At 66.7% G+C, this 56,924-nt stretch carries 57 protein-coding genes, 2 tRNA genes, 2 rRNA genes and 1 pseudogene (1 of these 62 only partly in view); 30 read left to right on the forward strand and 32 right to left on the reverse strand.

What is annotated here, in order from left to right:
- Positions 1-63: 63 nt before the first annotated feature.
- The 3 genes from ACNPNP_RS11165 to ACNPNP_RS11175 are packed head-to-tail and all read right to left on the reverse strand — an operon-like array spanning position 64 to position 3,609.
- Positions 64-1,545: an MDR family MFS transporter gene (locus ACNPNP_RS11165; RefSeq protein ID WP_448966171.1), complete on the reverse strand. Its 1,482-nt coding sequence runs from the start codon at positions 1,543-1,545 to the stop codon at positions 64-66.
- 43 nt (positions 1,546-1,588) lie between these two features.
- A complete protein-coding gene (locus tag ACNPNP_RS11170) occupies positions 1,589-2,563 on the reverse strand; it encodes a zinc-binding dehydrogenase (RefSeq protein WP_448966083.1) in 975 nt (324 codons plus the stop codon).
- Entirely contained in the window at positions 2,560-3,609 is a 1,050-nt protein-coding gene (locus tag ACNPNP_RS11175; RefSeq protein ID WP_448966084.1) for a zinc-dependent alcohol dehydrogenase, read from the reverse strand. The genes ACNPNP_RS11170 and ACNPNP_RS11175 overlap by 4 nt, the downstream gene beginning before the upstream one ends.
- A gap of 127 nt (positions 3,610-3,736) precedes the next feature.
- Between ACNPNP_RS11175 and ACNPNP_RS11180 the strand changes: the two genes are divergently transcribed.
- A complete protein-coding gene (locus tag ACNPNP_RS11180) occupies positions 3,737-4,339 on the forward strand; it encodes a TetR/AcrR family transcriptional regulator (protein ID WP_448966085.1) in 603 nt (200 codons plus the stop codon).
- 98 nt (positions 4,340-4,437) lie between these two features.
- Here the strand turns inward: ACNPNP_RS11180 and mftD are convergent, their stop codons facing one another.
- Positions 4,438-5,655, reverse strand: a complete 1,218-nt coding sequence (mftD, locus tag ACNPNP_RS11185; RefSeq protein ID WP_448966086.1) for a pre-mycofactocin synthase MftD — start codon at positions 5,653-5,655, stop codon at positions 4,438-4,440.
- Positions 5,656-5,761: 106 nt separating this feature from the next.
- Positions 5,762-6,916, reverse strand: coding sequence for a serine hydrolase domain-containing protein (locus tag ACNPNP_RS11190; protein ID WP_448966087.1), 1,155 nt, complete (start codon positions 6,914-6,916; stop codon positions 5,762-5,764).
- Positions 6,917-7,036: 120 nt separating this feature from the next.
- Between ACNPNP_RS11190 and ACNPNP_RS11195 the strand changes: the two genes are divergently transcribed.
- The 12 genes from ACNPNP_RS11195 (at position 7,037) to ACNPNP_RS11250 (ending at position 17,618) form a co-directional block, all read left to right on the forward strand.
- On the forward strand, positions 7,037-8,236 hold the full coding sequence (locus ACNPNP_RS11195; protein WP_448966088.1) for a zinc-binding dehydrogenase: 1,200 nt from the start codon (positions 7,037-7,039) through the stop codon (positions 8,234-8,236).
- Positions 8,237-8,246: 10 nt separating this feature from the next.
- Complete coding sequence (locus tag ACNPNP_RS11200) at positions 8,247-8,852, forward strand: TetR/AcrR family transcriptional regulator (protein WP_448966089.1); 606 nt, start codon at positions 8,247-8,249, stop codon at positions 8,850-8,852.
- 318 nt (positions 8,853-9,170) lie between these two features.
- A complete protein-coding gene (locus tag ACNPNP_RS11205) occupies positions 9,171-10,073 on the forward strand; it encodes a helix-turn-helix domain-containing protein (protein ID WP_448966090.1) in 903 nt (300 codons plus the stop codon).
- A 226-nt stretch (positions 10,074-10,299) separates the two neighbouring features.
- Positions 10,300-11,382 (forward strand): ArdC-like ssDNA-binding domain-containing protein, encoded by a 1,083-nt coding sequence (locus tag ACNPNP_RS11210; RefSeq protein WP_448966091.1) that lies wholly within the window; start codon positions 10,300-10,302, stop codon positions 11,380-11,382.
- Positions 11,382-12,290, forward strand: a complete 909-nt coding sequence (locus ACNPNP_RS11215; RefSeq protein ID WP_448966092.1) for a bifunctional DNA primase/polymerase — start codon at positions 11,382-11,384, stop codon at positions 12,288-12,290. Before ACNPNP_RS11210 ends, ACNPNP_RS11215 begins: the two co-directional genes overlap by 1 nt.
- Positions 12,287-12,967: a DUF2637 domain-containing protein gene (locus ACNPNP_RS11220; protein WP_448966093.1), complete on the forward strand. Its 681-nt coding sequence runs from the start codon at positions 12,287-12,289 to the stop codon at positions 12,965-12,967. The genes ACNPNP_RS11215 and ACNPNP_RS11220 overlap by 4 nt, the downstream gene beginning before the upstream one ends.
- Positions 12,964-13,395 carry a hypothetical protein gene (locus tag ACNPNP_RS11225; protein WP_448966094.1) on the forward strand — a complete coding sequence of 144 codons (432 nt, stop codon included), beginning with the start codon at positions 12,964-12,966 and terminating at the stop codon, positions 13,393-13,395. Before ACNPNP_RS11220 ends, ACNPNP_RS11225 begins: the two co-directional genes overlap by 4 nt.
- 75 nt (positions 13,396-13,470) lie before the next feature.
- Positions 13,471-14,337: a hypothetical protein gene (locus ACNPNP_RS11230; RefSeq protein WP_448966095.1), complete on the forward strand. Its 867-nt coding sequence runs from the start codon at positions 13,471-13,473 to the stop codon at positions 14,335-14,337.
- Complete coding sequence (locus tag ACNPNP_RS11235; RefSeq protein WP_473965282.1) at positions 14,334-15,401, forward strand: ParB N-terminal domain-containing protein; 1,068 nt, start codon at positions 14,334-14,336, stop codon at positions 15,399-15,401. Before ACNPNP_RS11230 ends, ACNPNP_RS11235 begins: the two co-directional genes overlap by 4 nt.
- A gap of 76 nt (positions 15,402-15,477) precedes the next feature.
- Complete coding sequence (locus ACNPNP_RS11240) at positions 15,478-16,170, forward strand: hypothetical protein (RefSeq protein WP_448966097.1); 693 nt, start codon at positions 15,478-15,480, stop codon at positions 16,168-16,170.
- Between the two features lie 6 nt (positions 16,171-16,176).
- Positions 16,177-17,352, forward strand: a complete 1,176-nt coding sequence (locus ACNPNP_RS11245; protein ID WP_448966098.1) for a M23 family metallopeptidase — start codon at positions 16,177-16,179, stop codon at positions 17,350-17,352.
- Positions 17,352-17,618 (forward strand): DUF6112 family protein, encoded by a 267-nt coding sequence (locus ACNPNP_RS11250; RefSeq protein WP_448966099.1) that lies wholly within the window; start codon positions 17,352-17,354, stop codon positions 17,616-17,618. The genes ACNPNP_RS11245 and ACNPNP_RS11250 overlap by 1 nt, the downstream gene beginning before the upstream one ends.
- A 34-nt stretch (positions 17,619-17,652) precedes the next feature.
- Here the strand turns inward: ACNPNP_RS11250 and ACNPNP_RS11255 are convergent, their stop codons facing one another.
- Positions 17,653-18,762 carry a hypothetical protein gene (locus tag ACNPNP_RS11255; RefSeq protein WP_448966100.1) on the reverse strand — a complete coding sequence of 370 codons (1,110 nt, stop codon included), beginning with the start codon at positions 18,760-18,762 and terminating at the stop codon, positions 17,653-17,655.
- Between the two features lie 84 nt (positions 18,763-18,846).
- Here ACNPNP_RS11255 and ACNPNP_RS11260 point away from each other — a divergent pair, with 84 nt between their 5' ends.
- The 13 genes from ACNPNP_RS11260 to ACNPNP_RS11320 all read left to right on the forward strand — a co-directional run bounded on the left by ACNPNP_RS11260 (position 18,847) and on the right by ACNPNP_RS11320 (position 33,639).
- Positions 18,847-19,116, forward strand: coding sequence for a DUF6112 family protein (locus ACNPNP_RS11260; protein ID WP_024355940.1), 270 nt, complete (start codon positions 18,847-18,849; stop codon positions 19,114-19,116).
- Between the two features lie 31 nt (positions 19,117-19,147).
- Positions 19,148-20,551, forward strand: coding sequence for a conjugal transfer protein TrbL (locus ACNPNP_RS11265; protein ID WP_448966101.1), 1,404 nt, complete (start codon positions 19,148-19,150; stop codon positions 20,549-20,551).
- A 3-nt stretch (positions 20,552-20,554) separates the two neighbouring features.
- Positions 20,555-22,024, forward strand: a complete 1,470-nt coding sequence (locus ACNPNP_RS11270; RefSeq protein ID WP_448966102.1) for an SCO6880 family protein — start codon at positions 20,555-20,557, stop codon at positions 22,022-22,024.
- 17 nt (positions 22,025-22,041) lie between these two features.
- Entirely contained in the window at positions 22,042-22,824 is a 783-nt protein-coding gene (locus tag ACNPNP_RS11275) for a hypothetical protein (protein ID WP_448966103.1), read from the forward strand.
- The gene (locus ACNPNP_RS11280) at positions 22,818-24,299 is read left to right on the forward strand and encodes an ATP-binding protein (protein WP_448966172.1); all 1,482 of its coding nucleotides are present in this window, start codon (positions 22,818-22,820) and stop codon (positions 24,297-24,299) included. Before ACNPNP_RS11275 ends, ACNPNP_RS11280 begins: the two co-directional genes overlap by 7 nt.
- A 159-nt stretch (positions 24,300-24,458) precedes the next feature.
- Positions 24,459-25,493, forward strand: coding sequence for a DNA-processing protein DprA (locus ACNPNP_RS11285; RefSeq protein WP_448966104.1), 1,035 nt, complete (start codon positions 24,459-24,461; stop codon positions 25,491-25,493).
- A 69-nt stretch (positions 25,494-25,562) separates the two neighbouring features.
- The gene (locus ACNPNP_RS11290; protein ID WP_448966105.1) at positions 25,563-28,568 is read left to right on the forward strand and encodes a hypothetical protein; all 3,006 of its coding nucleotides are present in this window, start codon (positions 25,563-25,565) and stop codon (positions 28,566-28,568) included.
- A 155-nt stretch (positions 28,569-28,723) separates the two neighbouring features.
- Positions 28,724-29,314, forward strand: coding sequence for a hypothetical protein (locus tag ACNPNP_RS11295; RefSeq protein WP_448966106.1), 591 nt, complete (start codon positions 28,724-28,726; stop codon positions 29,312-29,314).
- Positions 29,311-31,086, forward strand: coding sequence for a type IV secretory system conjugative DNA transfer family protein (locus ACNPNP_RS11300; protein WP_448966107.1), 1,776 nt, complete (start codon positions 29,311-29,313; stop codon positions 31,084-31,086). The genes ACNPNP_RS11295 and ACNPNP_RS11300 overlap by 4 nt, the downstream gene beginning before the upstream one ends.
- An 83-nt stretch (positions 31,087-31,169) precedes the next feature.
- Positions 31,170-31,628, forward strand: coding sequence for a single-stranded DNA-binding protein (locus ACNPNP_RS11305; RefSeq protein ID WP_448966108.1), 459 nt, complete (start codon positions 31,170-31,172; stop codon positions 31,626-31,628).
- A gap of 14 nt (positions 31,629-31,642) precedes the next feature.
- Complete coding sequence (locus tag ACNPNP_RS11310; RefSeq protein ID WP_448966109.1) at positions 31,643-32,215, forward strand: hypothetical protein; 573 nt, start codon at positions 31,643-31,645, stop codon at positions 32,213-32,215.
- Positions 32,212-32,427 (forward strand): helix-turn-helix transcriptional regulator, encoded by a 216-nt coding sequence (locus tag ACNPNP_RS11315; RefSeq protein WP_448966110.1) that lies wholly within the window; start codon positions 32,212-32,214, stop codon positions 32,425-32,427. Before ACNPNP_RS11310 ends, ACNPNP_RS11315 begins: the two co-directional genes overlap by 4 nt.
- Positions 32,428-33,351: 924 nt before the next feature.
- Positions 33,352-33,639 (forward strand): tyrosine-type recombinase/integrase, encoded by a 288-nt coding sequence (locus ACNPNP_RS11320; protein WP_448966111.1) that lies wholly within the window; start codon positions 33,352-33,354, stop codon positions 33,637-33,639.
- Between the two features lie 196 nt (positions 33,640-33,835).
- Here ACNPNP_RS11320 and ACNPNP_RS11325 read toward each other — a convergent pair.
- A tRNA-Pro gene (locus ACNPNP_RS11325) sits at positions 33,836-33,909 on the reverse strand.
- A 21-nt stretch (positions 33,910-33,930) separates the two neighbouring features.
- Positions 33,931-34,000: transfer RNA gene (locus tag ACNPNP_RS11330), tRNA-Pro, on the reverse strand.
- A gap of 107 nt (positions 34,001-34,107) precedes the next feature.
- Here ACNPNP_RS11330 and ACNPNP_RS11335 point away from each other — a divergent pair.
- The 3 genes from ACNPNP_RS11335 to ACNPNP_RS11345 are packed head-to-tail and all read left to right on the forward strand — an operon-like array spanning position 34,108 to position 35,767.
- Entirely contained in the window at positions 34,108-34,689 is a 582-nt protein-coding gene (locus tag ACNPNP_RS11335; RefSeq protein ID WP_448966112.1) for a GNAT family N-acetyltransferase, read from the forward strand.
- Positions 34,690-34,712: 23 nt separating this feature from the next.
- Entirely contained in the window at positions 34,713-35,384 is a 672-nt protein-coding gene (locus tag ACNPNP_RS11340) for a lysoplasmalogenase family protein (protein WP_448966113.1), read from the forward strand.
- A 17-nt stretch (positions 35,385-35,401) separates the two neighbouring features.
- Entirely contained in the window at positions 35,402-35,767 is a 366-nt protein-coding gene (locus ACNPNP_RS11345; RefSeq protein WP_448966114.1) for an RNA-binding S4 domain-containing protein, read from the forward strand.
- Between the two features lie 32 nt (positions 35,768-35,799).
- Here ACNPNP_RS11345 and ACNPNP_RS11350 read toward each other — a convergent pair.
- A pseudogene (locus ACNPNP_RS11350) lies at positions 35,800-36,282 on the reverse strand (NUDIX domain-containing protein); the annotation flags it as partial.
- A 79-nt stretch (positions 36,283-36,361) separates the two neighbouring features.
- Between ACNPNP_RS11350 and ACNPNP_RS11355 the strand changes: the two are divergent.
- A complete protein-coding gene (locus ACNPNP_RS11355; protein WP_448966115.1) occupies positions 36,362-36,919 on the forward strand; it encodes a phosphorylase family protein in 558 nt (185 codons plus the stop codon).
- Here the strand turns inward: ACNPNP_RS11355 and ACNPNP_RS11360 are convergent.
- The 23 genes from ACNPNP_RS11360 to ACNPNP_RS11470 all read right to left on the reverse strand — a co-directional run.
- On the reverse strand, positions 36,916-38,100 hold the full coding sequence (locus ACNPNP_RS11360; RefSeq protein ID WP_448966116.1) for an epoxide hydrolase family protein: 1,185 nt from the start codon (positions 38,098-38,100) through the stop codon (positions 36,916-36,918). The two genes, ACNPNP_RS11355 and ACNPNP_RS11360, sit on opposite strands and share 4 nt — an antisense overlap.
- Before the next feature lie 48 nt (positions 38,101-38,148).
- Positions 38,149-39,222, reverse strand: a complete 1,074-nt coding sequence (locus ACNPNP_RS11365) for a Glu/Leu/Phe/Val dehydrogenase family protein (RefSeq protein ID WP_448966117.1) — start codon at positions 39,220-39,222, stop codon at positions 38,149-38,151.
- 100 nt (positions 39,223-39,322) lie between these two features.
- Positions 39,323-39,823: an SRPBCC domain-containing protein gene (locus ACNPNP_RS11370; protein ID WP_448966118.1), complete on the reverse strand. Its 501-nt coding sequence runs from the start codon at positions 39,821-39,823 to the stop codon at positions 39,323-39,325.
- Positions 39,820-40,188 (reverse strand): ArsR/SmtB family transcription factor, encoded by a 369-nt coding sequence (locus tag ACNPNP_RS11375; RefSeq protein WP_448966119.1) that lies wholly within the window; start codon positions 40,186-40,188, stop codon positions 39,820-39,822. Before ACNPNP_RS11375 ends, ACNPNP_RS11370 begins: the two co-directional genes overlap by 4 nt.
- Before the next feature lie 50 nt (positions 40,189-40,238).
- On the reverse strand, positions 40,239-41,762 hold the full coding sequence (gene der, locus ACNPNP_RS11380) for a ribosome biogenesis GTPase Der (protein WP_448966120.1): 1,524 nt from the start codon (positions 41,760-41,762) through the stop codon (positions 40,239-40,241).
- Positions 41,752-42,429: a (d)CMP kinase gene (gene cmk, locus ACNPNP_RS11385; protein WP_448966121.1), complete on the reverse strand. Its 678-nt coding sequence runs from the start codon at positions 42,427-42,429 to the stop codon at positions 41,752-41,754. The genes der and cmk overlap by 11 nt, the downstream gene beginning before the upstream one ends.
- Complete coding sequence (locus ACNPNP_RS11390; protein ID WP_448966122.1) at positions 42,422-43,546, reverse strand: prephenate dehydrogenase; 1,125 nt, start codon at positions 43,544-43,546, stop codon at positions 42,422-42,424. The genes cmk and ACNPNP_RS11390 overlap by 8 nt, the downstream gene beginning before the upstream one ends.
- A complete protein-coding gene (locus ACNPNP_RS11395; RefSeq protein WP_448966123.1) occupies positions 43,543-44,355 on the reverse strand; it encodes a pseudouridine synthase in 813 nt (270 codons plus the stop codon). Before ACNPNP_RS11395 ends, ACNPNP_RS11390 begins: the two co-directional genes overlap by 4 nt.
- Complete coding sequence (gene scpB / locus ACNPNP_RS11400; protein ID WP_448966124.1) at positions 44,352-44,942, reverse strand: SMC-Scp complex subunit ScpB; 591 nt, start codon at positions 44,940-44,942, stop codon at positions 44,352-44,354. The genes ACNPNP_RS11395 and scpB overlap by 4 nt, the downstream gene beginning before the upstream one ends.
- Positions 44,932-45,771 (reverse strand): segregation and condensation protein A, encoded by an 840-nt coding sequence (locus ACNPNP_RS11405; protein WP_448966125.1) that lies wholly within the window; start codon positions 45,769-45,771, stop codon positions 44,932-44,934. Before ACNPNP_RS11405 ends, scpB begins: the two co-directional genes overlap by 11 nt.
- Positions 45,755-46,588 (reverse strand): ParA family protein, encoded by an 834-nt coding sequence (locus tag ACNPNP_RS11410; RefSeq protein WP_448966173.1) that lies wholly within the window; start codon positions 46,586-46,588, stop codon positions 45,755-45,757. Before ACNPNP_RS11410 ends, ACNPNP_RS11405 begins: the two co-directional genes overlap by 17 nt.
- 150 nt (positions 46,589-46,738) lie before the next feature.
- Positions 46,739-47,641, reverse strand: coding sequence for a site-specific tyrosine recombinase XerD (gene xerD / locus ACNPNP_RS11415; protein WP_448966126.1), 903 nt, complete (start codon positions 47,639-47,641; stop codon positions 46,739-46,741).
- 1 nt (position 47,642) lies between these two features.
- Entirely contained in the window at positions 47,643-48,227 is a 585-nt protein-coding gene (locus ACNPNP_RS11420) for an NUDIX domain-containing protein (RefSeq protein WP_448966127.1), read from the reverse strand.
- On the reverse strand, positions 48,220-49,917 hold the full coding sequence (locus tag ACNPNP_RS11425; RefSeq protein ID WP_448966128.1) for a CTP synthase: 1,698 nt from the start codon (positions 49,915-49,917) through the stop codon (positions 48,220-48,222). The genes ACNPNP_RS11420 and ACNPNP_RS11425 overlap by 8 nt, the downstream gene beginning before the upstream one ends.
- A 26-nt stretch (positions 49,918-49,943) precedes the next feature.
- On the reverse strand, positions 49,944-51,626 hold the full coding sequence (recN, locus tag ACNPNP_RS11430) for a DNA repair protein RecN (RefSeq protein ID WP_448966129.1): 1,683 nt from the start codon (positions 51,624-51,626) through the stop codon (positions 49,944-49,946).
- Positions 51,623-52,546 (reverse strand): NAD kinase, encoded by a 924-nt coding sequence (locus ACNPNP_RS11435; RefSeq protein WP_448966130.1) that lies wholly within the window; start codon positions 52,544-52,546, stop codon positions 51,623-51,625. The genes recN and ACNPNP_RS11435 overlap by 4 nt, the downstream gene beginning before the upstream one ends.
- Positions 52,543-53,340 (reverse strand): TlyA family RNA methyltransferase, encoded by a 798-nt coding sequence (locus ACNPNP_RS11440; RefSeq protein ID WP_448966131.1) that lies wholly within the window; start codon positions 53,338-53,340, stop codon positions 52,543-52,545. Before ACNPNP_RS11440 ends, ACNPNP_RS11435 begins: the two co-directional genes overlap by 4 nt.
- Complete coding sequence (locus ACNPNP_RS11445; protein WP_448966132.1) at positions 53,337-53,531, reverse strand: hypothetical protein; 195 nt, start codon at positions 53,529-53,531, stop codon at positions 53,337-53,339. The genes ACNPNP_RS11440 and ACNPNP_RS11445 overlap by 4 nt, the downstream gene beginning before the upstream one ends.
- Positions 53,532-53,587: 56 nt before the next feature.
- Positions 53,588-54,619: an HAD-IIA family hydrolase gene (locus ACNPNP_RS11450; RefSeq protein WP_448966133.1), complete on the reverse strand. Its 1,032-nt coding sequence runs from the start codon at positions 54,617-54,619 to the stop codon at positions 53,588-53,590.
- Positions 54,620-55,207 (reverse strand): hypothetical protein, encoded by a 588-nt coding sequence (locus tag ACNPNP_RS11455; protein ID WP_448966134.1) that lies wholly within the window; start codon positions 55,205-55,207, stop codon positions 54,620-54,622.
- Positions 55,208-55,254: 47 nt separating this feature from the next.
- Positions 55,255-55,767 (reverse strand): hypothetical protein, encoded by a 513-nt coding sequence (locus tag ACNPNP_RS11460; protein ID WP_448966135.1) that lies wholly within the window; start codon positions 55,765-55,767, stop codon positions 55,255-55,257.
- 267 nt (positions 55,768-56,034) lie between these two features.
- Positions 56,035-56,151, reverse strand: a 5S ribosomal RNA gene (rrf, locus tag ACNPNP_RS11465).
- Between the two features lie 112 nt (positions 56,152-56,263).
- Positions 56,264-56,924 (reverse strand): 23S ribosomal RNA (locus ACNPNP_RS11470) (it continues 2,446 nt past the right edge of the window).

Here is a 56,924-nt window from a genome sequence, read left to right on the forward strand (position 1 = left end):
CCTGCCCGCAGCCCGTGGCTGATTTCTCAGGGTTGCTATGTGCTCTGAGGAGTGAGACCACCGTCAATGAAGCGCCACGACTCCCCTTCCTGCCGCCGCCCCGCGGCGGATGAAGAACGACAGCAGGATCATAACCAAGCTGATGAAGGCGCCGACGACGAACGCGCTGTGAATTCCGGCGAGCTCGGCAGCGGCAGGCGCAGCTCCCGCGGACGCTTCCGCGGCCATGGTCGTAGACATCAGCGTGATGAACAAGGCGGTGCCGGCCGCACCAGCGACCTGTTGCAGAGTGTTCACGATCGCAGTGCCATGAGAGTACAGCCGGGGCGCCACGGATCCGAGCGCCGTGGTCATTAGTGGCGTCATCATGCACCCGAGGCCGACGTTGAGTGCGATGTGGATCGCCACGATGAACGCCGTTGTGGAGCTTTCTCCTAGGAAGGTCATCGCCCACAGGGCGACGCTGACGACGAGCGCTCCGGGGATCACGAGCGGGCGCGGGCCGTATCGGTCGAACAGTCGCCCGATGAACGGTGCGACGATTCCCATGATCACGGCTCCGGGGAGCAGGATCAGACCGGTTTCAAGGGCGCTGAGACCGATAACGTTCTGCAGATAGAGCGGCAGGAGGATGAGAGTGCCAAAGAGGGTTCCCATCGCGATCACAATGAGGATGAGTGGCAACCAGAAGGTGCGGCTGGCAAGCGGACGCAGGTCCATCAGCGCACGATCGCTGCGCTGGAGAACAATCTGCCGACTAACGAAGAGGGCGAGGGCGATCACGCCGGTGGCGAGCGAGACCGCCGGGTGAATGATCGTCTCGCCGGTGCTGGACTCGCCGATGCTGCTGAGGCCGAAGATCAGACCTCCGAACCCGAGCGCGGCAAGAATGATCGACGCGATGTCAAAGCGCACCCGCTCGGTAGGTCCCACGTTCTGCATGAATACCACGCCGAGGACGATCGCGATGGCGATGATCGGGAGCATGATGATGAACATCCACCGCCACGACAGCAGGTCGATGACGAGTCCGGACACGGTCGGCCCTACTGCGGGGGCAACCGCGATGACGACGGAGATCATCCCCATCATTCGTCCGCGGCGGTGAGCTGGCACGAACTCCAGCACGGTCGCGGTGAGAAGCGGCAGCATGAGTGCCGTGCCCGCCGCTTGCAGGATGCGAGCGAGCAACAGGATCGAGAAAACGGGTGCGGCGGCGGCAAGCGCGGTGCCGATGCTAAAGAGCACGAGGGCGGTGAAGTACACCTGACGCGTGGTCAACCGTTTCAGGATCAACCCGGTGGTCGGGATGATGATGCCGAGGGTGAGAAGGAATGCCGTCGTCAACCATTGCCCGGTGGCGGCGGTGATATCGAACTCCATCATGAGGCGCGGGAGTGCGACGCCCATGACGGTTTCGTTGAGCACAACGACGAATGTTGCGGCCAAGAGGAGGCTGATGGCGATCCGGACGGGGCGGGGCATTTTGTCCCCATCCGTCACGGAGTCGCGGGTGGGAATGCTATCGGTTTGAGATGCGGTCATGCGGTGCTGAACTCCTGAAGTGTGAGATTGGCTGGGGCGTCGCTCAGGCGACGTAAAGTGCTTTTCCGGTGAGTCGCCGCTCTGACATAGCAGTAAGCGCCTCGGGCACCTGTTCCAATGGGAACGTACGGTCGACCATCGAGCGCAGATCCCCGACGCTGAGGAGCGCCAGGAGTTCCGCCAGGTTGGTGCCCAGCCGTGCCCGGTCTCGGTCATTCCCGTGCGTGTATGCGGCGCCGAGCGCAATCTCGTGCGTCGACGGACCGATCGAGAACGCAGGCACCACGGAGATGTCTGGGCGCCCCGCTGTGGTTGCGATTCGTCCCCCGTAGCGGAGGAGTTCCGCGTTCGCGGTGGCGGAGGCGGTGCCGACCGTATCGAGGACAGCGTCGATGCCGACGTCGCCGGTGATCCTTCGAACTTCGCTCGGGATGTCCTGGGTTTGGAAGTCGAGGAATGTATCGGCACCGAGTGCATGGACTCGATCCGCGTTGCTGCCGGCGTCGGTGGCGATGACCCGAGCACCTCGGAGTTTCGCGAGTTGCAGAGCGTAGCCGCCCACACCGCCGGCCGCTCCCGTAATCAGAGCCACGTCGTCGCCCGTGACGTGTAGGCGATGGATCGCTTCCATCGCGGTGAGGCCCGCGGCGGGTAGTCCGGCGGCATCGATGAACGACACCGAATCGGGAATCTTCGCCGTCGCGAGCGCGGACACGACCGTCTGTTCCGCCAGCCCTCCGCGAGCACGAATGTCCGCGTGGGCGACGACCCGATCACCAACATGAAACTGTGTGACTCCGGGCCCGACCGCATCGACGACTCCGGCCGGGTCGAGCCCCAGCACGGCAGGCCACTCCCACTCGGAGACGCCATAGAGCGCGCGCTGGAAATCGGAAGGGTTGAGCCCACACGCCCGCACGCGGATGCGGACCTGCCCGCGGCCGGGTTCGGGGAGCGGAAGCTCGCCGATGCGCAAGGTGTCCGGTGTTCCGACCTGGTCAAGCAGCAGCGCCTTCATCGCCCGACCACCGTTCCCAGCGCGGGATCGACAAGGACTTTCACCGCATCCTCTCCATCCGCGAGGGCGTTCAGTGCCCCTTCGAGACCATCCAGGCCGACGATGCGGTCAATCAGTGGGGCGGCCGACAGCGATCCGTTCACCATCATCTGCATCACCGTGTGGAACTCGTGGTTGAGGTGGGCCAGCGAAGCGCGCACCGTCAGTTCTTTGGACAGCCACGTCAGTGGTGACACGCGGATGTCCGAAGTTGCCGCGCCGACAAGCATGATCGTCCCACCCGGGCGTGCCACCTCGGACGCGGACTTGAGTGCAGGCTCGTTGCCCACGCAGTCGAAGACGACATCGGCTCCGAGTCCACCTGTGCGGTCCATGATGACGACAGCCGAGTCCGAGGGGGATGCGGTGCCTGTTGCACCGAGGCGATGGGCGAGTTCCCTGCGGCGTTCGCGGGGTTCGATCACGATGACCTCGGCCGCTCCCGCGTGGGCGAGCATCTGAGTGACGAACAAACCTACCGGGCCTGCCCCAATCACCACGGTTCGTGTCCCTACCACCGATGGTGCCCGGCGGACGGCGTGCAGCGCAACAGCAGCAGGTTCGACGACAGCCGCGTCGTCATCAGCAAGTGCGGTCGGCACGGTGATCAGCGACTCGGCAGGCATCGCGATCCGTTCCGAGTATCCCCCGTGACTCGGGGTGAGGGGGTGCGTTCCAAACGCGAGCGACGAATACTCTGCGCAGCGTTCCCAGTTGCCGCGCAGACACATCGCACAATGGCCGCATGCGGCCGGTGTCCCGGCGACAACTCGATCCCCGATGCGCACGTTCGTGACGTCTGCGGCCACGTCGAGCACCTCGCCCACCCATTCATGACCGGAGAGGAACGCCGGATACTCCTCTCCATCGCGGAAAGCCGCGACATCCGAACCACAGATACCCGTGCGCCGGATCCGCACGACCGCAGTCCCCGACACGGCACCAGCCGGGATAGCGACGTCACGCATGTCCAGACGGCGGAGCCCAGTGATGATTCCTGCACGCATTCGAACTTCTCAACTCTCACTCGACAACAAAACTCCCGTCAGCCTGCCACCTTTTGACAGCGACTGTCAAGTTGCACGTGCTTGCCAAAGAAGCGCATAATGGAGGAGTCACTTTGGAGGTGGTAGCGTGCCAGATCACACCGCGCCGGATCTTCGCACCCGTCGGAAGACTGAATTGCGTCGCGAGCTCTCTCAGCTCGCGCTCGATCTCTACGCAAAGCGCGGGTACGAAGAGACCACCGTCGACGACATCGCGAACGCCGCGGGGATCTCACAGCGCACATTCTTCCGCCATTATCCGACGAAGGAAGAGACTGTTCTCTTCGAATCCGAATCCTTGGCACACGCCCTCGAAGAGGTGGATTTCGAGCGCATGTCCGCACTCGATGCCCTGACGACCGTGCAGGGGGTGTACCGCGACATGGCGGTGAGGCTGGATTCCAACGAGGACGAACGAAGCCGACAAGCGCAACGCCTTATTGCTACGAATCCGGCGTTGCGACAAGCTGCGTCCGCGCGGCATTCCGCGATCATGGACGGCACTCGACGCCGGCTCGCAGCGGCACTCGACGACGGGCTCATGGCCCGAATGGTCGTCGAGATTTCCACGGCCACCCTGCACGCAGCACTCGACGAATGGGCAGCACAACCGGACCCAGCCAAGATCCCTGCGGCCGCATTCTACGAGCGTGCTGCGCAATCACTCAAAGGGCTGTGGAACACTCCGTGACACTGGCCTGAGGGCAGCAAACAACCGCTTGCGCACTGCCCGAGCAGCACTCGAGCTCATGTCGCAAGCGATTGTCAGCCCTTGGGCCTATTAGGGCGCTACACTCCCGGCCGTCGCGTCTTCCCGTCGAATGGTGTCTGGTCCGGCCCGTTGCTGAATGCGAACCCGTTCGGCAGGTAGACGTCACTGCGCTCCACGTCTGCAGGTGTTGCCTTCGCGATGGCATACAGCGACTCGGAGATGCCTGCTCGGAGGATCTCGAGGGCCGTTTCGACGCCTCGTTCACCGTCGGCCGCGAGCGGGTACAGGTAGGCGCGTCCGATGAGAACTGCCTTCGCGCCGAGAGCGAGGGCTTTCACGACGTCCGAGCCGCGTCGAACTCCCCCGTCCATGAGGACTTCGATCTGGGTGCCAACAGCGTCTGCGATCTCGGGGAGGCAGCGGATGGAGGCAAGGGTGGGGGCGAAGTTGTTGCCGCCGTGGTTGGAGACGGAGATCGCGGCCGCACCGATGTCGATGGAGCGTTTGGCGTCGTCGACGTGGGTGATGCCTTTGATCATGACGGGCTGATCCCACTGCTGGCAGAACCACTCGAGGTCGGCCCACGTAGGAGGGGGCGTCTGGGTCCACAGCTTGAAACCGTCGTTGAAGAATGGGGCAGGATCGCTGGGCCGCAGTGTCACGTTGGGTACACGGAGCTGGGGCACGATGCCGTGCGGGAGCCAGCGCGCCACATAGCGTGGCTTCAGGAGCGCCTGCGGACCATACTTGAAGATCTCTTTGATGCCCATACGGTCAGGGATCAGTGCCTTGCGCCAGTCCGTGCGGTAGTTGTGCACGTAGTCGACCGAGAGGATGATCCCCTTGGACCCTGCGGCGCGTCCGCGCTCGGCGCGAGCGAGCATGTCTTCGCGGGTACCAGTCCAGTACAACTGCAGAAATGTGTTGTCGTTAGCGGCGGCAACGTCTTCGATCGAGCGGGACCCGTAGTTCGACAGTCCGATGGGGATACCGGCACGTTTCGACGCCCGCGCTGCGGCGACTTCGCCTTCAGGGTGCACCGCTTGAGCGCCGGCTGGCGCGATCATAATGGGCATGCTCGAGGGCTGCCCCATGATAGTGAGAGAGAGATCGCGGGCCGGGATGTCTGCGACACGAGGCTTGAATTTGATCTCTTGGAAGGCAGCGACGTTATCGATCGCTGCGACGCCGCTCTCTTTCGCCGCGTAGAGGCCTTCATAGATGGCTGCGGGGAGCCGCTTCTTTGCGAGGCGTTGCGCTTCGGCGATGCTGATGAACAGGGGGGTCCGTGCCATGCTGGCTGCTCCTTGATGGGTCTTCTCCTCGCGTGTAGTTTGACCCACGAGGTGAGCCTGGGTGACGAGTCGCGCGTGATCGTCACCCAGGCGCTGGAGTACTGGGTTACTTCGTTATGTTCTGTTCGGCGGCGACTTCGCGCACCGCGTTCGCGATCGTGACGTACGAGGGAGGCGGACCCATCTGCATGTGGTTGTGGGTGATCGCGACCGCAAGGCCCGTGTCGAGCTCCGCCCAGCCGATCGAGGAGCCGGCGCCGGGCATCCAGATGATCGGCGAATGAGGGGTGATGACCGGGATCATGCCGGGGGTTTCGTCGCTGAGGTAGTACCCGTACGCGGAGACGGGGACCTTCATGCCCAGATACATGTCGACGGTCTCGGTGTTCGGTCGTGGAGTGAGGAACTGCTCGACGTGCCCTTGGGAGAGGAGCCGCACTCCGTTCATTTCCCCCTTGTTCGCCAGGAGTGCCCAGTGGGCGGCCATGGATCGTGCGTTGGTGATGGATCCGGCGCCGGGGTCGACAGTGCGGCGGGTGATCTCCTGGTTGAAGATCTCACCCGAGGGGTGCACCGCGTGTGGCATCCCCCGGAAGAACATCGGATACGGGGTGCTCTCAGGGATGTCACCGCCGACGATGCGTGCAAGCCGGTGATCCTCTTCGGGACCGATACCGAAGTGCAGATCGGTCGCACCGATCGGGTCGAGGACTTCTTCCTTCGCGATCTGGGCGAAGGATCGCCCCTTGGGGTCGGTTCGCTGGATGATCTCCGCGATGATCCACCCCCACCCGAGAGCGTGGTAGCAGTTCGTGCCGACCGGGTACTCGGGGGTCATATCCTCGAAACCACGGATCATCCACTCCCAATCGGCTTTCAGCTCCGGGGTTACGCCTTCGGGCATCCACGGCACGCCGGACTGGTGAGTGAGGACATTGCGGACGGTGATGTGCTCTTTGCCGTTCTTTCCCCACTCCGGCCAATAAGTCACAATCGGCTCGTCGTAGTCGATGAACCCTCGCTCGGCTTGCACATGCAGCACCGTCGAGGTGACGCCCTTCGTTACCGAGAACGGGTAAAAGAGCGTGTCATCGGAGACCGGCTCCCCCGTCTCCGGGTTCGCGATCCCCCCGAAGGTATCGACGATGAGCTTCCCGTTGAGATACGCCGCAACCTGAATACCCACCTCAGTGGTATCGAGTGCCTCCTGGATCGCCGCCTCGATACGCGGATCGGTCAGTTTCGTTCCCTGTGCCGTCATTGCAGTCCCTTTCTTCGTCGAAAGACCGAATCATCACGTCGACGTGCGCTCGGCTGCCCACAGCCTAAACGCACATGAGACTGCATGTCTAGTGAAAAGACTGACGGTATATGCTGGGCAATGGACGCGTATCTCGCGTCGTCCGAGGTGCCCCCGATCAATGAAGAAGAGGTGGTCCACATGCAGGGTGTGGTTGTCGAAAACGGAAGAGTCGAACTCGCCAACGACTTGGAGGTACGCCCTCCAGGGCCGTCCGAGGTCCGCGTGAGAGTACTGGCATCGGGCCTGTGTCGCAGCGACCTGTTGCCGATCGATGAGCCCCAACCTGACGCGATGGTCCTCGGGCACGAGGCATCCGGGGTCATCGACGCCCTCGGCGCGCGCGTGTCCGGCCTGCAGGTCGGTCAACGCGTGGCAGTTTCATGCCCTCTGCCGTGCAACAGGTGTGAGGCGTGCGCGAAGGGTCACTTCACCGCGTGCCCCCAGAGCTTCGGCATCGGAGAGACCCCATTCTCACGGAAGGGCCAGCCGGTGCGCGCGCTCGCCCGCGTGTCCTCACTTGCCGAGTACATTGTGGTCGACGAGTTCCAGGCACATCCGGTGCACTCCCTCTCCCCCAACGCGGCCGCCCTTGTCGGCTGCGCCGTGAGCACCGGCTACGGGATGACCAAAAACGTGGTGGAACTAAAGACCGGGGAGATCGTCATCGTCTTTGGCGTGGGCGGGATCGGGATCAACAGTGTGCAGACAGCCCGAATGCTCGGCGCACATCGGATCATCGCGGTCGACATCAACAGCGACAAGGAAAGAACCGCCCACCAGTTCGGCGCCGATGATTTCGTGCAGATCCCACCCGGGTCAACCGCAGAGGACATCGTGCAGACCATACAGCGCGTCGCCGGAGAAGGAGCCGACGCGGTGATCGACTGCACCGGCCAATCGTCGGTGCTTGAGGCAGCCCAGTGGCTGTTAAAACCTGGAGGACGACTCGGGCTCGTCGGTATCCCCCACGATGGCGGGACCATGAACATCAATGTCAGCAATGCGATGTACCGTCACCTGACGATCCGCGGCGCACTCAACGGCGCATCCAACCCCTTCGTCGACATGGGCGATATCGTGCAACTCGCTGAGACACATCACCTCGAACTCGAGACCCAGGTGTCGCATACCTTCGCCCTCGAAGACTACGCCGACGCAATCGACGCCCTGCGAAAAGGCAAGGTTCTCAGAGCCGTCGTCGAGATGCCATCCGCGGCCCCCCCGAACCGATCGACACTTCCCACTCCGATCCGGAATGATGGGCACCGTGCCGCGTAAGATCGGGACGATGAAGCAGACAGTCACAGGCCTGCGAGCCGCGCAAAAAGCAATGACACGAGACCGGCTCGTCGACGCCATGCATGACTGTCTCGTCTCCCGCGGGTATGTCGGAACCACGATCGATGACATCACGTCGGAAGCAGGAGCCACGAGAGCCACGTTCTACCTCCACTTCTCATCCAAAGCAGAAGTCACTCGCGCCGTCTGGGAGAAGTTCGTCAACGAACCCACCAACGCACTGTGGGAAACTCTCGAGGGGCTTCTCGTACGGATCGAATCAGATCCGGCCGTGCTGCAGCGGGAGTGGTTCCCGCAGGTTCTCGATCATTGGCAACTGCGCGGAACGACGATTCGAGCGATCTTGCATGCGCAGATTGTTGAGCCGGCCCTCGGCGATCGATTGCTCACTACCCGGAACGATGTGGTTGACCTCATCGTGGGCGCACTCGCCCGCCACAGTGGCCGTTCGGAGGTTGCTTTGCGTATCAGGGCAATCGCAGCCTTCGAGGTTCAGACACAGGTCTTCATGGGCTGGATCGAAAACCAGGTACCTCACGAACCCGACTACGTTATTGAAGCACTCGCGGACGCCTGGGCAGCGCTCTTGCGTTGATGCGAGCGGATCGATTGCGGCTCAGCTGTTCTGTCTGGCGAGCTTGTGAACACGCGTCACTAAATCAGTCCTTAATGCGTCAACGTGGGCGCTGGTGGCTGTCACGGCAATCCCTACGATTCCCAGCGTGGAATTGGTTTGCTTACCGAGTATGCGAATTCCTGTGCCACCCGATCGCCGTGGCATGCGCGGCAGTGGCGCCACCCCTCCGTCCGAGACGCGGCTAACTAAAACTCCGCGGCCACGCCCTCAAATGCACGACAGCGAATCCCCAGGCCGAACGGTTGCCGCCCTCCTTAGATCGAGAGACACCACTCCGTGCCTTTGAGCGCCCGCACTCAAACATTCCATGCGGCCACGAATTCCCATGCGTTCGACCGCGTGACCTTCACAATTGTTCGAGCCGGCAGCGCGCAATTCTTCAGCGAACTCGGCACCCGATGTATCAAACTCGGTGATGTGGTCGTGCTTGCGGCGAACACACGCTGCAGTGCTGAACCCGAAGAATCGCTAACGGCGACGACCATATATCTCGCCCGCGACTATGTCATTGATCAAGTGTTCTGGCAACACGCCAAGCGTTTCAGGAACCGTCATGAGGCACACGTTTTTCTCCATGCGAATTACCCGGCACCGGTGCACGTCGTCCGGATTGGTAAGAATCGTGCAGAACTACTAATGCCCTGGTTGGACGAGCTCGCAGCTCTGAGCATTGATGGCTTGCAGGCGGAGCACTTCTACCGAGCGCAAGCGCTGCTCTCAAGAATCCTCGATGTCTTGACTCCGCACCTTACTGTCACCGATCAGCGGGCGACCTCAAGACCGCAGAACACGGTCAGACTGCCCGTGCCACGACACGGCGTGGTTCAACCGTTGCGTACCGAGGTTCGAAGGGTTGCCGACCAACTTGCTAATGAGTTGGATCGCCGTTGGTCGGTGCCTGAACTCGCGCGCGCGGTGCACCTGTCTCCATCTCAGTTACGACGAGCATTCGTGGCGTCATTCGGGAAGTCTCCGATCGCTTATCTGACGATGCTGCGGGCGGAACGGATGGCGCACTTACTCAAGGTCACCGACCTGCCAGTATCAGTCATTGCAACATCCGTGGGGTGGCGTGATCCCGATTTTGCGGCCCTTCAGTTTCGTCGGACTGTGGGCGTCACCCCGAGCGAGTATCGGCGGATCGACCGCAACAACCCGCCACCTCCGCACCCCGACTGAACGCGCATACACGCCGGGTGGAATGACCATCTTCGATTTCGGGAGCACCGTCGTTCCTGCTTCTGGGGTAGAGGTGGGCTGACCACGTCGGGTTCAGTGATGCACCTGACGGTCGCTCACTTTCTGTCCGTCGTCCGTCTCGATCGCGTTTCCTGAGTCCCCTCGCGCACCTCTTGGTCGCAGAGGTCACCCGCCGTGTGCGGGTACCTGCGGAAGGAGGACGACGATGGCAACCAGCGAAGAGGCGCGCGCGGCGCGGGATGCGAAGCTCGACGCCCTGCACGAACAGCTCACCGGCGCTGTGGAGTCGTTGGTGACCGGCGAGGACTGGAAACGAGCGTTGGAGTTCGCGGCCCGGTTCCGTGCCCGCTCGTTCAACAACACGCTGCTGATCTTCGTGCAGCATCAGGCGGCGTTCGAGGCAGGCCGGGTGCCGGGACCGGTACCGACGTACGTGGCGGGGTTCAAGCAGTGGCAGACGCTCGGCCGGCAAGTCTCAAAGGGCCAGTCGGGGTACATGATCCTCGCCCCGGTGACGGGCCGGTTCGCGTCGTTCACGCCGAAGGTAGCGGAGTCGTGGCGCCGGCTCGCCAGGTTCGAGAAACCGAAACCGGGTGAGGCGGTGCGCTCCCGCATGGTCGGCGTCCGCCCCGCCTACGTCTGGGATGCCTCCCAAACCACAGGCGACCCGATCCCCGCACCACCCTCCCCACGTTTACTCGAAGGCGAAGCCCCCGACGGGCTCAGGGAAGGCATCGCCCGCCTAGTCGAGTCGGAGGGGTTCACCGTCTTGCGGGTGCCACATGAGGGCATGATCCACGGCGCGAACGGCCTCACTGATTTCGGTGCGCGGACGGTGGCGGTGCGGGAGAACATGCCCGAGGCAGCACAGGTGAAAACGCTCGTGCACGAGCTCGCCCACGTCCTTCTGCATGGGCCGGACAATGCGGATGCGACGGGGCATCGCGGGATTGGTGAGGTGGAGGCGGATTCGGTGGCGTTGATGGTCGCCGCAGCGCACGGCATGGACACCAGCGACTACACAGTGCCTTATGTGTCGGGGTGGGCAGCAACGGTGCCGGAGAAGTCCACAGTCGAAGTCGTCCAAGCCACCGGCGAACGAGTCCGTAAAACCGCCGCCAGCATTCTCGACCAGCTCCCCACGACGCAGATCGGCAACGGCGACCCTCCCGGCCTCACCCGCGACACCCCAGCGAAAACACGCTCCGAGCCCGCGGTCGAGGCACCTGCTGATCCGTTAGCGGAGGAGTCACGCCGCGCGGTAGCGGCCTCGGTGAGGAGCCTGTGATGGATGCCATCGAGCTGTTCACCGAAGTCGGCGGGAGGCCGCTCTCGGAGGCAGCGGCGCGGTTCGCTGCGGCCGGTGTTCCAGTGTTTCCGTGTGTGCCGGGTGAGAAGCGCCCTTTGGTGCGCCGCGGCTTCCACGACGCGACTGCTGATCCATTGCAGGTTGCGGGGTGGTGGTCGAGGTGGCCGTCAGCGAACATCGGCATCCCCACCGGCACCGTGTCCGGGGTGGAGGTCGTCGATGTCGACGTGCATCCGACCGGCACCGGTTTCCCTGCCTTCCGTGAAGCACACCGTCACGGCCATGCGGCGGGGTGGGCGGCGCTCGTGCGTACCCCCTCCGGTGGATTGCACGCCTACTATCCGGCAGACCCTGACCGTGCGCAGTCGTCGTGGCAGGCAGCGCGGGCGCATGTCGATTTCCGGGCTGAGGGCGGCTACATCATCGCCCCGCCGTCGAAGGTGTTGCGCCCTGGCGGGGTGCGGGCACCGTACCGGCTCATCGTCGCGTCAGGCGACACCCCGGCGCCGGTGGATGCGACGAGGCTGCGCGACTTCCTTGACCCCCGCACCCCGATCCCTATCGACCGTTCGCGTGCTGCTCGGTTGGGGCGTCGGGGCTCGGATGCGAAAGTGCTCGCCGGTTGGGTGGCGGGGCGTGGTGAGGGCGAGCGGAACCGGGGCCTGTTCTGGGCCGCGTGCCGACTCGCAGAATCAGGCACCCCACCCGACGCAACCCTCGACGCCCTGGGACCCGCGGCAGAGCATGCGGGGCTCGGGTTGCGGGAGATCATGGCGACGATCCGCTCCGCCTACCGCACCACCCATACCACACCGCGAACCTCCATGGAGCCCGGAGCGGATGAGCGGCGTGTGGTGCGCGGATCACCAGGGCGGGTGATCTCATGAACCCCACCGAGACTGTTTCACCGCGGGGCCGCCGCTTGGCGGTAGCGACGGCGATCACGGGCACGGTGTTCATCGCAGCCGGCGCATTCTGGCTGTCCTTCACGGCGCTTGCTGATCTTGCGCGGCGGTCTGGGATCGATGCGGGTCAGGCGTGGGCATGGCCGTTGATCGTGGACGGCATCATCGTCGTCGCAACTGTCGCGGTCGTCGCCCTCGCCAGCCAGTCCCGTCCGACGTGGTACCCGTGGACGCTTCTCGCTGCGGGGGCGGTGGTGTCGGTGACGGCGAATGCAATCCACGCGATCATCGCCGCCGATACCGATGTCCCAGCGGTGCTTGCCGCGTCGGTTGCGGCGATCCCGCCGCTGGTGCTGCTGTCGATCACGCACCTCACCGTCATCCTCACCCGCCCCGCCACCACACCGGATGCAGACGTGATCGAGGAGATTCCGGCAGAGACGGTCGCCCCATCGCAGACGGTCGCCGTGTCAGTAGCGGACCCGACGCGAGCAGCGGAGATGCCAGTGGTGTCGGTGAGTGAGCGGCGGAAGGAAGCGACCCAGCTGCGGGAGGTGGAGGGGTGGTCGAACAAGCAGATCGCCCGGCACCTGGGCGTGCACCCTTCCACGGTCGGCCGCTGGTTCACCCCAGCCATCAGCAAGGAGGAGACCTCGTGAACGACGACACAGAGACGAACCGCACCGAGATGCCGGATGCACAGCCCGCGACTACCGAGGGTGCCGAGGCGGAGCGGTCGGCATTCGCGGTACACCGCGACCCCTCGCTCACCACCACCGCCGGGGATCGTTCTTCGCGGGTGGGGCGTGGGATCGCGTGGGTTCGGCCGACTGATCTGATCGCGTCGAGCACGGCCAAGTTCGCCGGCCACGGCGTGAACCTGCACACCGAGCTCGCCAATCGGGCCCGCCGCGCTCCCGGTCAGGTGTACCGAGCAGGCCGGACCCGTGCCCGTGACATCCGGGATCGCCGCGCTGAACGTCCTACTGCGGGGTCGGCGGTGTTCGAGTCGTTCGATGTGTTCGAGCCGCAGGATCGGCCGCGCTCGTCGTCTTGGGTGCGGCCGTCCGGGATCGGGCTGGGGTGAATCACCATGCGCAGACGACGGTGGGGCGGGGATGGTGGGGAGCCGGTGCGCACCTGCCTGTCAGGAGGTGCCACCATGTCACAACCCCACACCCCACGCCGCGACGGTCGCGGGCGTGGGTTCGAGAACTCAGAACGACTCCGCGAACTCCTCACCCGCCTCTCCACTGCCGGCCCCGATGCCTGGCGGACGGACCCCGATGCAGCAGCACTCATGCGGCACGCGGCCGACAAGTACGCCGCCCTCGCCCGCAAGCACGGCCTGGACCCGTGGGAGGCGGCGGCTGCCGCGTTCGAGGCGATGCGCACGGCCTCGGTGCGGCGGGCGGATGATCCGTGGGCGGTCATCACCCGCGCCGTGCAGATCACCTGCATCGCAGAGAACCGCGCCAACGGGCTGCTGTGCTCGGTGCATCAGGCGCGCAGGCCCAGGTACTCGAGTTTCCACGACGCGGAACGCTTCTCCGACCGCGAAAACCCCCTCACCGACTACCACCCCGCATTCCGCGCCGACCCCTTCGCACACGATGACGAAGACGACGCCGACGAGGTTGAGGTGTCGGGGTCGACGGGGGTGGAATCCGCGGTCGAGGACGCGATCGCGCTGCTGTGCTGGCACGGGTGGGAACCAGAGGTCGCGCGAGCGGCGGTCGAGTGCATCTGCGCCCGCCTCGCGGAATCCGCCTCTCGCGCGGGAGCGTACGAGTCACTGCGGCGCGACCGGCACGCCCGCGCCTTGCTCGATCTGCCCGCACCGTCCTGGTACCGGCTGCTGCGGATCATCCTCGGCGCCCCCGACCTGCACCTGGCCGGGACGAACGCGGGCCGTGGGGTGTTGCTGCGGCTGCTGATCGGTGAGTCCTTGGCGCACCTCATGGACGACACGGACTTGGGTGCGGCAATCAGAGTCGCAGCCCCCGGCGTGATGCGGGGCCGGCCATGAGCGAGCCGGGGCATATCGAGCTGGAGCGTGCCGTCGATTCGATCTGGGCCGGCCGACGCCACCGCGAGGACTACGGCGACCTCGACTCGCTGGTGGAGTCGATCGCTCGGGATGGGCTGTTGCAGCCGATCACGATCACCCCGGACGGGATGCTGATCTGCGGTGCCCGACGTTTGGCCGCGATCCGCCGGCTCGGGTGGAAGACCGTGAACGTGTGGGTGCGCTCCGGCATCTCCACCACCCTTGGGCAGCTCCTTGCCGAGCAGGACGACAACCTCCTGCACAAGCCCCTCACCCGCACCGAGGAAGCCACCCTCTACGCCGAGTTGAAAGCTCTCATGGTCGAGGATGCGACTGGCCGGCAGGAAGCGTCACGGTTCACCTCGAAACACGAAAACCCCAGGTCACACGGTGCCGCCACGGGGGCGGCACCGCAAAAGGGCGAGACCAGGCAGCAGGCCGCGCTCATGGTCACCGGCCGCAACGCGTACACCTCACTGGAACGCATCAACGAGTTGCAGAATCTTGCCGCTGACCCCTCGCAGCCCGACGACGTACAGCAGCGGGCACGGGACGAACTTGACCGGATCGACGCGGGCGGGTCGATCACCGGAGCGCAGCAGCGCATCCGCGCCGCACAAGCCCTCGCCGAACTCGACACCCTCGCCAGCGACCCCGCACAACCGGCAGGAATCCGCGACACCGCCGCCGCAGGCGCGACCCGGCTCCGGGAACTCGAAGACACCGCACGGCCAGCGGACCTGGAACGTCTCGCGGTGCTCGCTGTCGGGCGCGCGAAGTCTGCGACGAAGAAGCGCCCCGCCCAGCTCGCATCAGCACGGCTCCACGCGGTTGAGGAGCAGCCGCGGGAGTTCCTGCCGGTGCGGTCGTTCGTCTACCTCTGGGATGAACTCGCCACCTGGACCGAACGCTACGACCCCGAAACCATCGGCCCGGCCTTGACTGGTGAGCAGTGGGCGATGTTCGAGAACGCCGTCACCGCGACCATCGCGTTCCTGGATGCCGCCCGCACTGCACGAAGCGCGCGCCGCGAAACCGCCTGACCCTCCGCGTCTCCCTGTCCTGAACGCTGTGGTGCACCTATCTGGTGATCCGAATCTCGTCGGGAAGGACACCAGGATGGACCCCACCGCTCGCCGCCGCACCGTGCTCATCGCGACCATCGCAGGCGGCCTCATCCTGCTCCTCCTCATCGGCATCGGCGTGTACGGGCTCATCCGCGGACCACAGCCCGCCGAACCTGCTGATCCCACTCCGACGAATGGCCCGGCGGCGACGAGCCCGGCACTCGTCCCGGCAGAACCAGAGCCGGTGGTCGCGCTCGGCGGACCAGAGGAGTTCGCGGTAGCCGTCGCGGAAGCGCTGTTCACCTGGGATACGACCAGCGAGTATGGGCCCGCCGATTATGCGCAGATGCTCGCCGATGTCACCGCCGACACGGAAGCCGACGCCGCAGCAACTGATGTCCGCTCGTATCTGCCGACGCCGGAGGCGTGGGCGCAGCTTCGCACCCACCAAACCCGACAATGGCTCACCATCGACACCATCGACATCCCCGACGCATGGGAGGACGCGGTGGCGCAGGCGGCGCCGGGCCAGATTCCTGACGGTGCGGTCGCGTACACGATCACTGGCACCCGCCACCGCACCGGCTACTGGGGCACCGACCCGGTAACGACAACGAACCCGGTCGCATTCACCGTGTTCCTCACCTGCACCCCCGCACGGAACCCCGCGCCAGCGCCGGCCGATCCGATCACCAACACCTGCTTGCTGTTGCGGTTGTCGCAGCTCGACAACCCGCTGCGGTGACCGGTCATGCTGAAAAAGCTCCTCGCTACTCTCACCGTCGCTGCCGTCTGCTTCGGCCCCGCGACCGTGCTCCTGTCCGTCGCCGTCCTCGCCAACCCTGCCGTCGCGGCGTGCGCGCCGGGGTCGTTGATCGTCGGGCCGATCCCGGACTCACTGACCGCGACCACGCGCAACGGCGAGACGGTGACGCTGAACCGGCAGCAACTCACCCACGCCGCGACCATCATCACCGTCGGCGGGCAAACCGATGGGGTGGGGCGCCCAGGGGTGGTGATCGCGTTGATGGCAGCGCTCACGGAGTCCCACCTGCGGATGCTCGCCAACACCGGCACCTACCCCGAATCCGCGAACTACCCCAACGACGGGGATGCGTCCGATCACGACTCTCTCGGCCTGTTCCAGATGCGCCCGCAAGCCGGGTGGGGCACCGTCGCGGAGCTCATGGACCCGAACTACCAAGCCCGCGCGTTCTACGGCGGACCGGCCGGACCCAACTACCCCTCACCGCGCGGGCTGCTCGATATCCCGGGATGGCAGCAACTCGACCCAGGCAGTGCCGCCCAAGCCGTCGAGGTGTCGGCATACCCGGACCGGTATCAGAACTATCAGCCCGTCGCCGAAGCGATCCTCACCACCCTCACCCGACCCGCACCATCGACCGGCAGCGGTGGCGATGTGGTGGTGCCGGAGACCACCAGAGTCGTGTTCCCGTTGCCGGAGGGCACGTGGGTGCGGACCAGTCCATTCGGGTGGCGCACCGACCCAATCACCTTCGAGACCGCGTTCCACTCCGGCAGCGACTTCGCCGCCGCCGACGGCACCCCGATCTACGCCGTCGCCGATGGGATCGTCACCCACGCCGGATACACCGGCAACTGGGGCGGACTCATCATCGTGGAGCACACCGTCGGAGGCGAGCGGGTCGCGTCCTATTACGCGCATATGTGGGAGCACGGCATCCACGTCACCGAAGGCATGACCGTCACCGCCGGGCACCACATCGGCGATGTCGGCTCCTCCGGAAAATCCACCGGCCCCCACCTCCACCTCGAAATCCGACCCGGCGGCACCGGTCAGCCCGCGATCGACTCCGACCAATGGCTCACCGACCACGACGCCGAAGGCATCACCGGCGGCAACGCCTCCCGCGCGTCCTGCACCCTGAACGGAGGTGGGCGCTGATGGGCGTGTTCCCCGACTTCGGCGGCGTCGGCGCAGCTGACGACCTCCGTACGGTGATCGGTGCGCTGCTGATGTTCGTGCTCATCGTCGCCGTGCTCATGCTGATCGTCTCCGCGATCGTCTGGGCCATCTCCTCCTCGACGGGCAACCCCCACACCGCCACCAAAGCGCGGATCGGGGCCTGGGTTGCGGTCGGCACCGCCGCCCTCGCCGGAGCCGGCGTCGCCTGGATCAACTTCCTCCTGGACGTCGGTGAGACGCTGTAGAGGCGAGCCCTCGTCTCCGGCTACGTCCGTTGAGTCAGGAAGCGCGTAGGTCTCGCCATGGCTGGCGAGAGACCTGGTTGATCACGTCGGCGCTCCTTTCGAGCAGAGCGGCCATTGATCGATATCTCGAAGCGAATCCCTCGGGGTCAACGGTCGGATTGGCGCTCTTCCAACTGGCCATCGCTTCGTTGAAATCTCGCTGGATGGACGGCGATACACCCGGCAGGTAGTTTTCAGCCAGTCGGCACTCGAGTTGATTCCACAGATCGATGTACCGGTGTTCAAGATCGCCAGCCTTCTTCGCCAGGCCGCCCGGATCGTCGTAGACGCCGAAGTACATCATCCGGCGACGACTGTGCGGGATCCATTCGACCTTCGCCTGTGCTGCTTCCATCTCACCCTTCGCCTGCGCCAGATCATTAAAATCTCGGGCGAGGAGATGAGGGATCAAAGGCAAGGTGAGGTCGTGAGGCGGGATAGCGATGCGCTGGACAGCATCAAGGGCTTCGGGGCGGATTGCGAGCGACAGGACGCCTGTTCCTTCGTGGACGTTGAGGTACCGGACGGCGTCGAGGTCGTCGCTGTCGAGGTCGCTGATGCTCAGCTGCGCTGCCTCATCGTGGTTTTCGTCTCGATAGCCCGGGTTGATGCGGCCTGGTTGGAGTTGAATCGCGACACGGTAAAGGTAGAACTGGGAACCGCCGTCGTGCTCGTCGTGCATGCGTCGGAGCATGTTCTCGATTGCTGTCTCGTAGGTGCCAAGGTGTAGCGCCTTCGTCGTGTGAAACGAGACGTAGTGATCCCGCTTTATCGGACGTTGGTCGTTCTGTTCCATGTCCTCGACGAACCGGCGTGCGTAGTCCGGCGACGGCCATTCCGGCTCAGTGCTCGTGTGGTACCAGGCAAAGCGGGTTGCAGCCTCGTCATCAAGCGCAGGATCGCCTTGATCACGGAGTGCGGCAACGGCGATCCCGAAGTGGATGCTGGCGCCACAGTGTGCGCACGTCATGTGTGCGCCATCGGCCTCGGCGAAACAGTCCTCCGCTGACAGAACTGAAACGCTCCCGCACGAGCAGTTCATTGCGTAGCCGTAGTCGAAGCCGTCACTCCGCTCTACAAGAGCTGATCTATCAAGATTCCCCATCCAACACAGAGTATCGAGGGACGCGGGGTGCACCTGGCTGACAAGTCCGGCAAGTACCGGCCTGTCAGCCGAAGGAGCATCCCTGTGATTGATATTGACCCGAACGGTACCGGGCTTCCCGGTATCGAGCAGTTGCGCATCATCGTCGGCGCGGTCATGACCGTCGGCCTGATCCTCTCCGTCCTCGCCCTGATCGTCTCCGCGATCGTGTGGGGCTTCGGCGCGAACTCCTCCAACCCGCATCTCGCGTCGCGCGGGAAGGTCGGCGTGCTCGTGTCTTGTGGGGCGGCGATCATCTGCGGTGCGTCGGTGACGCTCATCAACTTCTTCTGGGGCGTCGGCCAAGCCGTCTAACCCCCAACGCGTACGAGGGAAGGAGGATGCGGTGAGTGTGTGTGATGTGCCGGTGATCTCGGCCGTATGCGACACCGTCGGGCAAGGTGCAGCGACGTTGATTGCGGCCCCGTTCGACTGGCTCGCCCAGGCGATGGGCGGGGCGGCGGCGTGGCTGTTCGAGGCGGTCTGGGCGGTGTTCGACACCACCACCCTCGTCGACGTTACCGACGAAGGCTACGTCGGGGTCTACAACATCCTCTTCGGAGTCGCAGTGTTCGTGGTGCTGATCTTCTTCTGCCTGCAACTGATCACCGGACTCATCCACCGAGACCCCACCGCCCTCACCCGCGCCGCCCTCGGAGCAGCCAAAAGCATCCTCGGCTCCTTCGTCGCCATCGGTCTCACAGGTCTCCTGTTGGAGATCACGGATCAGCTCGCGGTCGGGATCGTGCAGGCCACAGGGAACACGATGGAATCCATCGGCGACCGCATCACCCTCCTCGCAGCCGGGTTCGCGGGGATCAACATCGCCGCCCCCGGTGTCGGCGCGATCGTCACGATCTTCCTCGCCGGCCTCGCCATCAGCGCGGCGGCGATCGTGTGGTTCTCCCTCCTGATCCGCAAAGCCCTCCTGCTGGTCGCGATCGTGTTCGCCCCCATCGCTCTCGCCGGGTTCTCGTGGGATGCGACCAAGGGGTGGTTCGGGAAATGGGCGACGTTCGTGATCGCCCTGATCCTGTCGAAGCTTGTCCTGGTGGTGATCTTCCTCGTCGCGATCACCCAAGTGAGTGCTCCGATTGAGCTTGATCTGGCGTCGATCAGCGACCCCATCGCCGGTGTCGTGCTGATGTTCATCGCCGCGTTCGCCCCGTACATGACGTACAAGTTCGTCACGTTCATCGGCTTCGATATGTACCACTCGATGAGCGCTGAACAAGAAGCCAAGTCCGCGCTCAACCGCCCCGTCCCTGTGCCGTCCGCACCGAAGTCCGACGGGGCGAAGAAGGTGCTCGACGGAGCCGGCGATACACCCACCGGAGGCGGCGGCAGTGCGGGACCTTCCGCCGGTGGGGCTACACCAACGGCGTCTAGCGCGGCACCCGCCGCGACTGGCGGTGCGGCGGCTTCCGGGACCGCCGGAGCCAGCGCGAGCGGCGCAAAAGCCGGATCTGGTGCGGCGGGTGCCGGAGCCGGGGCGGGCGCGGCTGCCGCGGGGCCTGCGGCCGCCGTCGTCGTGGGGGCTCAGGTGGTGGGTGCGGCGGCGACCGCGGGCCCGAAACTCGGCGGCAAGGTCGGCGGTGCCGCGGAGAGTCACGCGGCCGGGGCCGGTGAACCCGTGCAACCCGCACCACCACCGCCCGCGCCGAGCCACACCCCGACCGCACCACCGGCGCGACCGACGCCCTCGACGCCGCCTGCGCCCTCATCGAAGCCGACTGCCGGGAAGGAATGACCGATGTCGACCCAGCAAAACACGAGCAGTGCAGGGTTCGGGTTGCGGGCGGTGCAGTTCTCCCGCCTCACCCGCCGCGGCATCCTCCTCGGCCTCTCCCTCCCGCAACTCATCGTCCTCGCCACAGGCGTGCTTTCCATCGTCGGCGCCCTCTACGCCGGGGGCGGGATGCTGCTGGCCTGGACCGCACCCATCTGGTTGCTCTGTGCAGCCCTCGCCTGGACCCCCATCGGCGGCAGGAAGCTCATCGAGTGGGTGCCCGTCACCGCCCGTTGGGTTGCCCGTACGCAGGCGCGGCAGACGGTGTTCCGGCGTCGGGTCGTGAAGCTGCGGCCTGCGGGGACGTTGGCGTTGCCGGGTGATGCGGCGTCGCTTCGGGAGTGGGAGGACCCGGAGACGGGTGCGGCGATGATCCACGACCCGCACGCGCAGACCCTCACCGCGATCGTCGGCGTCTCCCATCCCGCGTTCGTGCTCCTCGATCCCGGCGAGCAGGAACGCCGCGTCGCCACCTGGGGGCGCGTGCTCGCCACGACCTGCCGGTCCGGGCGGATCGCCCGCCTGCAAGTGTGCGAACGCACCCTCCCCGATGGGGGTTCTGGGCTGGTCGAATGGTGGCAACGCCACGGCACCGATGACGGTTCCTGGACCTCCACCGTCTACCGGGAACTCATCGACCGCGCCGGTCCCGCCGGGGAACGCCACGCCACCACCATCAGCCTCGCCCTCGACCTGCGTGCCGCGGCCCGGCAGGTCCGCACCAATGGCGGCGGCATCACCGGCGCCGCCGCCGTCCTTCGGCAGGAGATGACAACGCTCGTCACGGCGCTGCGGGCGGCGGAGCTCACGATCACCGGGTGGCTCACCCCCGCACAGGTCGCGGTGATCCTCCGCTCCGCCTACGACCCGGCGACCGCCGCGCTCCTCGAACGGAACACCGACATCGGGCGCGCCCTTGCGACCGCGGGGCCGGTCGCGGTCACCGAGTCGTGGGATCGGCTGCGGTCGGATTCCGCGTTCCATGCGGTGCTGTGGGTGTCGGAGTGGCCGAGGTCGCAGGTGTATCCGGGGTTCCTCGCCCCGGTGCTGTTGTCGTCAGGGATTCAACGTTCGTTCTCGCTGGTGTGCACGCCGATCCGGTCGGATCAGGCAGCACGTGACATCAGGAAGAAGAAGACCGAACTGATCTCGGATGCCGCGCAGCGGCAGAAGATGGGGCAGATCGAAGACGCCTCCCAAACCGCCGAATACGGCGACGTACTTCAACAGGAAGCCGACCTCACCGCGGGCCACGGCGTGCTCCGCTACACCGGCCTCATCAGCGTCTCCGCACCGTCCCCGGAAGAACTCGACACTGCCGTCGCCGCAATCGAGCAAGCCGCGATCCAAGCCTCTTGTGAGACCCGGCGTCTGGTCGGGCAGCAGGCGCAAGCCTTCACCGTCGCAGCGTTGCCGCTGTGCCGCACTGTCTGAACACGCAGGAGCCCGTCATGCCGACCTTCCAGAACTCGACCAGGGACGCCGCGGAAGCGTCCGAAGCGCTCCGTGGGCTCGCGCACGCCTCCCGCGTATTCGAGGACCCCGCGGACACCTACACGGTGCTCGGTGACCTTCTCACCGGGGTGCGGTCTCTCCGTCAAGTGCTCGACCAGCTCGCCACCGCCCATGTGACGAACCGGGTGCGCGCGTACGATGACGCCGGGGATCAGACCGCCGGTGCGACCTACGCTCTCGCCGCAACAGCGGAACTGCAGCAGGCCGCGGCGTTGCTGGATGGGGTGCATGATCGGGTGGATGCGGCGATGGCTGCCTCGGGGCGGATCGCCTGGCATCCCGCCCCCACAGCAGCGGGGCCGGTGTCGCGGTGGGTGAGCGTGGTGTTCCTGCAAGGCGTGGAGGCCGACGAGGTGCTGACGATCATCGACCGCGACGGTGCGGATGCGGCGATCGGGCACCTGGCCGGGTTCGACATGGGCGCGGAGACCACGCAGGCTGCGCTTGTCAACGGATACGTCTACGACACCATCCCCACCGGCCCACTCGACCGCACCACCACCGACGGCGCGTACGCGCTGACGTACAACCATGACCACGGGCACGTCTCCCTGCTCCGCGCCCACCCGGAGGCTCGGGAGCCGACCGCTGAGGCTCTGGCACAGAAGCGGGCACCAGCACAGTCGCGGGCGCGTCAGCAGGCCCCATCGGTTGAGGAAGAGGATGAGTGGTTCGCGCCGCCGGTGTCCTCCTCGGTGCTGCGGGGGCGAGCATTGTGAGCGATCGGCAGAAGCTCCATACCGCGGCGCTGGTGGAACCGTCCGGGGAACGCCGTAGGCAGCGGAAGGCGCGGAAGCACGCCGCCGCGAAGATCGAGACCAACGCCCGCAAAGCCGAGCAGACAGCGGAGCGTGAACGGCTGGCGGCGGAGCGTGCCGAACGCCGTAACACCACCTACCTGCCCGCCTCGGGCGAACCGGGCGCTGCGGCGTTGCGGACGCCTGTCAGGTTGCGGTTGCCGCGGCATCAGGACACGTCGGCGACGCTCGCGGGTGCGTACCCGTTCCTCGCCGAAGGCGGCCTCGGCGCCGACGGCGTGTTCATCGGGCAAGACCTCTACTCGGGCGGCTCCTTCGTCTACGACCCCTGGACCCTCTACGCCCGCGGGATCATCACCGCACCCAACATCGTCCTGGCCGGCATCGTCGGCTCCGGCAAATCCTCACTCGCCAAGTCGCTCTATACGCGGTCGATTCCGTTTGGTCGTCGCGTGTATGTGCCTGGTGATCCGAAGGGTGAGCATACGGCGGTTGCGGAGGCTGTTGGTGGGCGGGCGATCGTGCTCGGGCATGGGCTCCGCAACCGGCTCAACCCGCTCGATGAGGGCCACCGCCCGTCCGGGGTGAGCGATGCGGAATGGGCGGCGCAAGTCGCGTCCCGCCGTCGGGAACTCATCGGCGCGCTTGCGGAAACCGTCCTTGATCGGGTGCTGTCACCGTTGGAGCACACAGCGATCGACCTCGCCCTCCAAGACACCGTCCGCACCGCTGACGTGCCGATCTTGCCGATGGTCGTCGACCGCATTCTAAACCCCGACCCTGCGACCGACACCGATGAACGGCTGGCAGAAGACGGAAGGCTCGTCGGCCACGCCCTCCGCCGCCTGGTCGCGGGTGATCTTGCGGGGCTGTTCGATGGGCCATCGACCGTGCGGTTCGATCCATCGCTGCCGATGGTCAGCCTGGACCTCTCCCGCGTCGCGGAGAACTCGACGCTGATCTCACTGCTGATGACCTGCTCCAGTGCGTGGATGGAGTCGGCGCTGATGGACCCGAACGGTGGGCACCGGTGGGTGATCTATGACGAAGCCTGGCGGCTCATGGCCTACCCAGCGCTCCTGCGCCGTATGGATGCGCAGTGGCGGTTGGCGCGGCATTACGGGATCGCGAACATGCTGATCTTCCACAAGCTCACCGACCTCGACAACGGCGGCGACTCCGGCTCCGCGATGCGTGCTCTCGCGAACAGCCTGTTGGCGAATGCGGAGACCCGGATTATCTACCGGCAAGAACCCGACCAGCTCGGAGCCACCGCCGCGGCCCTCGGACTCACCGGCACGGAACAGAAACTCCTCCCCGGGCTCGGCACCGGGCAGGGACTTTGGCGCATCAAGGAACGCTCCTTCGTCGTCCAGCACCAACTCCACCCGGCCGAGCTCGCCGCGTTCGACACCACTGCGAGAATGAAAGGCTAAACGCTCGAGTTCAGGATTTCTGAACCCTGTTTCCGGGTCATTCCGCGAGTCTCAGCCGATTGGTGGGGTGTTGTGAGGGTGCAAGTTCCCGCATCTCCTGTCCGGTCGCGGTGACTGTTTCGGCGTGCTGGTTCGTACCTATCCCTCGATTGATTTGTCATGACCGAGGGAGCAGCACTGATGGACACGATCTACGAGCTGGCAGCAGAGGAGCGCACCGCGAGGATCATCCTCGCGGTCGCGTCCGAACCAGGTGACGCGGTGACGGGGCGGATGATCCGCACCGTCGGCGCCTCCGAGACCGTCGCCCGTGTCCTCGCCGATGAGGTTCCGGTGGGGCCGGATGGTGACACCTGGCAGCGTCGCCTGGCGCCCCGCATCGACACGGCGCAGACGCGGAGGGTGCTGGCGGAGACGGAGCGGCATGGGATGCGGGTGCTGATCCCTGGCGATGTGGAGTGGCCTGCGGGGATCGATGCGCTTGGCGATCGTGCGCCGGTGGCGTTGTGGGCGAAAGGCAACACTGGGCTGCTGACCGGCCCGGTGTGGGATCGCCTCACTGTCACCGGCGCTCGGGCGTCCACCGGGTATGGGGAGCACGTCACGACGGAGTTGGTGCAGTCGGCGGTCGCCGACTCCCGGCTGGTGCTCTCCGGCGGCGCATATGGGATCGATGGTGCCGCGCACCGTTCCGCGCTCGCCTCCGGCGGTGCGACGGTCGCGGTGCTCGCGGGGGGCCTGGATCGGCCGTATCCTGCGGGGCACGCTGATCTGCTGACCCATGTCGGCAAGGACGGGTTGTTGTTGTCGGAGTTGCCGCCGGGTGCGGCGCCGACGAGGTGGAGGTTCCTGCAACGCGGCCGGCTCCTCGCGGCGCTCTCCGGCACGGTCCTCATTGCGGAGGCCGGCTACCGTTCCGGGACCCTCCACACCGCCGCCCGCGCCGCAGAACTCGGCCGGCCGGTCGGGGCTATCCCCGGCCCGATCACGAGCGCCACCTCCACTGGCTGTCACCGACTCCTGCGGGACGGCCTCGCGACCGTCATCACCGGCTACGACGATGTGCGTGAGCTGCTGCACGGGGTGCGTGACCGTGCGCACTATGCCGTCCGGGAGCGGGCGAGGCTCGAGGTCGACCCCCTCGACACCCCGACTCCCTCTGCTCAGCGTGAAGGGCCGGGCCTGAGCCGGTGAGGCGGGTGGTGCACCTGGTGTGAAAGCGACCGGTTCGCGTCGCTGATGGACAACACCAGGAGGTATCTCGTGTCAGGATCACTCGCCCACATCTCGCAGCCGGAGGCTGCGCCACCCCGGTCGGGGGTGCGGCGCTGGCTCTCGGTGCTGCTGGCCCTGTTCCTGCTGGCAGGGTCGCTCGCGCTGAATGCGCCGGCGGCTCATGCGGGCAGTCTCGGTGTCGGGTACGACATCGGGAGGGGGTTCCTCGGTGCCTACAACACCGACGTTGATGGTCGGCAGGCGTACTGTGCGGACCTGGGTGCTGACTCGCCGTTCGCGCAGACTTACGGGCCGGAGACGATCACAGCACTGGACTCGCTGTCGCGGCAGCAGCTCGCGGAGCTGAACTACGTGCTGGATCGGTGGGGGCAGTCAGGTGACCCGAACGTGACTGCGGCGGTCGCTCTGTTCGTGTGGTCGATCACCAGTGCCGGCAACTCGCACGGCATGTCCGGCGACATCTACTACGTCGGGCGGGCGCCCGCGTCGGAGCGGGGCACGATCCTCGCGAACCTGGACATGATGCGCCAGAACGCCGCCGTCTACGCCGTCACCGACCGCTCACTGTCCCTGTCGCTGGACATGGGAGATCAGTACGCGGGCACCCTCACCGTTACGACCCACCCGGCAGGGCTCACCGGCACTGCGACCTTGTCGGATGCGGTCTTCGCTGACGGTTCCTCGGCGCGCACGATCGGCGCCGGAGCGCACCCTGTCACCGGTAGCCCCGCAGACGGTGTGCCGTCGTACCGGGTCGGCGCGTCGATGAACATCGCCGCCGCCGGGTACGGGGCCGCGCTCGATCTGTACACGACTCCCGGCGCGCAGCGTCTGATCGCCGCTGTCGCAGGCTCCTCCACGGGGATGTCTGCTTCGGTGGAGTCGCCGGCGATCGAGTTGGATTTCCAGCCGGAGAGCACCACCCAGGTCGCCTCCCGCTACGTCAGGGAGGGTGATGCGTTCGTGGATGGGCTCACGGTGTCGGTGTCGAAGGGCACCTGGATTCACCTGGGCGGGAGCCCGGTTGAGGTAGCGGCGACCGGCACCCTGTATGGGCCGTTCGATGAGCAGCCCGCTGAAGCAGACACTCCACCTGCCGGAGCACCCGTCGCGGGGACCGAGACGGTGACGTTGACGGGTGCGGGGTCGTATACGTCGCCGGGGACGATCGTTGCGCCGGAGTCGGGGTTCTACACGTGGGTGTGGAGCATCGACAAGGCCGCGCACGGTTTGAACGCGAAGTACCTTACCGACTCGTTCACCGACCGCTTCGGGCAGGTCGCCGAGACCTCGGTGGTGCCGTTCCAGCCCGAAGCTGTTTCGGAGGCGGACCAGCGTCTCGCCTTCCCCGGCGACGCACTCACTGACACGATCACCGTCAGTAGCAGCACTGGTGCATGGTTGAAGAAGGACGGTGCTTTCATTCCGGTGCTGTTCGAGGGAACCGCCTACCAGGTGCCCGGCACGCTACCCCCGGCGCAGAACACCGGCATCGACCCGAACGCGGTGCCGCTCGGCACCGTGACGGTCACCGCCGACGGCCCCGGCATCTACACGTCACCGTCGGTGATCGCGCCGACGGGTGGGTTTGTGACCTGGGTGTGGGAGGTGAAGACGTCGTCGCAGCCGGAGTGGGTGCGCGACTATCTCGCGAACGACTGGCAGGACGAGTACGGAATCAGCGCGGAGACGACGTCGGTGCGGTGGCCGGTCACGGTGACCTCGCTGATGCGCGAGTACAACGTGCACCCCGGCGGACGCGCCTCCGATGTGATCACCGTCACCGGGTTCCCGGCGAACCACGGCGATTTCACCGGCGACGGCTACTGGAACGCCGACGTCGACGAGCTCCATCACACCGTCTACGGCCCCTTCGCCACCGACACTGAACTCACCGACGATCTCGACCTCACCGGTGCGCCGGTGCTGGCGGAGCTTGTGACGCCGGCACGGAACGGGGTCTACAAGCTCGGGTACACGGATGAGGACAAGATCGTGCCGACCGAACCCGGCTTCTACGTCCTCGTCACCACCTTCACCGGCGACGACCGCGTGCAGCCGTATGCGTCGTCTCCGGCGGACGTGCTAGAACGCTTCTACGTCCCACCCACCGGCACCGACATCCCCGTAACGGTGGTGACGCAGGCGACACCGGAAGCATTCGTCCGCGAACCCTTCTCAGATACCGCGCTCGTGCAGGGCACGAACATTCCCGACGGCGCCTATCTGGTGTTCCGCGCCTACGGACCCCACCCGGCAGACGCCGGAGCCGTGTGCGAGGTGCCGTTCTACGAGAGTGACGAGATCCCGGTCACTCAGGCCGGTGTCTACCGCTCCGGCACTGCCACCGTCGATACCGCAGGGAACGTGTACTGGGTCGAATCCCTCTACAACGCCGACGGCGAGATCATCGCTGAGGGTGTTTGTGGGGCGCCGGGTGAGACGACGGTTGTGAAGGAGCAGCCAGAGGAACTGATCGTGAAGACGAACGCCGTGGCGACCGTACAGCTTGGTGAGCCGGCGCATGATGTCGCGACCATCACCGGCACCGTCCCCGACGGGGCACGACTGGTATTCGAGGCGTACCGGCAGGACGGCGACACCGCGACCTGCACCCCGGAAGAACTCGTCTTCACCTCCACCACGATTGATCTCGACGGGCCGGGTGAGTATCGCTCCGACGAGGTGATCTTCGAGACGGTTGGCACCTACTACTGGGTGGAGGCCGTCACGGATGAGGACGGCTCGATCCTGCATCGTGGGGTCTGCGGCGCACCGGATGAGACCACCACCGTCACCGACACCCCAGAGGAGCCGGGCAAACCGGGCACGCCGGGTGAGCTCGCGCATACCGGCGGCGGTGACTGGTGGCCGATCGGTCTCGCCGGTGGCCTGATCGCCGCGGCGACCGGTGGGGTGCTGCTGTTCGGGCGTCGCCTCGCGATCGCCCGCGACCGCGCCGGGTACGTCCGTGACGAGGACCTATCGTTCGAGGAGTTCAAGGCCCAGTTCGAGGGAGCAAAGGAGGACTAACCACAGGCTACTGACCCACCCGCACCCCCAACACTGCGGGTCAGCACGGGAGGGCACGAACCACCCCCACGTTCGTGCCCTCCCACCTGCGTTCCCGGGGGCGGTGCGGGTGCACCTGCCTGGCGACACTCCTGCACTCCACGGAGAGGAACCCTGTGACGCCGAAACCCCGCTACCGCCGCACCCACCCCGACCACCAACCCCCAATAACAGCGAAGCCACCGAAGCCTCATCTGGGTGGGCCGGTCGTCGTGCCGGTGGTGGAGTTCACCATCACCTCTGACGGTGCGATGACAGTCACGGTCGACGGGGTGGCGCACATGCCTGCGCCGTTCGCTCCGGAGTGGCGGCGCGAAGCGTTCCCGACCATCCTCGACGCCCTCACCGCCCAGTACCGGTCGCCGCTGCGGGTGCAGGTACACGAGGCCGACGGGTCAACGTTCACCGACATCATCACCCCACCCCGCGAACGCCCCACCCCGAAACTCTGGGAGACCCAGTCGCCTGTGGCTGTGGTGTCGCCCTCGGTGCCAGCCGCGCAGCCGGTGCTGCCTCAGGTGGCAGGGTCGGGGTTCGTTGCGGGTGAGGATGTCGCCGTCGCGATCATCCACGGCCACACCGACGCCAGCAGCGACGGCACCGCCCGCACCCTCCTCACCGCAGAGCAAGCAGCGCTTGCGGTGACCGGTGAAGTGATCCTCCTCGGCCGCATCTCCGGCACCCTCAGCATCGGGAGAATCCAATGAGCACGCCGCGGCAGGGTGGGGCGCTTGGGGATGAGCTGGCGAACCTCGGCATCATCGCCCTCATCACCGCCGCCGTCCTCGCGGTCATCCTCCGTGTTGCGGGAACGATCACCGCCTGGGCTACCGGGATCACTCAGCCTGCTGGCGGGATCGAAGCCGGCCTCGGCGTACTCCTGCACCCCGCCGACCCCGGCAGCGCGCTCGGTGCCGACGGGCTGAACCCGGTGGCGTACTGGATCGTCACCGGCGTCCTCATCGTCTCGGTCGGGGGTGCGGGGTGGTGGGTGTGGCGGTTCTTCCGCGAGCAGTCGCGGCAGACGAAGGTCGACCCGTATCGGATCGTCGGCATTGCCACCCGCACCGACGTCATCACCGCGGCATCGGAGAAGGCGCTGTTGCGGCGGGCCGGGCAACTCCGGCCCTCGCTGTCGAAGCCGACGACCACGGATGTCGGTTACCTCCTCGGCGCATCGAGGAACGTAAACGTGTGGGCGAGCGTGGAGGACTCGATCCTGCTGATCGGGCCACCACGTTCGGGGAAGGGCCTGCATGTGGTCATCAACGCGATCCTCGACGCCCCCGGAGCCGTCGTCACGACCTCCACCCGCCCCGACAACCTCACCGCCACCTTGCAGGCGCGAAGCGCGGAAGGGCGGCCGGTAGCGGTATTCGATCCACAGCACCTCGCCGAAGGCATCCCCGCAGGACTCCGATGGTCACCAATCCGGGGATGCGAAGACCCGCTGACAGCGATGATCCGCGCCACCGGCCTCGCAGCCGGCACCGGCCTCTCTGCTGGCGGTGTCGAGGGCGGGGACTTCTGGGAGGGGAAGACCCGCACCGCCCTCCAAGCCCTGCTCCATGCCGCAGCCCTCGACCAGCGAACACCGGCTGAGTTGTTCCGGTGGACCCTCGACCCCGCCGCCGCGTCCGATGCGGTCGCGATCCTCACCGGACACCCGAAAGCCGCGACGGGGTGGGCGGACTCGTTGCAGGCGATGATCGACTCAGACCCCCGAACCCGCGACTCCATCTGGCAAGGCGTCTCCCTCTCACTCGCCGCCCTCGCAGACCCCCGCGTCCTCGACGCCGTCACTCCCGGCCCGGAGGAACGCTTCGATCCGGAGGAGTTTCTGCGTAGGCGTGGCACCGTGTATCTGCTCGCGACAGGCGCCGGGGCGAACAACAGCGCAGCACTGGTGTCAGCGTTCGTGGAAGACCTCGTCGAAGCCACCCGCCGCCTCGCCGCACGCTCACCCGCAGCCCGCCTCGACCCGCCCCTGCTCCTCGCACTGGATGAGATCGGAAACCTCGCCCCGCTGCCATCGCTTCCAACGTTGATGGCAGAAGGCGGAGGTACGGGGATCACGACGATGCCGGTGTTGCAATCGCTCGCGCAGGCGCGGGAGAAGTGGTCGGATAACGCGGCCGGCGCGATCTGGGACGCCAGCATTGTGAAGATCATCCTCGGTGGCGCCTCCAACTCCCGTGACCTTCAAGACCTCACCACCCTCATCGGGGAACGAGACGAGATCACCGACTCCACCACCATCGGCGACCACGGCTCCCGCACCGCACAACGCTCCATCCGCCGGGTGTCGGTCATGCCGCCCGACGTGATCCGCACCCTCCCATTCGGCACCGGCCTCATCCTGCTACGCGCCGCACCACCAATCGTCGCGAAACTGCGTGCTTGGACCGGTCGGCGTGACAGCGATGTTCTCCGCGCTCAGCGGGCAGCCGTTGAAGAGTCTCTGCGTCAGCGCCCGTAACCAGGTCAACCGCAGGCGTACTTGGCGCACCTCTCCGATGAACGGCGGCCACAGCGGTCGCCCCTTCTGAGAGGAGCACGTCGATGAGTATCGATACGCAGCAGTCCATTTCTGGTTTCATCGCTACGCAGCCTCGACTGACGGTCGGGGAAAACGGAGTTTCGAGGTTGCACGCACGCATCGGGATTGAGCATTCGCGGCAGGAATCCGATGGTTCATTCACCCAGCTGGAGCCGACCTTCCATGACCTCGCGATCTTCCGAAAGACCGCAGAAGAGGCAGCTTCACGGTTCCGCAAAGGCGACCGTTTCATCGCCTCTGGTCGCGTCCATGAATACACGTATGAGAAGGACGGGCAGCAAGTTGCCGCAGAGGAGTTCATTGTTTCTCGAATCGGCCACGATCTTGCTCGCACCCGATACGAGGTGGATCGCACACCCCGACGCAGCAGCGTCGACCAGGACGCGCCATCGCACCATAGTCCCAGTCGAGACACGGTCGCAGGGGCTCACGCCAGTGGCCCGGGCCGGGCAAGCATCTGACAGCGGCGCCGATCATGGACGAGAACACCGCTGAAGACCAGGACACGGTTGACGAAGAGATCGAGTTCGATGGTGACTTTGAGGGACCGTTGTTGATTGAGCCTCCGCATCCGATCAACTGGAACTTGCTTGGCCCGGAAGACCTGGAAGCCGAATGGCTTGAGCTCAACCACTGGGTGCATTGGCTACGCCGCACCTACGGGCTCCCAGCAGCGGTGATCCCGCCGTTCTGGCACCATCACACGGAGTTGCTGTGGGAGCTTTCCGCTCTTCATCTGCACTGGCTCTGTTGCTACGACTCGGAGAAGAGCGGATCAGCACCACTGGCCTGGCACCGCGACTTCGCCGATGCGCGGGTTCGTCTTCGCGACTGGGTAGCCACCAACGGCACTCGTCTCGATCGTGACCGCCCCACACGGCACACTGCCTGGCCAGGCGAGACGCCCGCTCCGCAGGTCGAAGATGTCGTCATCGATAACCGTGAGCAGGAGTTCATCGAGTTCGTGCTCGCCGAGGTCGAAAAACGGCGGGAGGAAGAGGACCAGTTCTACCGTTCTCTCGATCCGACCACAGGCGAGATCTCATGAGCGAGGCGACAGAGCCAGTCGTTCAGTCGCCGTTGCTACACAGCCGTGATGTCGCCACCTATCTGAAGGTGTCCGAATCAACACTGTCCAGGTGGCGGTCAGCGGGGACGGGGCCGCCGTTCGTCCGAATGAGCGGAATCGCCCGCTACCGGATCGAAGCGGTCGAGGCGTGGATTACTGAACTGGAACGCGAACATGCCGCGGAAAGGTGAGGCGCTTCCGAAGGCCGACCCGAAGCCGGTGCCGCCGATCGGCGTGAAGGTCTCCACCGACATGGAGCGCCGCTCGTATGGCGTCCGTGCCCGAGCAAGGTGGACGGACCCAATCACCAAACGCCGCGTGATCCGCTCCGAAATTGTCGCCGATGAAGCCGCAGCTCACTCGTTCTTCGACCAACTGCGCAACTCGTCCATCAAGGGCATGGACACGGCCATGACGTTGACGGAATTCGTCACGTCAATCGGTGACCGCTGGGCGCGGGGCCTCGACCCGACCTCCACCGGCGAGACGTATGGTTTCGGTCTCAAACTGCGGGTGCTGCCTGCGCTGGGGCATCTCCCGGTGACGCAGATCACCGCCGGAATCGTCGATCGGACCATTGACGAATGGGAGCAGCGATACGGGGCCTCAACGATCAAGAACTCCATCGCGCCCCTCGTCCGGGTACTCGATGAGGCCGTGCGAGATGGTCTGCTGACGATCAACCCCGCGAGGAATCGTGCGAAGCGAAGCCTAAACCGTAACGCGTTCCGCACCCAGTCGGCCGAGCAGGCATCGCCACGGGCGCACGCGATCCCGGATATGAAGACGTTGAACAAGCTCGCAAAAGCGTGCGGGAGAGTTGATCAGTCCTACAGCGACTTCGTGATGCTCGCCGCACTCCTCGCGGCACGATCATCGGAAGTGTCGGGGCTACAGGTTGGGGATGTCAGGTTCGAGAAGAACCTCGTCGTCATTGCACGCCAGATCTTCCCCGGCAAAGGTGGGCTCGTCACGAAACCCACCAAGAGCCGCAAAGAACGGCGCGTGCCGATCTTGGAACCACTCCGTCCCGTGCTAGAACGACTTGCTGAAGGGAAGAAGCCCGAAGCGCAGCTCCTAGCGGGCCGAAGGGCGGGGTACTTACGACGGCGACCGTGCGAGATGCGACGAACTGGGACAAGATCGTCGCGAACCTTGGCTTGCCCGACCTCACCCGCCACGGGCTCCGCCACACGGGCGCAACCTGGATGGCCGATGCCGGGGTCCCGCTGCACGTGCTTCAAGAGATTCTGGGGCACGCCTCGATGGAAACCACGCGCGGGTATCTCCACCCCGACGATCGGCATCTGGCCTCCGCCGCAGAGCAAGCGAACGCGTTCCTCTCGCCATCGGGGCAGAGGCGCCAGAACGCCCGCAGCGGGTCGCCGACGCGACGCCTGTGAGGGACCGAAACAATGCCCGGAGTGGTTCTGGTCCCCTTTTGGTCCCCTTATCCACAGGTCAGCCGATTTCGACCCAAGCTTCGGCGCCCAAGCGCCAACCCGGAATCGGTCAGGGGGACCAGAGGGGGACCAACAAAAACCCGTCAGAGAAACGATGAAGCCCTGATGAAATTTGCGTCTCATCAGGGCTTTTCTGTCGGGCTGACAGGATTTGAACCTGCGACCCCCTGACCCCCAGTCAGGTGCGCTACCAAGCTGCGCCACAGCCCGTGGCATCGATTTTCAGTTGTTTTGGGCCGCCCGGGAGGGGTAAACCCCTTAACCCCCAGTCAAGTGCGCTACCAAGCTGCGCCACAGCCCGTTGTCTTCGCTCACGCGCAGGCAACTCCACTATCTTAGCCGCACCAAGGCGCCATCGCGAACCACGACTCTTGCCCCGTGTCGGGCCCACGGCGTAGCCTGCCCGACATGTCAAAGATCACGACGGCGCTCGCGAGCCCTGACGTATGGGACGACATCCAGCACGCGCTCAGCGGTGGTGGTGACGGTCGCAGTTGCCAGTGCGTGTGGCCGGTACTCACCAACAAGGAGTGGGAGACCACTGACCTCGACCAGCGCACGACGCTGTTCCAGCAGGAGGTGGCATCCGATCGCCCGCCGGGCATCGTCGCCTATGTCGACGGCGATGCCGCAGGCTGGGTCCGCGTCGGCCGGCGGCCGGCGCAGCGCCGCCTCGCGCGCACGCGCAACATCGTCGCCACGACCCGCGAGGCGCTCGACGACGAGAGCGTATGGGCGGTCAGCTGCTTCGTCGTCCGCAAGGAGCACCGCGGCCAGGGCCTCAATGCCGCCCTCCTCGACGCCGCGATCGACTTCGCACGAACCTCGGGCGCCCGTGTGATCGAGGCCTACCCGATCGACACGGCCAAGACCGACGTTCGTGTGAACGACCTGTTCCACGGCGCTCTCTCCACCTTCCTCGCCGCCGGGTTCACTGAGGTTCCAGGGCCGAAACCCGAACGTCCGATCGTCACCCTCCAAGTCGCCTGACCCGCCCGCTCTACGATGGAGGGATGCACCGCGGCGCCCTGACGAGAACGCTCCTCCCCTGGGCGTTCCTCCCCTACATCGCGATGTCGATCGTGCACGTCGCGGCCCTCGCACTGCAGAGCGACATCGCGTCGCCCACCAAACTGTGGCTCATGCCGCTCCTCGCCGTGCCGGTCATCGTGTCGCTCCGCCTGCGACCCCCTCTCGCGATCGCCCTGCTGCTCACCGCCATCGTCTTCTCGTGGCTCGGCGACGGCGCCGGCGCGTTCTTCCCGGCCGGACCGGAGCTGCCGCTCATGCTCCTGTTCTTCGGCCTCGCCCACGTCGCATACATCGTGGCTTTCATCCGCGTGCTCAGCGTGCGGCGGATGCCGTGGTGGGCGCTCATGTACGCCGCATGGTGGATCGCCATGATCATCACGCTGGGCCCGCACACGGGCACGCTGCTCCCGGCAGTCGCCGGCTACGGCCTCGTCCTCGGCGGCACGGCCGCCTTCGCCGCGCGCTGCAGCCCACTCATCGCCACGGGCGGAGTGTTCTTCCTACTCAGCGACACCGTGCTCGCCTTCCGACTCTTCCTCGCCGACACCATGCCGCAGTGGACCAGCCCGCTCGTGATGCTCACGTACACGCTCGGGCAGGGGCTCATCGTGGCAGGAGCCCTCGTCGCACTCCGAAAGCGCAGCATCCGATGACCGCACAGAATCCGATGATGACCAGCCCCGTGCGTGTGGACAGCTGGCTGTGGGCCATCCGCGTGTACAAGACGCGCTCGGCGGCCACCACTGCATGCCGAGCGGGGCATGTACGTGTGAACGGCGACAAGGTGAAGGCAGCGCAGACGGTGAAACCGGGCGACGAGCTGCGAGTGCGCATCAGCGGCTTCGACCGCATCCTCGTCGTGCGGCAGACACTAGTGAAACGCGTCGGGGCGCCGGTTGCCGCCCTCGCCTATGACGAGCGCACTCCTCCGCGCGAGCCGCAGGCGATCATGGGCATGCGCGATCGCGGCGCAGGACGACCGACGAAGCGTGAACGGCGCGACATCGACAAGCTGCGCGGACGCGACGACCACTGACGCGCGAGCACGGCAGCTCAGCCGAGTTCGTCTCGCAGGCTCGGCCAAGCAGCGGCGAATCCCGGATGCAACGGCCGATCCGTGACCTCATCGACAGGCACCCACTCGAGCGCGACGCTCTCCGGATCGCTGATCACCGGCGTGAACGGTTCGACGACGTCGGCGACGACCGTGGTGTACGACCAGATCTTCAGATCCAGCACACTCGTGAACCGCACCTGCACGGCGCCGTCGGGAATTCCGGCCTCCTCGGTCGCCTCGCGGAGGGCACCGTCGATCGCAGACTCCCCCTCGTGCAGCGCCCCGCCGGGCAGCCCCCACGTACCGCCGAAGTGGCTCCAGCTGACGCGGTGCTGCAGCAGGATGCCGCGCGCGGCATCCACGGCGAGAAGCCCTGCGGCGCCGAAGCGGCCCCAGTACTTCTCCCCCGTCTCGGCGCCGCCCCACGCGTCGCCCGGGTCGCGCGGCCCGTCGGGGCGTCGCGGTTCGCCGGGTACGGGAGGAATGATCGTCACCCCTTCAGCTTTTCACAGCATCCGGGTTCGTGCGCCGCTGACGACGCGAGACGTAACCCGTGTCTGGGACAATGAAGCGGTGAAGCTTCTCGTCGCCGCCCTCGAATCCGAACTCGTCGCCTTCTCCGAGCCGCTGGACGGCTTCGACCGTCTCGTGACCGGACCGGGCAAGCTCAAGGCCACGTACGGTCTGACCCGTGCGCTCGATGCCGGTGTCTACGAGGAGATCCTCGTCGTCGGTACGGCCGGCGCGCTCGACCCCGACCTCGACGCCGGGGTCTACGAGATCGACGTCGCGTTCCAGCACGACGTGCGCGATGAGGAGGGTGTCGCAGGGCAGCATGTCTCCATGCCGCCGCGCATGATCCTCGGCAAGGGCACGATGACCATCGCGACCGGCGACAGCTTCATCGACGATGCGGATGCTGTCGTCGCCATCCGCGCGCTCGGCGGTCAGCTCGTCGACATGGAGTCTTACGCGTACGCCTGGGTCGCGACACAGTTCGGCGTGCCGATCCGCATCTGGAAGGCGGTGTCCGACCGCGCCCAGGACGATGCGAACACCACCTGGAACGAGGCCGTCACCGCCTGCAGCCACCAGCTGCGCGATCGCGTCCGTGACGAGTTCGGCGTCTAGCCAGATCGCTGCGCCGCCGCCAAAACGGCGGCGAGACCCTTCTGCAGGTCCCCGACGAAGTACTCCGGCACTTCCAGCGACGGGAAGTGTCCTCCGGATTCGGGCAGGTTCCAGCGGACGATCTGCCGATACCGCTGCTCGGCCCACGCCCGCGGTGTGCGCGACTCGATGTCGCCGGGATACATGGTGATCGCTGACGGGACGTCGACTCGAAGGTCCGGGTCGAGAGAGTGCGGGCTCTCGTAGTAGATGCGTGCCGCCGATGCACCCGTGCGGGTCAACCAGTAGAGCGTGACGTCGTCCAGGATCCGATCTCTGGAGATCGTCTCGAACGGGCTGTCCTCGGTGTCTGACCACTCCGCGAACTTGTCGAGGAGCCAGGCGAGAAGCCCGACCGGAGAGTCCACGAGCGAGTAGCCGATGGTCTGCGGCCTGGTCGCCTGCTCCTTCGCGTACGCCCGGTTGTGCTGCCAGAAACTCTGCGTCTGCTCGACCCATTCGCGTTCGATCGCCGTCAGCGAGTCCGTCGTCATCCCCGGCGGCGCCAACGCGAAGGTCGTGTGGATGCCGAGGACGTGTTCGGGGAACATGCCCCCGAGCACCGTAGTCACGTTGCCGCCCCAGTCGCCACCGTGGGCGACGAACCTGCTGTAACCCAGCCTCTGCATCAGTTCGACCCAGGCCGCAGCGATCTTCTCGACTCCCCATCCCGTCTCCGCCGGCTTGTCGCTGTATCCGAAACCCGGGAGCGACGGCACGACGACATGGAACGCCGGCGCAGCCGGATCTCGAGGATCGGCCAGTTCGTCGATCACGTCGACGAACTCGGCGACACTGCCCGGCCAGCCGTGCGTCATGATCAGCGGAGTGGCGTCTTCGCGAGAAGACCGGCGATGCAGGAAGTGGATGCCCAGGCCATCGATGACCGTGCGGAACTGGCCGATCTCATTGAGACGTGCTTCGAATGACCGCCAGTCGTACGCGGTGCTCCAATAGTCCACCAGTTCGACGAGGTCGGCGAGAGGGACGCCCTGTTCCCAACGGCGTCGGCCGGGGGCGGCGCGGAAGACCGTCTCGGTCTCCGGCAGACGCGCCGCCACCAACCGCGCGCGCAGATCGTCCAGCTCTGCATCGGTCGCGTGGGACTCGAATGCGTGAACTTCGCGAGTCGTGTGTGGCATGTGACCTCCTGCACAGAGGCTGTCACATGCCTACGACACCCGACGGGGTCAGCCGAGCACGGGCGTCTCGGCCCCGGCACGCAGCCGCGCCGCAGCGAGCTCCTCGGCGGCGGCGAGCGGCGTGATCCCGCGCTCCTCCGAGTCTGCGAGGATGCGCCGCACGGTGTCACCGATGTGCGTCACGCGGTCCATGATCTCGGCGCGCGAGCCGAGCTTCTTGGCCTCGTGATCGAGGTAGATGACGCCACCGGCGTTCACGACGAAGTCGGGGGCGTACAGGATGCCGCGCGCGGCCAGGCGGTCGGCGCCGCTGTGCGATGCGAGCGGGTTGTTCGCCGGGCCGCATACCGCCGAGGTGTCGAGCGCGTCGATGACCTCGTCTGTGAGCAGCCCGCCGATGCCGGCAGGCACGAACACGTCGGACGCGACCAGGTGCTCGGTTCCCGGCTCCACCCAGGTGGCGCCGAGTTCGCCTGCGAGGTGGCGGCGTTCGGGGTTGACGTCGGTCACGGTCAGCAGTGCCCCCTCGGTGGAGAGCCGCACGGCGAGGCGTCCACCGACCTGACCGAGCCCGGAGATCGTGATGCGCCGACCCGCGACATCCGCAGATCCGGTCGTGCGCTCCAGCACCGCGCGCAGCGACTCGTACACGCCGAGGCTCGTGGGTCCGGCCGGCTCGCCGGAGCCGCCGGCGGCATCCGGGAGCCCGACGACATGCGTCGTCCGCTCGCCGACGACCGCCATGTCGTCCATGGTCGATCCGACATCCTCCGCCGTGCGGTACAGCCCGTCGAACGACTCCACGGCGTCACCGAGGTCGAGGAATGCGGCACGACGTCGTTCCGCGTCGAGCACGGTACCCGGCTCCAGTCCGATGACAGCCTTGCCTCCACCGGCGTCCAGGCCGGCAGTCGCATTCTTCAGCGTCATCGCGGCGGAGAGCCGCAGCGCATCGCCGAGAGCATCGCTCCAGTGCGGGTACGTCCACAGTCGTGCACCGCCGAGTGCGGAGCCGAGCACGGACGAGTGCAGAGCCACGGCGATGAACAGGCCGCTGCGCCGACCTGTGATCACCTCCACGCGTTCGTGGCTGAAATCGGGCAGGGGCAGGGTGTGCGTCATCGCATCCTCTTTCGGCGGGCCTTGTGGGCACGGGTACGGACGCCGTCTGATTACGGCATCCACATCCATTGCACCACCAAGTGCGCCTCGGAGGCAACCGTCATGCGGCCGGGTGCGCGAGCGCTGCGTACTCCTGCGTCATGGGCATGTAGATCTTCTCGAATTCGTCCAGCGACGGCATCCGTTCGGCGTGCACAGCGGCCACGAGTCTGTCGAGATACCACTCCCAGCCGGGGCCGGTCTGTTCGAGCGTCTCGGGATCGACGTCCTCCTGCGTGAGGATCAGCGTGGTCGTCCCGTCGACCGCTGCGAGTTCGGCCGTGAGCGTCCAGGTGCCGTACTCGTCGCTCACGCGCACCGAGAGCGCCCTCGGCGGCTCGCACCGGCGGATCTCGTACGGCACCGCCGGCATGGGCTCGGCTTCCGCGTTCATGGTCACCGAGACCGTCCCGGTGGACGGATCACCGGTCCAGGTGCCGAACCAGCGGCTCAGGCGATCGGATTCCGCGATGCTCGCCCACACGTCGTCGATCGACGTGCGGAACTGCCGCGTCAGCACCAACGTCTGCTGAGCGCCATCGAATCTTCCTGTCAGGGTCATGCGATGTCCTCCTTCGAATGAGTGGATGCGGACGCACCGCGCCGCCGATCGCGCGCGGCACGATGCACCTCGGTGTCGAGGGCATCGAGATGCTGCGTGGAGATCGGGGCGCGGCGGGCGGTGAGCGCGCCGAGCAGGTCTCTCACCTCTCCCAACGGCTCGACGTCGATCACATAGTGCCGTTCGCGCCCACTGGCCTCGGCGTGCACCAGCCCGGCATCGACGAGGATCCGCAGATGCTTGCTGATGGCCGGACGGGAGACGGCATGATCGGCCGCGAGGTCGACGACGCGCGCCGGGCCTCCGGAGAGTCGTCGGAGCAGGTCGCGACGGATGGGGTCGGCGATCGCTCCGAATACGTCCATGTCAGAACGGTAACCGATTGGTTACCGTTCTGTCCACCATCGAAACGGGATCAGCGCTGACGCTTCTCCCGCACGCGCATGTTGATCACGATCGGCGTGCCCTCGAATTCGTACAGCTCGCGCAGACGGCGCTGGATGAAGCGGCGGTAGCCGGGGTCGAGGAAGCCGGTCGTGAACAGCACGAACCTCGGAGGACGCGTCGAGGCCTGCGTACCGAACAGGATGCGCGGCTGCTTGCCACCACGCAGCGGGTGCGGGTGCTCGGCGACGAGCTCGGAGATGAAGGCGTTGAACTTGCCGGTCGGGATACGGCGATCCCAGTTCTCCAGTGCCGTCTCGAGCGCAGGGACCAGCTTGTCGAAGTGACGCCCGGTCTTGGCCGAGATGTTCACGCGGGGCGCCCACGAGACGTGCGCGAGGTCCTGCTCGATCTCGCGCTCGAGGTAGCGGCGGCGGTCGGCGTTCTCCAGATCGAGGTCGTTCAGGCGATCCCACTTGTTGAACGCCAGCACGAGGGCTCGGCCCGATTCCAGCACGAGGTCGATGATGCGCACGTCCTGCTCGCTGATCGTCTCCGAGACGTCGAGCACGACCACGGCGACCGCCGCCCGCTCGAGCGCGGCGGAGGTGCGCAGCGAGGCGTAGAAGTCGGCGCCCTGCGACAGGTGCACACGGCGGCGGATGCCGGCGGTGTCGACCAGGCGCCACAGCTTGCCGCCGAGTTCGACGACCTCATCGACGGGATCGCGGGTCGTTCCTGCCAGCTCGTTCACGACGACGCGCTCTTCGCCCGCCGCCTTGTTCAGCAGCGACGACTTGCCGACGTTCGGACGACCGAGGATCGCGACGCGGCGAGGTCCGCCGATCTCGTACTTCGCGACCGACGAGATCGATGGCAGCTTCTCGAGCACGGCATCCAGCAGGTCGGCGACACCGCGGCCGTGCACGGCCGAGGTCGGGTACGGCTGGCCGAGACCGAGGCTCCACAGGGAGGCGATCTCCGGCTCCTGACGGGCGTCGTCGATCTTGTTCGCGACGAGGAACACCGTCTTGCCGCTCTTGCGCAGCAGCTTCACGACGTGCTCGTCGGTGGATGTCGCCCCGACCATCGCGTCGACGACGAACAGCACCAGGTCGGACAGGTCGATCGCGACCTCCGCCTGTGCCGCCACCGAACGGTCGATGCCCTTGGCGTCCGGCTCCCACCCGCCGGTGTCGACCAGCGAGAATCGACGATCGTTCCATTCGCCCTTGTACGTCACGCGGTCGCGCGCCCCGCCGGGGGTGTCCTCCACGACGGCCTCGCGGCGGCCGAGGATGCGGTTCACGAGCGCGGACTTCCCCACGTTCGGACGCCCGACGATCGCGATCACCGGCAGGGCGGGCAGGAACTCGATCCCGCCCTCACCCTGGGTGATGCCGGCCAGCAGCGCGGCATCGTCCTCATCCAGGTCGTAGTCGGCGAGCCCTGCGCGCAGAGCCTCAGCACGCTGTTCGGCGAGCTGCTCGTCGAGTTCGTCCATCTTCTCGGCGAGGCGGTCGGGGCCGCCCTCGTATTCTTCTTCAGCGGCCATGTTCCGCTCCTTGCTTTCGTTCGATCACCGCGAGTACGGCATCGATGGTCTGTGGGAAATCGAGGTGCGTCGAATCGACGACCTCCACGCCTTCCGCGGCGTTGAGGAAATCGACGACGGCGCTGTCCGAGGCATCGCGCTTGTGCAGCGCCTCTGCCACGACGGCGGCGTTCTCACCGGCGAGTTCGCCGGCGCGTCTGGCTGCCCGTACCTCGGGGGCGGCAGTGAGGAGGATGCGCACCGGGGCATCGGGGGCGACCACCGTGGTGATGTCGCGCCCTTCGACGACGACAGCAGGATACGCAGCCGACGCCACCAGTGAGCGGAAGAAGATGTTGATCTGCTCGCGCACGGCGGGCACGCGAGCGACACCGCTGACAGCCTCGGACACGCGCGGCTCGCGGATCGTCGCGGTGATGTCGGTGTCGCCGACGGCGACGGTGCGGTCGTCGGGGTCGAGCCCCAGGCGGAGATCGAAATCGGATGCCGCGGCGAGCACCGCATCGGCGTCGTCGGTGTCGGCGCCGCGGTCGAGGACATGCCAGGCCAGCGCCCGGTACGCGGCTCCGGTGTCGAGGTAGCCGTAGCCGCGTGAACGGGCCACTTCCTTCGACACGCTCGACTTGCCCGACCCGGCGGGTCCGTCGATCGCGATGAACTCACTCATTGGTCGCTCCTGCAATCCGCCATCCGCGCTCCTGCAGTCCGTCGATCGCACCGCGCAGCGCGGCAGGGGCCACGCTGATCTCCGCGAGTCCGAACTGTGCGCCCGGCGAATGCTCCAGGCGCAGGTCTTCCACGTTCACTCCGAGCTCGCCGAGTTCGCCGAACAGGCGGCCGAGCTGACCGGCCGTGTCGTCGACCATGACGACGAGCTGATCGAATCTGCGGTTCTGGCCGTGCTTGCCCGGCAGCCGCTCCACGCCGTCGTTGCCCTGGCGGATCGCCTCGGCGACGACGCGTCTCGCGCCGGGTTCGGCGGGTGCCCGCAGCGCGTCAGACACCTCACGCAGGTCGTCGGCGAGGGCATCGAGGATCGCGACGACGGGCTGCGCGTTGGCGCCGAGGATCTGCACCCACAGTTCCGGAGCGGATGCCGCGATGCGCGTCGTGTCGCGCACGCCCTGTCCTGCCAGGCGCAGCGCCCCCTCGTCCGCCGTCGCGAACCGACCGGCGAGCAGACTGGCCACGACCTGCGGTACGTGCGAGGTGAGAGCGACGGAGCTGTCGTGCTCTTCCGGCGTCATCTCCAGCGGCATGGCTCCGACATCCAGCGCCAACGCCTCCACGAGTGCGAGGTCGACCGCGCGGGTCTCCTCATCGCGGCAGACGACCCAGGGGCGGCCGATGAAGAGGTCTGCACGTGCGGAGATCGCTCCCCCGCGCTCGCGGCCCGCGAGCGGGTGCGAGCCTATGTAGCGGGTGATGTCGACTCCGCGCTCCTTCAGCGCACGGAACGGCTCGAGCTTGACGCTCGCGACGTCGGTGACGACGGCATCCGGGAAGTGCGCGAGTTCCGCGGCGATCACGTCGGCGGTGACGTCCGGCGGCACGGACACGACGATGAGCGACGGCGCATCGTCGTCCTGCGCGGCACGTCCCGCGCCGTAGTCGATCGCCAGGCGCATCTGTGCAGGCGACGTGTCGGACAGCACGACGTCGACGCCCTTGGCGCGCAGGGCGAGTCCGATGCTCGCGCCGAGAAGGCCTGCGCCGACGATGCGGACCGTCCCCGAGAGCCGCGGCGCGATGCCGCTGCCATTGGTTCTGGCCGTGTCGCTCACTCGGTCTCCTGGGCGTCTCCCGGCGTAGCGTCCGCAGGGGAATCGTGGCGCGCGAGAGTCAACAGCGCACCACGTTCGATTTTACTCAGTTCTCGCGTCTTCCCCGCAGGGAGCGTTCCCAGGTGGAGCGGGCCGAACTGGCGGCGCACGAGTTCAGTGACCGGGTGGCCGACCGCGGCCATCATCCGGCGCACGATCCGGTTGCGCCCGGAGTGCAGGGTGAGCTCGACGAGGCTCGATTCCGTGCCGACCTTCGACGTGTCGAGCAGGCGCGCCTTGTCGGCCTTGATCGGGCCGTCTTCCAGGTCGAAACCCTTCGTCAGCTTCGCGATCGTCTGCGCCGTGACGATGCCCTCGACCTTCGCGATGTAGACCTTGGTGACCCCGAACGACGGATGCGCGAGCACATGCGCGAGCTCGCCGTCGTTGGTGAGGATCAGCAGACCACTCGTTTCGGCGTCAAGGCGACCGACGTTGTACAGCCGTTCCTCGTAGTCGTTCGTGAAGCGGCGGAGGTCGGGTCGTCCGTTCTCATCCTTCATGGTGCTCACGACGCCGGTGGGCTTGTTCAGCATGACGTAGCGCTTGGAGACGTCGAGCTGGATCGCCGTGCCGTCGACGTCGACCAGGTCGGTCTCCGGATCGATTCGGCGGCCGAGCTCTTCGACGACCTGGCCGTTGACGCGGATGCGGCCTTCCACGATGTACTGCTCGACGACGCGTCGGGATGCGACGCCTGCGGCGGCGAGCACCTTCTGGAGCCGGACGCCTTCAGGGGCTGCGTCGGAGGTGGGCGTGGAATCGTTCATCGGATGGTTCCTTCGTCGAATCCGTCTGCACCGTCGTCGAGCAGCGGAGAGATCGGGGGCAGCTCGTCGAGCGAGTTGATGCCGAGGTTCTGCAGCAGCGCATCTGTCGTGCCGTAGTTGATGGCGCCGGTCTCGGAGTCGGCGAACAGCTCCGTGATGAGTCCGCGTGCGAGCAGCGTGCGCACGACCGAATCGACGTTCACTGCGCGGATCGATGCCACCTGGCTGCGCGTGACCGGCTGCTTGTACGCGATCACCGCGAGCGTCTCGAGCGCGGCCTGCGACAGCCGTGCGGGAGCCTGACCGCCGACGAACTCCGCGACCAGACCGTCGTGGTCGTCGCGCACGTACAGCCGCCAACCGCCACCGACCTCACGCAGCTCGAAACCGCGACGCGGGCCGTGCCCGTTGCCGTCGTAGTCATCGACGAGCGTCTCGATCGCCTGGCGGACGGCGGGAACCGGCGCTCCGACCGCGGCGGCCAGGGCGACGAGGCCGAGCGGCTCGTCGATGATCAGCAGGATGGCCTCGAGCCTCTCGGTCAGCGGCGTCTCGGTGACGGTGTCGGCGGTCGTCTCATCGGTCATAGTCGGCCCCCAGGCTCGCGAGCGTCTCGTCCGACCAGGAGTCGGCGGCCCAGCGCAGCGTCAGCTCGCCGAGCGGTTCCAGTTGTTCGAAGGACAGCGCGGCGTGCCGGTAGAGCTCGAGCACCGAGATGAACCGCGCCACCACGATGCCCGGCTCCGAGGACCCGGCGATCAGCTCGCGGAAGGTCAGCGACTCGGCGCTGCGCAGCAGCGTCACCACGATCGCCGCCTGTTCCCGGATGCTGACCAGCGGCGCGTGCAGATGATCGAGGCCGACGTTGGGGATCTCCTTGGGCGCGAACGCCAGCAGCGCGATGGCGGCGAAGTCATCCACGCTCAGGGTCCACACCAGCTCCGGCGTCTGCGCGCGGTGCTTCTCGTCCAGGCGGACCGCCCGCACGTGGCGTCGGTCCTCGCGCTGCAGGCAGCGCGCGAACCACGTCGAGACCTCCTTGAACGCGCGGTACTGCAGAAGACGCGCGAACAGCAGGTCGCGTGCCTCGAGCAGCGCGACGGCCTCGGCGTCGACGAGCTCGCCCTGGGGCAGGAGACCGGCGACCTTCATGTCGAGCAGAGTCGCTGCGACGACGAGGAACTCGGATGCCTGGTCGAGCTCCTGATCGTCGCCGTCGATCTCCTTCAGATAGGCGATGAACTCGTTCGTGACCGCGCTCAGAGACACCTCGGTGATGTCCATCTCGTGCTTCGAGATGAGGTTCAGCAGCAGGTCGAACGGGCCGTCGAAGTTGGTCAGCGAGACGCGGAACCCGGTTTCAGGCTCTACAGGCTCAGCGGGCTCAGCGGGCTCGATCTCACGCGACGGCGCCACGGGCGACCAGCTCCCGCGCCAGTCGGAGGTACGCCTGTGCGGCGGCATGCTCCGGCGCGAACTCGGTGATGGGCACCCCTGACACCGACGCGTCGGGGAACTTCACGGTACGACCGATCACCGTCTCCAGCACGTCGTCGCCGAAGGCTTCCACCACGCGCTCGAGCACCTCACGCGAATGCAGCGTGCGCGCGTCGTACATCGTCGCGAGCAGCCCGTCGAGCTTGATGTCGGGGTTGAGGCGGTCGCGCACCTTCTCGATCGTCTCGATGAGCAGCGCCACACCTCTGAGGGCGAAGAACTCGCACTCCAGCGGGATGAGCACGCCATGGCTGGCCGTCAGTGCATTGACGGTGAGAAGACCGAGGGAAGGCTGGCAGTCGATGAGTATGACGTCGTACTCCCCCGCGACCTGTCGCAGCACGCGCGCGAGGATCGTCTCGCGGGCGACCTCGTTGACCAGGTGCACCTCGGCGGCCGACAGGTCGATGTTCGCGGGCAGGACGTCGAGACCGTCGACGCCGCTGGGCACGATCACGTCGTGCACGTCGCGCTTGGTGTCGAGCAGCAGATCGTAGATCGTGGGCACGTCGTGGGTCTGGATGCCGAGTCCGGCGGACAGCGCGCCCTGTGGGTCGAAGTCGACGGCGAGCACCTTGCGGCCGTACTCTGCGAGGGCCGCGGCGAGGTTGATCGACGTGGTCGTCTTGCCGACGCCGCCCTTCTGGTTGCACAGCGCGATGATGCGTGCAGGCCCGTGCGAGCCGAGTGGGGCCGGGGTCGGGAAGCCGTGATACGGACGCCCAGTGGGTCCCATCGGGGTGTCGCCGATGTTCGACGTCTTGCCCTTGGACTTCGCCACTTTCTGAGCCACCGATTCTCCTGCTTCCGTCGTGCTTGGTCGATTGTAGCGATTTACGCATGAGTACGCCCGGTGCGGCCCCGGCGATCCCGCGTAATCGCGCCCTCAGCGCGCGCGCGGGTGCGAGGTCGCGTAGATGTCGCGCAGCGTGTCGACCGACACGTGCGTGTAGATCTGCGTGGTCGCGACCGACGCGTGACCGAGCAGTTCCTGCACCACGCGCACGTCCGCACCGCCCTGGAGCAGGTGCGTCGCGAACGAGTGGCGCAGCGTGTGCGGTGAGACCTCTGACGTGACGTGCGCGGCGTCGGCGGCCGCACGGATCACCAGCCAGGCGCTCTGACGCGACAGCGGAGCACCGCGCGCCCCGAGGAAGAGCCGGGCGGATGCCTTGCCCTTGGCGGCGAGGGCCGGCCTCACACGGGTGAGGTACGCGTCGACGGCATCCCGCGCGAACGAGCCGATCGGCACGATGCGCTCCTTCGAGCCCTTGCCGCGCAGGCGCAGCACATCGCCGTGCGCGAGGTCGTCGACGTCGAGGCCCACAGCCTCCGACACGCGTGCGCCGGTCGCGTAGAGCAGCTCGAGGAGTGCGCGGTCTCGGATGCCGATGGGCTCCTCGGCGGACGGTGCGGCCAGCAGCCGCTCGACTTGATCGATCGTCAGCGCCTTCGGCAGCCGTTGCGGCATCTTGGGCGGCCGGAGTCTGCCGGTCGGATCCTCCGTCTCGATCCCCTCACGCACCAGATAGCGATGCAGACCGCGCACCGACGACTGCAGGCGGGCCAGGCTCGTCGCCGCCGGCGGAGGCACCATGCTCGAGCGGTCGGAGATGAAACGGCTGATGATCGCGCCCGTCACGGCGGTCGTGTCGTCGATGCCCGCCTCGGTCAGCCATCCGAGGTAGACGTCGAGATCCCGACGGTACGCCCCGACCGTGTGCTCCGAGAGACCGCGCTCGATCGTGACGTGCCTGAGGTACGCGTCGATCGCACGATCCAGCCGCACGTCAGTCGCGCAATCTCCGCTCGGCTGCGAGCACGCCGAGCGAGAGGATGCCGTTGCGCAGTCTCCCCTCGAGCACGGCATCGACCGCATCGGAGAGCGGAACCCACTCGACGCGGATGTCGGCTTCCTCGTCCTCGCGGGCGTAGACGGCGGACGCGTCTTCGATCCCGGTCGCGAGATAGATGCGGATCAGTTCGTTGTTGCCGCCAGGGGTCGTCCAGGTGGACACCAGCAGCTCCCAGTCGCGCGCGGCGAGATCGGCTTCCTCCGCCAGTTCGCGCTGCGCGGCGACGAGAGGATCCTCGCCCTCGATGTCGAGCAGTCCGGCGGGAAGCTCCCAATCGCGGTGACGGATCGGATGCCGGTACTGCTGGATCAGCAGCACCCTGCCCGCGCCGTCGAGAGCGAGCACGGCGACGGCGCCGGTGTGATCCACGTACTCGCGGATGATCTCGCCGTCGCCGTACGCGACATGATCGGAGCGCACGTCCCAGACCCAGCCCTTGTAGACGACGTCGCTGCTCACGACCTCGGGCTCGAAGGGCTCATCGCGCAGCGCGGACGTGCCGCCCTGGTTCTCAGTCATCGGCCGAAACGTCGAAGAGCTCGCTGGAACGGTGACGCTCGATCGCGGCGCCGATCAGCCCGCGGAACAGCGGGTGCGGTGCGGTCGGACGAGAGCGCAGCTCCGGGTGCGCCTGCGTGGCGATGTAGTACGGGTGAACGTCGCGGGGAAGCTCGACGTACTCCACGAGGGCGAGGGCGGGGTTCAGGCCGGAGAACACGAGCCCCGCATCGGACAGGCGGTCGCGGTACGTGTTGTTGACCTCGTAGCGGTGGCGGTGACGCTCGGATGCCTGCGCGGTGCCGTACAGCTCGCGCGCGAGCGTTCCTTCGCCCAGCTCCGCCTCGTAGAGCCCGAGGCGCATGGTGCCGCCGAGGTCGCCGCCGTCGAGGATCTCGACCTGCTCGGCCATCGTCGCGATGACGGGCTCCGAGGTCTCGGGGTCGAACTCGCTCGAGGAGGCACCGGCGATGCCTGCGACGTTGCGGCCGTACTCGATGACCATGCACTGCAGTCCGAGGCAGAGGCCGAGCGTCGGGATGCCCTGCTCGCGGGCGAACTTCAACGCGCCGAGCTTGCCCTCGATGCCGCGGATGCCGAACCCACCTGGCACGCAGATGCCGTCGACGTCGGACAGCGCCTTGGCCGCACCCTCCGGCGTCTCGCAGGAGTCGGACGGGATCCAGCGGATGCTGACGTGCGCCTCATGGGCGAACCCGCCGGCGCGCAGCGCCTCGGTGACCGAGAGGTAGGCGTCCGGCAGGTCGATGTACTTGCCGACCAGGCCGATCGTGACCTCGTGCTTCGGGTTGTGCACGGCCTGCAGGACCTTCTGCCAGCGCGACCAGTCGACCTCCGGTGCGGCCTTGGTGTCGAGTCCGAGCCTGCGCACGATGTAGGAGTCGAGGCCCTGGTCGTTCAGCGTCGACGGGATGTCGTAGATGCTGGGCAGGTCGACGGTGTTGATGACGCCTTCGACGTCGACGTCGCACATCAGCGCGATCTTGTTGCGGTTGCTCTCGCTCACAGGACGATCGCTGCGCAGCACCAGCGCGTCGGGCTGGATGCCGACCTGGCGGAGGGCCGCGACGGAGTGCTGCGTCGGCTTGGTCTTCTGCTCGCCGGAGGCCCCCATGAAGGGAACGAGCGAGACGTGCACGAAGAACACGCTGTCGCGGCCGAGCTCATGGCGCAGCTGGCGTGCCGATTCGAGGAACGGCTGCGACTCGATGTCGCCGACCGTGCCGCCGACCTCGGTGATGATGACGTCGGGACGCGGCTCCTCGGTCGCCTGCAGACGCATGCGGCGCTTGATCTCGTCTGTGATGTGCGGGATGACCTGCACGGTGTCTCCGAGGTACTCGCCGCGGCGCTCGCGCGCGATCACCTGCGAGTAGATCTGGCCGGTCGTCACGTTGGCGGCCTGCGACAGGTTGATGTCGAGGAAGCGCTCGTAGTGACCGATGTCGAGGTCGGTCTCCGCGCCGTCGTCGGTGACGAACACCTCACCGTGCTGGAACGGGTTCATGGTGCCGGGATCGACGTTCAGATACGGGTCGAGCTTCTGCATGACGACGCGCAATCCGCGTGCGGTGAGCAGGTTTCCCAGGCTGGCGGCTGTGAGCCCCTTGCCCAAAGACGAAACGACACCACCGGTCACGAAGATGTGCTTGGTCGTGTCGTTCTTGGGCCCCGCGTCAGAAGAGTTCATCACGGGCTTCGATCCTAACAGTTCGCTCAGACCGCAAGGCTGAGAAGTTCTCGGGCATGGGTGATCGCGGCATCCGAATCGGTGAGTCCCGACAGCAGCCGCGCCATCTCCGCTTCCCGGTCCTCCCCCTCCAGACGCCGCACGCTGGACGCGGTGACCGCGCCGTCATTGGCCTTCACGACGGAAAGGTGGTTGGAGGCGAAAGCTGCGACCTGGGCCAGGTGCGTGACCGCGATGACTTGGGATGTCTCTGCAAGCCGGGCGAGTCGCCGCCCCACTTCGATGGCCGCGGCGCCGCCTATTCCGGCATCCACCTCGTCGAAGACGAACGTCGGAACCGGGTCGGTACCGGCGATGACGACCTCGATCGCGAGCATCACGCGGGAGAGCTCTCCGCCCGACGCGCTCTTCGCGACGGAGCGGGGTTCGGCCCCGGGGTGCGGTGCCAGCAGGATCGCGACGTCGTCACGTCCGTGCGTGCTCTCGGCGCCCTCGCGGACCGCGACTTCGAGGCGGGCGTCCGGCATGGCCAGCGCATGCAGTTCGTCGGTCACTGCCGCGCCGAGGCGCGCTGCGGCCTCGGTGCGTGCGGCGGTGAGCGCAGCGGCGGCGTCGTCGAGCGCCTTCCGTGCGGCGTCGCGCTCGGCCTGCAGCCGCTCCAGACGATCATCGTCATCGTCGAGCTCTGCGAGCCTCGCGGATCCCGTCTGCCACAGTTCGAGCGCTTCATCGAGCGATCCGTGCGAACGGATCAGTGCGGTCAGCGCCGCTCGCCGCTCCTCGACAGCGGCGAGCTCATGGGGTCCTGTCTCGTCGAGGTCGGCGAGGTATGCGGAGAGCTGCCCCGCGAGGTCCGCGATGCGGTAGCCGACGTCGGCGATCCCTTCGGAGATCGCGATGAGCGCGGGATCCGTCGCCCGCTCGAGGTTGCGCCGCGCGTCGGCGATGAGTGCCGACGCGTCCGCGTCGCCCTCTTCGCTGGAGAGCGCGTTGTGCGCGAGGGATGCCGCGAGCCGGAGGTCTTCGGCGTTGGAGAGCCGCTCCGACCGCTCCGCGAGTGCGACGTCCTCCCCCGGCTCGGGGGCGGTCGCCTCGATCAGCGCGAGCGCTTCACGCAGCCGCTGCGCCTCGTCGGCCCGAAGATCGCGATTCTCGGCGATCTCGGCGATCTCGGCATCCAGCTCGCGCCAGCGGGTGAACGCCGCGCTGTACGCCTGCAGAGCGTCGGCGATCGGCGCCCCGCCGAAACGGTCCAGGGCGTCGCGCTGGGCCGCTGTCGAGCGAAGTCGCAGCTGTTCGGACTGTCCGTGCACGACGACGAGTTCGTCTGCGAGGGCGGACAGTACTCCGGCGGGTGCCGCGCGTCCGCCGACGCTGGCACGACTGCGCCCCTCTGCGCTCAGCGTGCGCGACACGTACAGCTCGCCGCGGCCGTCGTCGAGCGGCTCGAGGTCGCCGCCGGCATCCGAGACGATCTCGGCCACCGCACCCGACTCCGGCACGATCCAGACGCCTGCGACAGAGGCCTGCGCAGCGCCGGCGCGCACAGCACCGGAGTCCGCGCGCTGACCGAGCAGCAACCCCAGGCCGGTGACGACCATGGTCTTGCCCGCTCCGGTCTCGCCCGTTATCGCCGTGAAGCCGGGACCGAGCGGCAGCACGGCGTCAGCGATGACACCGAGTCCCTGCATCCGCATCTCCTCGATCACAGCGGCACCCCTCCGTCCTGTCCGCGCCAGCCGGCCACAGGCAGCTGGAACTTGCGCACCAGTCTCTCGGTGAAGGCGGTCGGGTGCAGCCGGGCGAGACGCACGGGACGCGATGAGCGTCGCGCGACCACACGCGCCCCGGGTGGGAGGTCATGCGAACGACGCCCGTCGCACCACAGGATGCCGGTCCCGGAGGTGCGCTCGAGCATCTCGATCGCCACCGACGCATCAGGGCTGACGACCAATGGCCGTGCGAACAGCGCGTGCGCCGACAGCGGGATCACCGCGATCGCCTCGACGCTGGGCCAGATCACCGGCCCGCCCGCGGAGAAGTTGTAGGCGGTGGAACCGGTGGGTGTGGAGATGACCATGCCGTCGCAGCCGAAGCTCGACAGCGGGCGGCCGTCGATCTCGACGACGACCTCGATCATGCGCTCTCGGCTGGCCTTCTCGACGGTCGCCTCGTTCAGGGCCCACGTCTCGAAGACGACGTTCCCCTCGGCGTCCTTGACGCGCACGGCGAGAGCCAGGCGCTCCTCGACCGCATAGTCTCGCTCGATGACGCGCTGCACTGCGTCGTCCATCGCATCGCGCTCGATCTCGGCGAGGAAGCCGACGTGCCCCATGTTGATGCCGAGCACTGGTGCGCTGTTCGTGCCGCGCACGAGTTCGGCCGCGCGAAGGATCGTGCCATCGCCGCCGAGCACGATGGCGAGCTCGAGGTCGTCGACCGCGACATCATCGCCCAGGGCGTCGACGTCGCTGAAGTCCCCGTCGACGGCGGACAGCTCAGCGCGGTCGTCGGGAGAGAGCACCGGCCGCGCGCCGGCATTGCGCAGAAGATCGATGACGCGACGGGCGGCGGCGACGGTGTCGTCCCGGCCGGCGTGGGCGACGACCAGGATGTTGCGCTCGTTCATCGTCCTCCAGCCAGTTCGTCGATCTGCTGTCTCCATTGTGTCGGATTGCTCCCACGACCGGGCGCCATGTGGACCAGGAATTCCGCGTTGCCGTGCGTGCCGAGGATCGGTGACGCCACGATCCCGAGCATGCCGAATCCGGCGTCCCATCCGTTCCAGACCACGCGGGCGACGGCATCCGCTCGTGTGGGCGGATCGGTGACCAGTCCCCCGCGGACGGCGGTGCGTCCGACCTCGAACTGCGGTTTGACGAGCAGGACGATGTCGGCGTCGGATGCCGCGACAGCGGCGACTGCGGGGAGGACGAGTTCGAGCGAGATGAACGAGAGGTCGCCCACGATCACGTCCGGTGCATCCTTCTCGCCGGTGGCCTCGCCGAGGCTCTCGCGGGTCATGTGCCGCACGTTGAACCCCTCGACGCCGACCACCGCAGGATCTGCCGCGATGGATGCAGCGAGCTGATCGTGTCCGACGTCGACGGCGAGCACCTTGCGGGCTCCGCGCTCACGAAGCACCTGGGTGAAGCCACCGGTCGACGCGCCCATGTCGAGCGCGAGGCGCCCGTCGATCGGCACCTGGAACGCGTCCAGAGCCGCGAGGAGCTTCTGCGCTCCCCTGCTGACGTAGTGGTCGCTCTCGGCGAGGGTGATGTCGGCGTCGTCGTTCACCGAGGTCGACGCCTTGATCACAGGGCGCCCGTCGACACTGACGACACCCGCCGCGATCAGCGTGGCCGCGTGCGAACGCGAGCGCGCGAGTCCTCTGGCTGCGAGAGCGGCGTCGAGGCGCGTCACCGGTCTCCCGACGGCGCCCTGTCGGCGGACTTGTCGCGGGTGTCGAGCTTGGTGCCGCTCTCGAGGCGGCGGAAGAGCTCATCGTGCAGGGTCGAGTACGCATCGGCACGGTCGGCCAGCGGCTGCCCCTCGATCAGGCGCAGTCGGCTCCACAGACCGTCGGTCGGCGTCGCAGTCGTCTCATCGCTCACGACTCCACTCTACGGCGCGGCTCCGACGCACCTGGTGAGGCACGGCGGGGAAGCACTCACGGACGGTGGAACGGGTCCTCGTAGAGCTTCTCAGGGACGCGGAGCACGAAGATGGGCGTGCCGGATTCCCAGATCGCCGTGGCGCCGGCGCGGACGAGATCGATCTGCCGCGCGCCCTCGGAGAGGATCTCGACGTCTCCGCCGACCACTCGCACGGATGCACCGTTCACGGTGACGGCTCCGTCCTTGCGCTCGGTCTGCGGGTACGCCTCATGCAACTCGCGGAGGTCACCGAGGATGTACGTCGGCCTGGATCCCTCGGGTGCCGCCAGCACGTGCTTGGGCCGATCGATTCCCGTGAGCACCAGTACCGAATCGATGCCGGCACGCACTGCGCCCATGATGTCGGTGTCCAGACGGTCACCGATGAACAGCGTCTTGGAGCCGCCGAACCGTGCGATGGCCTCTTCGAAGATCGGCACCTCGGGCTTGCCGGCCACGGTGGCCAGACGTCCCACTGCGGTGTGCACTGCCGAGACGAGAGTGCCGTTACCCGGCGCGACGCCGCGCTCGCGCGGGATGGTCCAGTCGCTGTTGGTGGCGATCCACGGGATGCCACCCTCTTCCTCCGGCACCTTCAGCGCGAAGGCGGCCTCGGCGAGGTCGGTCCAGGCGACCTCGGGCGAGAAGCCCTGCACGACGGCGTCCGGAGCGTCCTCTGCGCTGCGGGTGACCGTGTAGCCGGCCTTCTCCGCCTCGACGACGAGCCCTTCGCCCCCCACGATGAGCAGTGTGGCGGGTGCCGGGACCATGGACGCGAGCAGCCGCATGGCCGCTTGGGGACTGGTGACGACCTCGTTCGCCTCGACGGTCAGGCCGAGCGATGTGAGGTGCTCGGCGACGGAGGCGTCCGTGCGAGAGGCGTTGTTGGTGATGTAGCCCACACGACGGGTCTCGGCGACCCGGTTGAGGCTGTCGACGGCGTGCGGCAGCGCGCCGGGTCCGGCGTAGACGACGCCGTCGAGGTCAGCGAGGACGACGTCGACGCCGTCGAGCGGGCTCCGGCGCGATCGGGAGAACAGTCCCACTCAGGACTCCTCTTCCGGCAGCTCGCCCTCGACCAGTCCGTCTTCCACGAAGATCTCATCCTCGTCGGCATCGCCCATACCGAGTGCGTCGGCGGCGACGTCGGCCCGTTCCGCCCAGAACGCCGCTTCTTCGTCGCGGCCGAGGTCTTCCAGCACCGCAGCGTGCGCGGCGAACAGAGCGGGGCTCCACTCGAAGGCGCGGTCGGGATCGAGTTCGGGGATCTGCAGCTCGCCGAGGGCGAGTTCTGTGTCTCCGAGATCCAGGCGCGCACCGGACATGGCGATGGCGAGAGCGACGCGCACGGGAGTGGGAAGCTTCGCACGATCTGCAGCGCGACCGGTCTCGAGGGCTCGATCCGGTCGGCCGATCCCACGTTCGCTATCCACCATGAGCGCGATCTGGTCGTCCTTGCCGGAGATGCGCCGGTATGTTCGCAACTCGCGCAGCGCGAGGGCGAAGTCGCCGGTCGCGTAGGCAGTGATGCCGAGCGACTCCCTGACGATCGCGATGCGACCGGCCCGGCGGGATGCCGCGAGGGCGTGCTGATGAGCGAGGGCCGGATCTTCGTCGATGAGCTTGGCGGCCATCGCGAGATGTCGCGCGACCTCGTCGGCGTTCTCCTTGCTCAGTGTCTTCAGCTCGTTGCGCGCCGACGAGTGCAGATCGGCGGGCGTGACGTCCTCAGGGATCGCGGGATCATCGTGGCGCGGACGGTCATCGCTCTGGCGATCCGGTCGGTCGCGACCGGTGCCACCACGCTGCGGGAATCCACGTCCGCCGGAGCTGCGGTCATCCCGACGAGGTGCACTGTCGCGACCCTGGTAACCGCCTTCGCGCTTCTGGTAGCCGCCTTCACGGCGGTCGCCGTCGCGACGAGGGGCAGCACCGTCACGCCTGACGTAACCGCCCTCACGACGGGGAGCTGCTCCATCACGGCGCGGCGGCGCTCCATCGCGACGGGGAGCACCTGCGCCATCACGACGAGGGGCAGCACCGTCACGCTTGACGTATCCGCCTTCACGGCGGGGGCCACCGGCGCCATCACGACGCGGAGCACCCGCACCGTCACGGCGCGGAGCACCGTCGCGGCCTTGGTAGCCGCCCTCACGACGGGGGGCTCCACCGTCACGACGGGGGGCTCCACCATCGCGCTTCTGGTATCCGCCTTCACGGCGAGGGGCACCCGAGCCGTCCCGACGGGGTGCACCGTCTCGACGCGGTGCGCCGGCACCGCCGGAGGAAGCCGAGCGATCAGTGCGCGGAGGACGGCCCTGACGATCGTTTCGTCGGGCGCTGGAGTCGTCGTCGCGTCGCGGTCGACGCTCGTCCTCGTTCGGCATGATCTGATTCTCTCAACTTCCTGGTTAACGCAAAATGGCCACCCTGCGTTGGGTGGCCATTTTGTTTAGAAGAAGTTCGGCGGTGTCCTACTCTCCCACAGGGTCCCCCCTGCAGTACCATCGGCGCTGTGAGGCTTAGCTTCCGGGTTCGGAATGTGACCGGGCGTTTCCCTCACGCTATGGCCGCCGAAACACTATTGATGTTTCAAAAACCTAAAAGACACGCGTGAACGTGCTTGTTAGGGTTCTCGACCGTACATCGAGAACCACTCAGTGGACGCGTAGCACCAACAAAATCGGTGTGTTATCAAGTCATCGGCTTATTAGTACCAGTCAGCTGCACGCATTGCTGCGCTTCCACATCTGGCCTATCAACCCAGTAGTCTGGCTGGGAGCCTCTCACCCGAAGGTATGGAAGTCTCATCTTGAGGCCGGCTTCCCGCTTAGATGCTTTCAGCGGTTATCCATCCCGAACGTAGCTAATCAGCGGTGCTCCTGGCGGAACAACTGACACACCAGAGGTTCGTCCAACCCGGTCCTCTCGTACTAGGGTCAGATCCTCTCAAACTTCCTACGCGCGCAGCGGATAGGGACCGAACTGTCTCACGACGTTCTAAACCCAGCTCGCGTACCGCTTTAATGGGCGAACAGCCCAACCCTTGGGACCTACTCCAGCCCCAGGATGCGACGAGCCGACATCGAGGTGCCAAACCATGCCGTCGATATGGACTCTTGGGCAAGATCAGCCTGTTATCCCCGAGGTACCTTTTATCCGTTGAGCGACAGCGCTTCCACAAGCCACTGCCGGATCACTAGTCCCGACTTTCGTCCCTGCTCGACCTGTCAGTCTCACAGTCAAGCTCCCTTGTGCACTTACACTCGCCACCTGATTACCAACCAGGTTGAGGGAACCTTTGGGCGCCTCCGTTACTTTTTGGGAGGCAACCGCCCCAGTTAAACTACC

It is taken from the genome of Microbacterium xerophyticum (assembly GCF_053543555.1).

Coding starts and splice junctions, on each gene's coding strand:
- ACNPNP_RS11165 (WP_448966171.1), bottom strand. CDS start 1,545: ATGACCGCATCTCAAACCGATAGCATTCCCACCCGCGACTCCGTGACG.
- ACNPNP_RS11170 (WP_448966083.1), bottom strand. CDS start 2,563: ATGAAGGCGCTGCTGCTTGACCAGGTCGGAACACCGGACACCTTGCGC.
- ACNPNP_RS11175 (WP_448966084.1), bottom strand. CDS start 3,609: ATGCGTGCAGGAATCATCACTGGGCTCCGCCGTCTGGACATGCGTGAC.
- mftD (WP_448966086.1), bottom strand. CDS start 5,655: ATGGCACGGACCCCCCTGTTCATCAGCATCGCCGAAGCGCAACGCCTC.
- ACNPNP_RS11190 (WP_448966087.1), bottom strand. CDS start 6,916: ATGACGGCACAGGGAACGAAACTGACCGATCCGCGTATCGAGGCGGCG.
- ACNPNP_RS11195 (WP_448966088.1), top strand. CDS start 7,037: ATGGACGCGTATCTCGCGTCGTCCGAGGTGCCCCCGATCAATGAAGAA.
- ACNPNP_RS11200 (WP_448966089.1), top strand. CDS start 8,247: ATGAAGCAGACAGTCACAGGCCTGCGAGCCGCGCAAAAAGCAATGACA.
- ACNPNP_RS11210 (WP_448966091.1), top strand. CDS start 10,300: ATGGCAACCAGCGAAGAGGCGCGCGCGGCGCGGGATGCGAAGCTCGAC.
- ACNPNP_RS11215 (WP_448966092.1), top strand. CDS start 11,382: ATGGATGCCATCGAGCTGTTCACCGAAGTCGGCGGGAGGCCGCTCTCG.
- ACNPNP_RS11220 (WP_448966093.1), top strand. CDS start 12,287: ATGAACCCCACCGAGACTGTTTCACCGCGGGGCCGCCGCTTGGCGGTA.
- ACNPNP_RS11230 (WP_448966095.1), top strand. CDS start 13,471: ATGTCACAACCCCACACCCCACGCCGCGACGGTCGCGGGCGTGGGTTC.
- ACNPNP_RS11235 (WP_473965282.1), top strand. CDS start 14,334: ATGAGCGAGCCGGGGCATATCGAGCTGGAGCGTGCCGTCGATTCGATC.
- ACNPNP_RS11240 (WP_448966097.1), top strand. CDS start 15,478: ATGGACCCCACCGCTCGCCGCCGCACCGTGCTCATCGCGACCATCGCA.
- ACNPNP_RS11245 (WP_448966098.1), top strand. CDS start 16,177: ATGCTGAAAAAGCTCCTCGCTACTCTCACCGTCGCTGCCGTCTGCTTC.
- ACNPNP_RS11250 (WP_448966099.1), top strand. CDS start 17,352: ATGGGCGTGTTCCCCGACTTCGGCGGCGTCGGCGCAGCTGACGACCTC.
- ACNPNP_RS11255 (WP_448966100.1), bottom strand. CDS start 18,762: ATGGGGAATCTTGATAGATCAGCTCTTGTAGAGCGGAGTGACGGCTTC.
- ACNPNP_RS11270 (WP_448966102.1), top strand. CDS start 20,555: ATGTCGACCCAGCAAAACACGAGCAGTGCAGGGTTCGGGTTGCGGGCG.
- ACNPNP_RS11275 (WP_448966103.1), top strand. CDS start 22,042: ATGCCGACCTTCCAGAACTCGACCAGGGACGCCGCGGAAGCGTCCGAA.
- ACNPNP_RS11285 (WP_448966104.1), top strand. CDS start 24,459: ATGACCGAGGGAGCAGCACTGATGGACACGATCTACGAGCTGGCAGCA.
- ACNPNP_RS11300 (WP_448966107.1), top strand. CDS start 29,311: ATGAGCACGCCGCGGCAGGGTGGGGCGCTTGGGGATGAGCTGGCGAAC.
- ACNPNP_RS11305 (WP_448966108.1), top strand. CDS start 31,170: ATGAGTATCGATACGCAGCAGTCCATTTCTGGTTTCATCGCTACGCAG.
- ACNPNP_RS11310 (WP_448966109.1), top strand. CDS start 31,643: ATGGACGAGAACACCGCTGAAGACCAGGACACGGTTGACGAAGAGATC.
- ACNPNP_RS11315 (WP_448966110.1), top strand. CDS start 32,212: ATGAGCGAGGCGACAGAGCCAGTCGTTCAGTCGCCGTTGCTACACAGC.
- ACNPNP_RS11335 (WP_448966112.1), top strand. CDS start 34,108: ATGTCAAAGATCACGACGGCGCTCGCGAGCCCTGACGTATGGGACGAC.
- ACNPNP_RS11340 (WP_448966113.1), top strand. CDS start 34,713: ATGCACCGCGGCGCCCTGACGAGAACGCTCCTCCCCTGGGCGTTCCTC.
- ACNPNP_RS11345 (WP_448966114.1), top strand. CDS start 35,402: ATGACCAGCCCCGTGCGTGTGGACAGCTGGCTGTGGGCCATCCGCGTG.
- ACNPNP_RS11360 (WP_448966116.1), bottom strand. CDS start 38,100: ATGCCACACACGACTCGCGAAGTTCACGCATTCGAGTCCCACGCGACC.
- ACNPNP_RS11365 (WP_448966117.1), bottom strand. CDS start 39,222: ATGACGCACACCCTGCCCCTGCCCGATTTCAGCCACGAACGCGTGGAG.
- ACNPNP_RS11370 (WP_448966118.1), bottom strand. CDS start 39,823: ATGACCCTGACAGGAAGATTCGATGGCGCTCAGCAGACGTTGGTGCTG.
- ACNPNP_RS11375 (WP_448966119.1), bottom strand. CDS start 40,188: ATGGACGTATTCGGAGCGATCGCCGACCCCATCCGTCGCGACCTGCTC.
- der (WP_448966120.1), bottom strand. CDS start 41,762: ATGGCCGCTGAAGAAGAATACGAGGGCGGCCCCGACCGCCTCGCCGAG.
- cmk (WP_448966121.1), bottom strand. CDS start 42,429: ATGAGTGAGTTCATCGCGATCGACGGACCCGCCGGGTCGGGCAAGTCG.
- ACNPNP_RS11395 (WP_448966123.1), bottom strand. CDS start 44,355: ATGAACGATTCCACGCCCACCTCCGACGCAGCCCCTGAAGGCGTCCGG.
- scpB (WP_448966124.1), bottom strand. CDS start 44,942: ATGACCGATGAGACGACCGCCGACACCGTCACCGAGACGCCGCTGACC.
- ACNPNP_RS11410 (WP_448966173.1), bottom strand. CDS start 46,588: ATGGGACCCACTGGGCGTCCGTATCACGGCTTCCCGACCCCGGCCCCA.
- ACNPNP_RS11420 (WP_448966127.1), bottom strand. CDS start 48,227: ATGACTGAGAACCAGGGCGGCACGTCCGCGCTGCGCGATGAGCCCTTC.
- ACNPNP_RS11425 (WP_448966128.1), bottom strand. CDS start 49,917: ATGAACTCTTCTGACGCGGGGCCCAAGAACGACACGACCAAGCACATC.
- ACNPNP_RS11435 (WP_448966130.1), bottom strand. CDS start 52,546: ATGAACGAGCGCAACATCCTGGTCGTCGCCCACGCCGGCCGGGACGAC.
- ACNPNP_RS11455 (WP_448966134.1), bottom strand. CDS start 55,207: ATGGCCGCCAAGCTCATCGACGAAGATCCGGCCCTCGCTCATCAGCAC.
- ACNPNP_RS11460 (WP_448966135.1), bottom strand. CDS start 55,767: ATGGTGGAGCCCCCCGTCGTGACGGTGGAGCCCCCCGTCGTGAGGGCG.